Source organism: Pseudomonas sp. 14P_8.1_Bac3 (assembly GCF_025466085.1).
Classification (GTDB): domain Bacteria; phylum Pseudomonadota; class Gammaproteobacteria; order Pseudomonadales; family Pseudomonadaceae; genus Aquipseudomonas.
This window is the reverse complement of sequence record NZ_JANLOD010000010.1, coordinates 113,525-165,820: the sequence shown is the minus strand read 5'-3', so window position 1 is coordinate 165,820 and position 52,296 is coordinate 113,525. Positions and strand designations below refer to the sequence as shown.

54 protein-coding genes and 2 pseudogenes (1 of these 56 running past the window's edge) are annotated in these 52,296 nt (G+C 60.9%); 8 read left to right on the top strand and 48 right to left on the bottom strand.

Annotated elements, in window-relative coordinates:
- Positions 1-369 (bottom strand): annotated as a pseudogene (locus tag NTD84_RS04540) (electron transfer flavoprotein subunit beta/FixA family protein); the annotation flags it as partial.
- Positions 370-915: 546 nt separating this feature from the next.
- Between NTD84_RS04540 and NTD84_RS04535 the strand changes: the two are divergent.
- Positions 916-2,580, top strand: a complete 1,665-nt coding sequence (locus NTD84_RS04535; RefSeq protein ID WP_262163808.1) for an electron transfer flavoprotein-ubiquinone oxidoreductase — start codon at positions 916-918, stop codon at positions 2,578-2,580.
- Between the two features lie 119 nt (positions 2,581-2,699).
- On the opposite strand, the gene NTD84_RS04530 is transcribed toward NTD84_RS04535, so the two are convergent.
- From NTD84_RS04530 to NTD84_RS04505, 6 genes are all read right to left on the bottom strand, one after another.
- Positions 2,700-3,503, bottom strand: coding sequence for an IclR family transcriptional regulator (locus NTD84_RS04530; RefSeq protein WP_262163807.1), 804 nt, complete (start codon positions 3,501-3,503; stop codon positions 2,700-2,702).
- Positions 3,504-3,563: 60 nt separating this feature from the next.
- The gene (locus tag NTD84_RS04525) at positions 3,564-4,874 is read right to left on the bottom strand and encodes an MFS transporter (RefSeq protein WP_262163806.1); all 1,311 of its coding nucleotides are present in this window, start codon (positions 4,872-4,874) and stop codon (positions 3,564-3,566) included.
- Positions 4,875-5,041: 167 nt separating this feature from the next.
- Positions 5,042-6,190 carry a galactonate dehydratase gene (gene dgoD / locus NTD84_RS04520; RefSeq protein WP_007903915.1) on the bottom strand — a complete coding sequence of 383 codons (1,149 nt, stop codon included), beginning with the start codon at positions 6,188-6,190 and terminating at the stop codon, positions 5,042-5,044.
- Between the two features lie 47 nt (positions 6,191-6,237).
- Complete coding sequence (locus NTD84_RS04515; protein WP_262163805.1) at positions 6,238-6,858, bottom strand: 2-dehydro-3-deoxy-6-phosphogalactonate aldolase; 621 nt, start codon at positions 6,856-6,858, stop codon at positions 6,238-6,240.
- Positions 6,859-6,877: 19 nt separating this feature from the next.
- A complete protein-coding gene (locus NTD84_RS04510) occupies positions 6,878-7,870 on the bottom strand; it encodes a 2-dehydro-3-deoxygalactonokinase (protein WP_262163804.1) in 993 nt (330 codons plus the stop codon).
- A 194-nt stretch (positions 7,871-8,064) separates the two neighbouring features.
- Complete coding sequence (locus NTD84_RS04505; RefSeq protein ID WP_262163803.1) at positions 8,065-8,547, bottom strand: GNAT family N-acetyltransferase; 483 nt, start codon at positions 8,545-8,547, stop codon at positions 8,065-8,067.
- A 194-nt stretch (positions 8,548-8,741) separates the two neighbouring features.
- Between NTD84_RS04505 and NTD84_RS04500 the strand changes: the two genes are divergently transcribed.
- The 4 genes from NTD84_RS04500 to NTD84_RS04485 all read left to right on the top strand — a co-directional run bounded on the left by NTD84_RS04500 (position 8,742) and on the right by NTD84_RS04485 (position 11,132).
- On the top strand, positions 8,742-9,944 hold the full coding sequence (locus NTD84_RS04500; RefSeq protein WP_262163802.1) for an MFS transporter: 1,203 nt from the start codon (positions 8,742-8,744) through the stop codon (positions 9,942-9,944).
- 82 nt (positions 9,945-10,026) lie between these two features.
- Positions 10,027-10,353, top strand: coding sequence for a hypothetical protein (locus NTD84_RS04495; RefSeq protein WP_262163801.1), 327 nt, complete (start codon positions 10,027-10,029; stop codon positions 10,351-10,353).
- A 77-nt stretch (positions 10,354-10,430) separates the two neighbouring features.
- Entirely contained in the window at positions 10,431-10,685 is a 255-nt protein-coding gene (locus NTD84_RS04490; RefSeq protein ID WP_262163800.1) for a hypothetical protein, read from the top strand.
- 66 nt (positions 10,686-10,751) lie between these two features.
- Positions 10,752-11,132 carry a Rho termination factor N-terminal domain-containing protein gene (locus NTD84_RS04485; protein ID WP_262163799.1) on the top strand — a complete coding sequence of 127 codons (381 nt, stop codon included), beginning with the start codon at positions 10,752-10,754 and terminating at the stop codon, positions 11,130-11,132.
- A 70-nt stretch (positions 11,133-11,202) separates the two neighbouring features.
- Here NTD84_RS04485 and araH read toward each other — a convergent pair whose 3' ends face one another.
- From araH to NTD84_RS04370, 23 genes and pseudogenes are all read right to left on the bottom strand, one after another.
- Entirely contained in the window at positions 11,203-12,171 is a 969-nt protein-coding gene (araH, locus tag NTD84_RS04480; RefSeq protein ID WP_262163798.1) for an L-arabinose ABC transporter permease AraH, read from the bottom strand.
- A gap of 12 nt (positions 12,172-12,183) precedes the next feature.
- Positions 12,184-13,728, bottom strand: a complete 1,545-nt coding sequence (gene araG / locus NTD84_RS04475; protein WP_262163797.1) for an L-arabinose ABC transporter ATP-binding protein AraG — start codon at positions 13,726-13,728, stop codon at positions 12,184-12,186.
- A gap of 66 nt (positions 13,729-13,794) precedes the next feature.
- Positions 13,795-14,799 (bottom strand): substrate-binding domain-containing protein, encoded by a 1,005-nt coding sequence (locus NTD84_RS04470; RefSeq protein ID WP_262163796.1) that lies wholly within the window; start codon positions 14,797-14,799, stop codon positions 13,795-13,797.
- Between the two features lie 115 nt (positions 14,800-14,914).
- Positions 14,915-15,040 (bottom strand): annotated as a pseudogene (locus tag NTD84_RS04465) (short-chain dehydrogenase); the annotation flags it as partial.
- A 197-nt stretch (positions 15,041-15,237) separates the two neighbouring features.
- Positions 15,238-16,113 carry an SMP-30/gluconolactonase/LRE family protein gene (locus tag NTD84_RS04460; RefSeq protein WP_262163795.1) on the bottom strand — a complete coding sequence of 292 codons (876 nt, stop codon included), beginning with the start codon at positions 16,111-16,113 and terminating at the stop codon, positions 15,238-15,240.
- A gap of 42 nt (positions 16,114-16,155) precedes the next feature.
- Positions 16,156-16,872, bottom strand: a complete 717-nt coding sequence (locus tag NTD84_RS04455; protein WP_262163794.1) for a FadR/GntR family transcriptional regulator — start codon at positions 16,870-16,872, stop codon at positions 16,156-16,158.
- A 93-nt stretch (positions 16,873-16,965) separates the two neighbouring features.
- On the bottom strand, positions 16,966-17,526 hold the full coding sequence (locus tag NTD84_RS04450) for a DUF1285 domain-containing protein (protein ID WP_262163793.1): 561 nt from the start codon (positions 17,524-17,526) through the stop codon (positions 16,966-16,968).
- A gap of 17 nt (positions 17,527-17,543) precedes the next feature.
- Positions 17,544-18,152: a DUF4823 domain-containing protein gene (locus NTD84_RS04445; RefSeq protein ID WP_262163792.1), complete on the bottom strand. Its 609-nt coding sequence runs from the start codon at positions 18,150-18,152 to the stop codon at positions 17,544-17,546.
- A gap of 175 nt (positions 18,153-18,327) precedes the next feature.
- A complete protein-coding gene (locus tag NTD84_RS04440) occupies positions 18,328-19,296 on the bottom strand; it encodes a GTP 3',8-cyclase MoaA (protein WP_262163791.1) in 969 nt (322 codons plus the stop codon).
- Between the two features lie 138 nt (positions 19,297-19,434).
- Complete coding sequence (locus NTD84_RS04435; RefSeq protein WP_262163790.1) at positions 19,435-20,073, bottom strand: TetR/AcrR family transcriptional regulator; 639 nt, start codon at positions 20,071-20,073, stop codon at positions 19,435-19,437.
- Positions 20,074-20,415: 342 nt separating this feature from the next.
- Positions 20,416-21,201 (bottom strand): TatD family hydrolase, encoded by a 786-nt coding sequence (locus NTD84_RS04430; protein ID WP_262163789.1) that lies wholly within the window; start codon positions 21,199-21,201, stop codon positions 20,416-20,418.
- 15 nt (positions 21,202-21,216) lie between these two features.
- The gene (locus NTD84_RS04425; RefSeq protein ID WP_262163788.1) at positions 21,217-21,573 is read right to left on the bottom strand and encodes a PilZ domain-containing protein; all 357 of its coding nucleotides are present in this window, start codon (positions 21,571-21,573) and stop codon (positions 21,217-21,219) included.
- Between the two features lie 32 nt (positions 21,574-21,605).
- On the bottom strand, positions 21,606-22,592 hold the full coding sequence (locus tag NTD84_RS04420) for a DNA polymerase III subunit delta' (RefSeq protein WP_262163787.1): 987 nt from the start codon (positions 22,590-22,592) through the stop codon (positions 21,606-21,608).
- The gene (tmk, locus tag NTD84_RS04415) at positions 22,585-23,217 is read right to left on the bottom strand and encodes a dTMP kinase (RefSeq protein WP_262163786.1); all 633 of its coding nucleotides are present in this window, start codon (positions 23,215-23,217) and stop codon (positions 22,585-22,587) included. The genes NTD84_RS04420 and tmk overlap by 8 nt, the downstream gene beginning before the upstream one ends.
- Positions 23,218-23,236: 19 nt before the next feature.
- Complete coding sequence (gene mltG / locus NTD84_RS04410) at positions 23,237-24,481, bottom strand: endolytic transglycosylase MltG (RefSeq protein WP_262163785.1); 1,245 nt, start codon at positions 24,479-24,481, stop codon at positions 23,237-23,239.
- A gap of 3 nt (positions 24,482-24,484) precedes the next feature.
- Positions 24,485-25,300: an aminodeoxychorismate lyase gene (pabC, locus tag NTD84_RS04405; RefSeq protein ID WP_262163784.1), complete on the bottom strand. Its 816-nt coding sequence runs from the start codon at positions 25,298-25,300 to the stop codon at positions 24,485-24,487.
- Positions 25,300-26,544 carry a beta-ketoacyl-ACP synthase II gene (gene fabF, locus NTD84_RS04400; RefSeq protein WP_262163783.1) on the bottom strand — a complete coding sequence of 415 codons (1,245 nt, stop codon included), beginning with the start codon at positions 26,542-26,544 and terminating at the stop codon, positions 25,300-25,302. The genes pabC and fabF overlap by 1 nt, the downstream gene beginning before the upstream one ends.
- A gap of 108 nt (positions 26,545-26,652) precedes the next feature.
- A complete protein-coding gene (gene acpP / locus NTD84_RS04395) occupies positions 26,653-26,889 on the bottom strand; it encodes an acyl carrier protein (protein WP_010165887.1) in 237 nt (78 codons plus the stop codon).
- Positions 26,890-27,080: 191 nt separating this feature from the next.
- Positions 27,081-27,824: a 3-oxoacyl-ACP reductase FabG gene (gene fabG / locus NTD84_RS04390; RefSeq protein ID WP_007942004.1), complete on the bottom strand. Its 744-nt coding sequence runs from the start codon at positions 27,822-27,824 to the stop codon at positions 27,081-27,083.
- A 16-nt stretch (positions 27,825-27,840) separates the two neighbouring features.
- Positions 27,841-28,779, bottom strand: a complete 939-nt coding sequence (gene fabD / locus NTD84_RS04385) for an ACP S-malonyltransferase (protein ID WP_262163782.1) — start codon at positions 28,777-28,779, stop codon at positions 27,841-27,843.
- A 125-nt stretch (positions 28,780-28,904) separates the two neighbouring features.
- Entirely contained in the window at positions 28,905-29,915 is a 1,011-nt protein-coding gene (plsX, locus tag NTD84_RS04380) for a phosphate acyltransferase PlsX (RefSeq protein ID WP_262163781.1), read from the bottom strand.
- A gap of 3 nt (positions 29,916-29,918) precedes the next feature.
- Entirely contained in the window at positions 29,919-30,101 is a 183-nt protein-coding gene (gene rpmF, locus NTD84_RS04375; protein ID WP_003179396.1) for a 50S ribosomal protein L32, read from the bottom strand.
- 13 nt (positions 30,102-30,114) lie between these two features.
- Entirely contained in the window at positions 30,115-30,642 is a 528-nt protein-coding gene (locus NTD84_RS04370) for a YceD family protein (RefSeq protein ID WP_004371317.1), read from the bottom strand.
- A gap of 105 nt (positions 30,643-30,747) precedes the next feature.
- Here NTD84_RS04370 and NTD84_RS04365 point away from each other — a divergent pair, with 105 nt between their 5' ends.
- Positions 30,748-31,326, top strand: a complete 579-nt coding sequence (locus NTD84_RS04365) for a Maf family protein (RefSeq protein WP_262163780.1) — start codon at positions 30,748-30,750, stop codon at positions 31,324-31,326.
- Positions 31,327-31,374: 48 nt separating this feature from the next.
- Here the strand turns inward: NTD84_RS04365 and sppA are convergent, their stop codons facing one another.
- Genes sppA through rluC form a run of 3 tightly spaced genes read right to left on the bottom strand, consistent with a single transcriptional unit; the run spans position 31,375 to position 34,000 of the window.
- Positions 31,375-32,364 carry a signal peptide peptidase SppA gene (gene sppA, locus NTD84_RS04360; protein ID WP_262163779.1) on the bottom strand — a complete coding sequence of 330 codons (990 nt, stop codon included), beginning with the start codon at positions 32,362-32,364 and terminating at the stop codon, positions 31,375-31,377.
- Positions 32,365-32,388: 24 nt separating this feature from the next.
- Positions 32,389-33,051, bottom strand: a complete 663-nt coding sequence (locus tag NTD84_RS04355; RefSeq protein WP_262163778.1) for an HAD-IA family hydrolase — start codon at positions 33,049-33,051, stop codon at positions 32,389-32,391.
- A complete protein-coding gene (rluC, locus tag NTD84_RS04350) occupies positions 33,038-34,000 on the bottom strand; it encodes a 23S rRNA pseudouridine(955/2504/2580) synthase RluC (protein ID WP_262163777.1) in 963 nt (320 codons plus the stop codon). The genes NTD84_RS04355 and rluC overlap by 14 nt, the downstream gene beginning before the upstream one ends.
- Positions 34,001-34,701: 701 nt before the next feature.
- On the opposite strand from rluC, the gene rne reads away from it, so the two are divergent.
- Entirely contained in the window at positions 34,702-37,956 is a 3,255-nt protein-coding gene (gene rne / locus NTD84_RS04345) for a ribonuclease E (RefSeq protein WP_262163776.1), read from the top strand.
- 101 nt (positions 37,957-38,057) lie between these two features.
- Here rne and NTD84_RS04340 read toward each other — a convergent pair whose 3' ends face one another.
- The 12 genes from NTD84_RS04340 to NTD84_RS04285 form a co-directional block, all read right to left on the bottom strand.
- Positions 38,058-38,648, bottom strand: coding sequence for an NTP transferase domain-containing protein (locus tag NTD84_RS04340; RefSeq protein ID WP_262163775.1), 591 nt, complete (start codon positions 38,646-38,648; stop codon positions 38,058-38,060).
- Entirely contained in the window at positions 38,645-39,628 is a 984-nt protein-coding gene (locus NTD84_RS04335) for an XdhC family protein (protein WP_262163774.1), read from the bottom strand. The genes NTD84_RS04340 and NTD84_RS04335 overlap by 4 nt, the downstream gene beginning before the upstream one ends.
- Positions 39,628-41,949, bottom strand: a complete 2,322-nt coding sequence (locus NTD84_RS04330; protein WP_262163773.1) for a xanthine dehydrogenase family protein molybdopterin-binding subunit — start codon at positions 41,947-41,949, stop codon at positions 39,628-39,630. The genes NTD84_RS04335 and NTD84_RS04330 overlap by 1 nt, the downstream gene beginning before the upstream one ends.
- The gene (locus NTD84_RS04325; protein ID WP_262163772.1) at positions 41,946-42,416 is read right to left on the bottom strand and encodes a (2Fe-2S)-binding protein; all 471 of its coding nucleotides are present in this window, start codon (positions 42,414-42,416) and stop codon (positions 41,946-41,948) included. The genes NTD84_RS04330 and NTD84_RS04325 overlap by 4 nt, the downstream gene beginning before the upstream one ends.
- A gap of 245 nt (positions 42,417-42,661) precedes the next feature.
- Positions 42,662-43,681 (bottom strand): UDP-N-acetylmuramate dehydrogenase, encoded by a 1,020-nt coding sequence (murB, locus tag NTD84_RS04320; RefSeq protein ID WP_262163771.1) that lies wholly within the window; start codon positions 43,679-43,681, stop codon positions 42,662-42,664.
- Positions 43,678-44,142 (bottom strand): low molecular weight protein-tyrosine-phosphatase, encoded by a 465-nt coding sequence (locus tag NTD84_RS04315; protein WP_262163770.1) that lies wholly within the window; start codon positions 44,140-44,142, stop codon positions 43,678-43,680. The genes murB and NTD84_RS04315 overlap by 4 nt, the downstream gene beginning before the upstream one ends.
- Positions 44,142-44,906, bottom strand: a complete 765-nt coding sequence (kdsB, locus tag NTD84_RS04310) for a 3-deoxy-manno-octulosonate cytidylyltransferase (RefSeq protein ID WP_262163769.1) — start codon at positions 44,904-44,906, stop codon at positions 44,142-44,144. Before kdsB ends, NTD84_RS04315 begins: the two co-directional genes overlap by 1 nt.
- Entirely contained in the window at positions 44,903-45,088 is a 186-nt protein-coding gene (locus NTD84_RS04305) for a Trm112 family protein (RefSeq protein ID WP_007945752.1), read from the bottom strand. The genes kdsB and NTD84_RS04305 overlap by 4 nt, the downstream gene beginning before the upstream one ends.
- Positions 45,089-45,112: 24 nt before the next feature.
- Positions 45,113-46,123, bottom strand: coding sequence for a tetraacyldisaccharide 4'-kinase (gene lpxK, locus NTD84_RS04300; protein ID WP_262163768.1), 1,011 nt, complete (start codon positions 46,121-46,123; stop codon positions 45,113-45,115).
- Positions 46,123-46,554 carry an ExbD/TolR family protein gene (locus NTD84_RS04295; protein WP_262163767.1) on the bottom strand — a complete coding sequence of 144 codons (432 nt, stop codon included), beginning with the start codon at positions 46,552-46,554 and terminating at the stop codon, positions 46,123-46,125. The genes lpxK and NTD84_RS04295 overlap by 1 nt, the downstream gene beginning before the upstream one ends.
- The gene (locus tag NTD84_RS04290) at positions 46,551-47,189 is read right to left on the bottom strand and encodes a MotA/TolQ/ExbB proton channel family protein (RefSeq protein WP_262163766.1); all 639 of its coding nucleotides are present in this window, start codon (positions 47,187-47,189) and stop codon (positions 46,551-46,553) included. Before NTD84_RS04290 ends, NTD84_RS04295 begins: the two co-directional genes overlap by 4 nt.
- A 98-nt stretch (positions 47,190-47,287) precedes the next feature.
- On the bottom strand, positions 47,288-49,510 hold the full coding sequence (locus tag NTD84_RS04285) for a DNA internalization-related competence protein ComEC/Rec2 (RefSeq protein WP_262163765.1): 2,223 nt from the start codon (positions 49,508-49,510) through the stop codon (positions 47,288-47,290).
- 136 nt (positions 49,511-49,646) lie between these two features.
- On the opposite strand from NTD84_RS04285, the gene NTD84_RS04280 reads away from it, so the two are divergent.
- On the top strand, positions 49,647-50,165 hold the full coding sequence (locus tag NTD84_RS04280; RefSeq protein WP_262163764.1) for a DUF2062 domain-containing protein: 519 nt from the start codon (positions 49,647-49,649) through the stop codon (positions 50,163-50,165).
- 181 nt (positions 50,166-50,346) lie between these two features.
- On the opposite strand, the gene NTD84_RS04275 is transcribed toward NTD84_RS04280, so the two are convergent.
- From NTD84_RS04275 to NTD84_RS04265, 3 genes are all read right to left on the bottom strand, one after another.
- Entirely contained in the window at positions 50,347-51,126 is a 780-nt protein-coding gene (locus NTD84_RS04275; RefSeq protein WP_262163763.1) for an ABC transporter permease, read from the bottom strand.
- A complete protein-coding gene (locus NTD84_RS04270) occupies positions 51,123-52,055 on the bottom strand; it encodes an ABC transporter ATP-binding protein (RefSeq protein ID WP_262163762.1) in 933 nt (310 codons plus the stop codon). Before NTD84_RS04270 ends, NTD84_RS04275 begins: the two co-directional genes overlap by 4 nt.
- Positions 52,056-52,188: 133 nt before the next feature.
- On the bottom strand, positions 52,189-52,296 hold the 3' end of the coding sequence (locus tag NTD84_RS04265) for a glutathione S-transferase family protein (RefSeq protein ID WP_262163761.1). 516 nt of this gene lie beyond the right edge of the window; only the last 108 of its 624 coding nucleotides appear in the window; the start codon falls outside the window, past its right edge; its stop codon occupies positions 52,189-52,191.

Genomic DNA, 52,296 nt, shown 5'->3' with positions numbered 1-52,296 from the left:
ATCGCTGTCGATGGCTTGCTTGCCCAGGATCACCAGCTGAGGCTGTTCCTTGTCGACAACGGCTTTCAACAGTTTGGCAACGGCCAGGGAAGTCAGATCTTCAGCGGATTCGACGAGGATGGCGCGGTCGGCACCCAGAGCCAGCGCGGTGCGCAGTTGCTCTTGAGCGGTAGACGGACCAACGGATACGACGACGATTTCAGTCGCAACGCCTTTCTCTTTCAGGCGTACGGCTTCTTCCACTGCGATTTCGCAGAACGGGTTCATCGACATCTTCACGTTAGCGAGGTCGACGCCGGAATTGTCCGCCTTGACGCGAACCTTGACGTTGTAATCCACAACGCGTTTGACAGCTACAAGAACCTTCATGGATTCCTCGTTACTCTCCGGTGAAAAGAAAGTCGCCTAGGCGAACCTGGCGGTTGATGCTCATCGGCGCAAGGGCACCTCTAAAAACGCCGGCCTGTGTGTCAAGTGAGCCTCGCTCGTGATGCGGATGACCGTTCGTCAGTAGCGACTCAACAGTCATTCAATATCGCGACGTGTAAACTGCGCGCGCAACCTGCGCGGCATTTCACTTTCTACTGCCATCGCCCTGTCTTTAGAGGTGCTCTTGAAACCATCAGTCAGCCTACGGCGAGCGCAAAACCGCCCGTATCTTGACCGGAACACCTATTCCGGTCAATACAGAAAAATGGCCGCCCATAAGCCGCGTGACTTTGATTTCTCTGGCTTTGAGCCATTTCAAACAAACGTTTGTATTGGACGCTGAGAGTGGTGTAGATATAATGCGCCACCCAGAGAGAAAGGTGGTTCAGCGATTGTGCTCTTCCCTGCTTATACAGGGATTCATGGATGCGACACCAAACCTCCAATTAGAAAAAAAACTGTTGAGCCTTGAGTAGGAGATAACCTGTGGAACGCGAATACATGGAATTCGACGTCGTCATCGTCGGTGCCGGCCCCGCTGGTCTTTCCGCTGCCTGCCGATTGAAGCAGAAGGCCGCCGAAGCCGGTAAGGAAATCAGCGTCTGCGTGGTCGAAAAAGGCTCCGAAGTGGGTGCTCACATCCTGTCCGGTGCGGTGTTCGAACCCCGCGCCCTGAACGAACTGTTCCCGGACTGGAAAGAACTCGGCGCCCCGCTGAACACACCGGTGACCCGCGACGATATCTTCGTTCTCAAGAACGCCGACAGCGCGCAAAAAATTCCTGACCTCTTTGTGCCCAAGACCATGCACAACGAAGGCAACTACATCATCTCCCTGGGCAACCTGTGCCGCTGGCTGGCCCAGCAGGCCGAGAACCTGGGCGTGGAAATCTACCCAGGCTTCGCGGCTCAGGAAGCGCTGTTCGACGAGAACGGCGTGGTTCGCGGGATCATCACCGGCGACCTCGGCGTCGACCGCGAAGGCCATCCGAAAGACGGCTTGTACACCCCAGGCATGGAATTGCGTGGCAAGTACACCCTGTTCGCCGAAGGTTGCCGCGGCCACATCGGCAAGCAGCTGATCAAGCGCTTCAACCTCGACAGCGAAGCCGATGCCCAGCACTACGGCATCGGCCTGAAAGAAATCTGGGAAATCGACCCGGCCAAGCATCAGCCAGGTCTGGTGGTGCACACCGCAGGCTGGCCGCTGGACATCATGGGCACCGAGAATACCGGCGGCTCGTTCCTTTATCACCTGGAAAACAACCAGGTGGTCGTCGGCCTGATCGTCGATCTTTCCTACAGCAACACCTACCTGTCGCCGTTCGACGAGTTCCAGCGCCTCAAGCATCACCCGGTGCTCAAGCAGTACCTGGAAGGCGGCAAGCGCATCAGCTACGGCGCCCGCGCCATCTGCAAGGGCGGCCTGAACTCGCTGCCGAAAATGGTCTTCAAGGGCGGCGCGCTGATCGGTTGCGATCTCGGCACCCTGAACTTCGCCAAGATCAAAGGCAGCCACACCGCGATGAAGTCCGGCATGCTCGCCGCTGAATCCGTGGCCGAGGCGCTGTTCGCCGAAAAAGATGGCACCGAAGAGCTGACCACTTATGTGGACGCATTCAAAAAGAGCTGGCTCTACGACGAGCTGTTCGCCAGCCGCAACTTCGGCCCGGCGATCCACAAGTTCGGCGCGATCGTCGGCGGCGGTTTCAACTGGCTCGACCAGAACATCTTCGGCGGCAAACTGCCGTTCACCTTGCACGACACCAAACCGGATTACGCCTGCCTCAAGCTCGCGGCCGACTGCAAGAAGATCGAATACCCGAAACCGGACGGCAAGCTCAGCTTCGACAAACTCAGTTCGGTGTTCATCTCGGGGACCAACCATGAAGAAGAACAACCGTGCCACCTGAAGCTGACCGACCCGAGCATCCCGATCAGCAAGAACCTGCCGCTGTACGATGAACCGGCCCAGCGCTACTGCCCGGCGGGAGTGTACGAAGTGGTGACCAAGGAAGACGGCGAGAAGCGCTTCCAGATCAACGCCCAGAACTGTGTTCACTGCAAGACCTGCGACATCAAGGACCCTGCACAGAACATCACCTGGGTGGCGCCGGAAGGTGCCGGCGGCCCGACTTACCCGAACATGTAAGTCGAACGCCTGAACATCAAGGCTCCCTGATGGGGGCCTTTTTGTTGCCCGCAAATTTATGCCCCTACACCCCTTCCCTTGTGGGAGCGGGGATCATCGATGCATCACGCACTGAAGGCCTAAACCTTCAAGCCCAGCTCCGCCGACAGTCGGGCTGTCACGCCTTTGATCAGGGGAATCAGCTCGGCCATTTTTTCCAGCGGCATGTACGGCACGGTGCTGGCGATGCTGATGCCGGCGATGATGCGCTTGCTGGCATCCCGAATCGGCGCAGCCACACAGCGGATCGACGGTTCGTTGTCTTCAAGATCGAAGGCATAGCCCCCCGCGACGTACTCAATCATGCGCTGTTGGAACTGCTCCCAGGATTGTTCCGGGTGCTGCGGCCAGAATTGATTTTTCCCACCCGCAGGCAGGCTGACTTCGTACAGCCGCTGCCATTCCTCCCGGGTGTCGTCCAGCATCAGCGCCTTGCCGATCCCGGTGCGCGCCAGCGGCATGCGATGGCCGACCCGCGAACGCATTTCCGGACCGTTGCGCCCCGGATTCTTGTGCAGGTACAGCACTTCGTCGCCCTCGCGGATCGCCAGGTGAATGGTGTCGCCGGTCAACGCCGACAACTCATCCAGATACGGCCCGGCCAGGGTGACCAGCGGCAGTTCTTCACGCGCCTGAAAACCCAGTTCGATCAGCTTCGGCCCTAGCAGGTAACCGATCTGCGGCACCACCCGCAAATAGCGCTCGTCCACCAGGCAACTGGCCAGGCGGTGGGTGGTGCTGCGCGTAGTACCGATCTGTCGGGCGATTTCCTTGAGGTCGCGGGCGCCACTGGCCACGGCCTGAACCACACCCAGACCGCGAAGCAGAGTCTGGGTGCCGGTCGGCGCGGCGTCCTTGGAGATTTTTGCGGGGTCTTCCTGCATATCCAGCCTTTACCGTTGAGCGAGAGAATCGGCGGCATTATGGTCGCGCGATGGTGGCGACTACAACTTGATACGCTCGACCTTGCCCACCAGCAATACGTAGGAAAGTGCGCCAATCAACGCCAGAACCGAGATGTAGGTGATCGCCGGAGCAAACGAATCACCGCTGGCGAGGAAACCGATGACGATTGGCGTGGTAATCGCCGACAGGTTGCCGATGAAATTGAACACGCCGCCCGTCAGCCCCAATAAGCGTGCCGGTGCCAGGGTCGATACCAGCGACCAGGTGATCGACGCCAGTCCGTTGCCGAAGAAGGCCAACGCGAGGAAGGCGATGACCAGCGGCGTCGACTCGACGAAGTTGGCGCCAATGATCGAGGTCGAGATCAGCAGCCCGCCAATGATCGGCAGCTTGCGGGCAAAGCCCACCGTGTAACCGCGACGAATCAGGAAATCGGAAAAGAACCCAGAACAGAGCACGCCGATGAACGCCGCGAGAAACGGCAACGACGCCAGCAGCCCGGACTTAATGAAGTCCATGCCGCGATATTTCACCAGGTAGGTCGGGAACCACGTCAGAAAAAACCACAGCGTAGAGTTAAGGCAGAACTGGCCGAGGTAGATACCCCAGAGTTTACGTTGGGTCAGCACGATGCCGAGATCGCTCCAGCTGAATCTGGCTTTGACGTTGGCCTGTTCCACCTGGATGTCTACAAGCCCGCCGCCTTCGCGGATCAAGTCGATTTCGGCCTCGTTGGCGCCTTTGAAATCCCGCGGCTCGCGATACACCGCGTACCAGATCACCGCCCAGAGAATGCCTGCCGCACCGGTGCTGACGAACACCATGTGCCAGCCAAATTCATGCTGCAGCCAGGCGAGCACCGGCGTCAGGAACGCCAACCCGACAAACTGCCCGGAGGTGTAGAAACCGATGGCCGTGGCGCGTTCGCGTTCGGGAAACCAGGTGGTGACCACGCGGCTGTTGATCGGATACGCCGGGGCTTCCAGCGCGCCCACCGCCATGCGCAGGACGAACAAGGCAATGGAACTGGCGGCGAAACCGAGCATGACCGTCGCCACGGACCACAACAACAGCGCGACGCTGTAGAGAATCCGCGGCGGCACGCGATCCACCAGCCAGCCGCCGGGGATCTGCATGGCGGCGTAGGTCCAGCCGAACGCGGAGAAAATCAACCCGACGTGAATCGGGTCGATGCCCAATTCGCTGGTCAGCGCGGGGGCGGCGATGGACAGGTTGCTGCGGTCGAGGTAGTTGATCACCACGGTGATGAACAGCAGCACCATGATGAAAAAACGCTTGCGGCTGGGCGTCACCAACGACGCCTGCCCGGTGAGGGTTTGCGGTTGCATGGGGTGCCTCTTCTTATGATTATCGAGGTCAGTTTGAAACGTTGCACCGCCCCCTTGTGGGAGCGAGCCTGCTCGCGAAAGCGATTTGTCAGTCACCTTAACGGCTGGAGGTGCAGACCACATCGCCAGCAGGCTGGCTCCCACAGGGGTTTGGGGTCAGGGAGAACTCACCACTCGGCAAAACTGCCATCAGCATGCCGCCAGATCGGGTTGCGCCAGCGGTGGCCGACCGCCGCGCGCTCGATGACGTATTCCTCGTTGATCTCGATGCCCAGGCCCGGGCCATTCGGGATTTTCACGAAGCCCTTGTCGTAGTCGAACACCCGCGGATCCTTGACGTAATCCAGCAGGTCGTTGCTCTCGTTGTAATGGATGCCCAGGCTCTGTTCCTGGATGAACGCGTTGTAGCAAACCGCGTCGAGTTGCAGGCACGCCGCCAGGGCAATCGGGCCCAACGGGCAATGCAGTGCCAACGCCACGTCGTAGGCTTCGGCCATGTTGGCGATCTTGCGGGTTTCGGTGATGCCGCCGGCGTGCGAGGCATCCGGCTGGATGATGTCGACGTAGCCTTCGCTCAATACACGCTTGAAATCCCAGCGCGAGAACAGCCGCTCGCCGAGAGCAATCGGCGTGCTGGTCAGGGGTGCCAGTTCCTTCAACGCTTCGTAGTTTTCGCTGAGCACCGGCTCTTCGATGAACATCAGCTTGTAGGGATCGAGTTCCTTCATCAGCACCTTGGCCATGGGTTTGTGCACCCGGCCATGGAAGTCCACACCGATGCCAACGTTCGGGCCGACCGCATCACGCACGGCGGCGACGTTGGCCAGGGCCAGGTCGACTTTCTCGAAGGAATCGAGGAATTGCAGCTCTTCGGTGCCGTTCATCTTCACTGCGGTGAAACCACGGGAAACCGCTTCCTTGGCCGCACGCGCCGTGTCGGCCGGACGATCACCGCCGATCCACGAATAGACACGGATCTTGTCCCGCACCTGACCGCCGAGCAGATCGCTGACCGACACACCCAGCGCCTTGCCCTTGATGTCCCACAGCGCCTGGTCGATGCCGGCCAGGGCGCTCATGTGGATCGCACCGCCCCGGTAGAAGCCGCCGCGGTACAACACGGTCCAGATGTCTTCGATGTTGCGTGGGTCTTTGCCGATCAGGTAGTCGGACAATTCTTCAACCGCGGCCGCCACGGTGTGAGCCCGGCCTTCGACCACGGGCTCGCCCCAACCGGTCACGCCCTCGTCGGTTTCGACCTTGAGGAAGCACCAGCGCGGCGGAACGATGAAGGTGGTCAGTTTGGTGATTTTCATCTGTGGGTCTCTCTTGTTAGAGGCAGCGCTCGCAGCGCCAAAAAGTCTTAGCGAAGGGCTTTCCAGGCAGCCACGTAAGCCTTGGCATTGATCGCCACTTGCTCCGGCGTCATGCCCGGTTTGAACAGGCCGGAACCGAGACCGAAACCTTTGACACCGGCGTCGATAAACACCTGCATGGTGTCCGGCGTGATCCCGCCCACCGGCGCCAGAATCGTTCCCGCCGGCAACACCGCGAGCCAGGCCTTGACGACGGCCGGCCCCATTTGCTCGGCCGGAAACATTTTCAATACGTCCGCGCCTTCGGCCAGTGCAGCGAAGGCTTCGGTTGGCGTCGCAACACCTGGCGACAGGAACAACCCCGCCGCTTTCGCCGCACGCAGCACCTTGGGATCGCTGTGGGGCATGACAATCACCTGTCCGCCGGCGGCCTTGACTTGCTCGACCTGTTCCGGCGTCAGCACAGTGCCAGCGCCGATCAGGCAATCAGCGGGCAAGGTACTGCGCAGGATGCGGATACTTTCGTACGGCTCGGGAGAATTAAGCGGCACTTCGATGACGCGAAATCCTTGGGCATACAGGACTTCGCCGATGGCGGCTGCTTCTTGCGGACGCAGGCCGCGCAGGATCGCGATCAGACCGTTTTGCGCCAGGGCTTGCTTGAGCATGTCAGACCTCCAGTCAGGTTTAACGGGATGGATGCGGGGTAACCAGTCCGGCGGCCAGCGCCAGTTGCCACAACCCGCGTTCGGTGGCTTGTTCGGCCAGGGTCACGCGAGCGAAACCGCAGGTGTCGAGGGCCCGGCGGTAGCGGGCGCAGAGTTGGGAATTGCCGATAAGAATGATCGACGGCAGATGGACGCTGTTGCGCCGACGCCGCTGAACCGTGGCCAGCGCCGCCAGTTCGTGACCGATCAGCAGGCCGGACAGGTAATCCGCTTGCGCGCTGCCACTGAGCTCACCGGTGAGCCCCAGGCTACGAGCACTGAACAGGGTCGACAGTGGACCGATCTCGCCCTCCGTCGACAGCGCCACGTGCACCCCACGGTCAAACGCGTCGCCCTCGAAAGCGCCGCCGCGTTGCTGGGTGCGCCCGAGAATGCTGTGTTCGCTGAGGACGGCGAAGACCTCGCCGGTCATGAACGTATCGAAATGCACGATGCAGCCGTCGGCCACTTCGACCCATTTCGAATGGCTGCCGGGCAGGCCGATCAACAGGTCACCGCCCGCCCCGTGGGGAAGATTTTGCAGCACGCCGAGGACCTGGGTTTCTTCGCCGCGCATCACGTTCGGCAAGCGCGAACGCTGAATCACGCCCGGCACGATGTGCACATCGACACCGCGAATACTGTGGACAGTCTGTAGGGATGTTCCGAGAGTGGCGACGTTCGCCGGCGTGTCGCGGTAGGCCGCTTCGCGCCAGCCCTGGGCGCTGCCGACCATGCCGCAGGCAATCACCGGCAAACCGGGTTGCGCGTCGAGCCAGTCCCCGCAGGCTTCGTCGAAGGCCAATTCAAACCCGTCGGTGCACACCTGACCGGCAATCACCCGCGGCGATGTCGGCAGCTGCATGATGCCGCACGACAGCGAACGCTGTTCCAGCACCTGGCCGCCTGCAGCGAGTTTGTAAGCACGTAATGAGGTTGTCCCCCAATCGAGCGCGATCAATTGCGCCAGCATCGCTTCACCTGTTTTGTTTATTGGCAGTGAGTGAGCTGGACTATAAACCCGGACAGAGGGAAATCTCAATATATAAATATCACTCCCATATTATGGGATTAAAACAAAAAAAGACCGCAGCTTTCGGCGGCTCCAGCGGGAAGGCGAATCCCGGCACAGGAGCGCTGTCAAAGGCTGCGGTCTTTGAAGCAGGGTCATTTACCTTCGGCAAACTCCCGCAATACCGCGCCGTCCATCCGATACCGCACCCACTCCTCCTGTGGCTGAGCGCCGAGGGACTTGTAGAAGTCGATCGCCGGCGTGTTCCAGTCCAGCACGCTCCACTCAAAGCGCCCGCAATCATTGGCGCAGGCGATCTTCGCCAAATGCCGCAGCAGGGTTTTGCCCGCGCCGCCGCCACGCTGTTCCGGGGTGATGTAAAGGTCTTCGAGGTACAGGCAGTTACTGCCGAGCCAGGTGGAATAGCTGAAGAAAAAAACGGCGAAACCGATCGGCAGACCGTCGCGCAGACAGATCAGGCCATGCGCCGTGGCGCCTTCGCTGAACAGGCTGCGCTCGATGTCGGCGACGCTGGCGATGACTTCGTGGCGGGCACGTTCGTAGTCGGCCAGTTCAGTGATGAACCCGAGGATTTGCGGTGCATCGCTGGGGGTGGCCGGGCGGATTTCGATCGTCATGGACGTGCCTTCGTCAAAAGTGGAAAACGCCATACTAAGTCGCTGCGCGGCGCGCGTCACAAGGATTGTTTTACTTGGCCGGGGACATTACTCCGCCCACCATTAACCTTGGAATCGATAACCTCGGACCTAACATCGGCGCCTTGCGTGATAGATAGATGACACTCACCGATATCGGGTCAAGGAACCGCGTCATGTCTACCGCACCACCGCCAGTCTCCGGCAAGTTGTTCGGCCTGTTTTGCCTCGCCAGTTATTTGCTGTCGCTGTCCTACGGCTCGACGTTTTTACTGTCGCTGCTGATCGGCTCGCGGGGTGGTAACGAACACGATGCGGGCAGTGTGATTTCTGCGGCGATGATCAGTACGTTCGTGGCGGTGATTGTCTCCGGGCACTTGTCCGACAAGCTGGGCGCGGCGCGCTCAATCGCACTGTTTGGCGTGTTGCTGGTCGCGGCCAGCCTTGGCTTTGCACTGACGCCGGGCTTTGGCCATCTACTGCTGTTTTTCGGGCTGCTGCTGGGGTTGGGTTGGGGTGTTTTTTATACGCTCGGGCCGATTATCGTCGCGAGCCTGGTAACGCCCGCGCAACGGGCCAAATACTTTGCGCTGCTGTCGGGCAGCATGATGACCGGGATCGGCAGCGGTCCATTGCTGGGCCGCGCGGCCAGTGCCCTCGGCTATCCGGTGACCGCGGCCTTTTACCTCGCGGCGCTGGCCAGCCTGGTCGGCGTGTTGCTGTTCTGGCGCCTGGACGCGCAGTTGAAAAAAGCACCCTCGCCCACCGCTGCCGTCGCGCGCATTTCCTGGGGTGCCACGGTCAAGGTGCTGTCGTCCAGGGCGGTGTTTCCGATTCTCATGGTCGGCCTCGGCGGAGGCGTGTTCGGTGGCTTGTCGAGCTTCCAGACCAGTTACGCAGCGTCTCGCTCGCTGGATTATTCGCTGTTCTTTTTCGGCTTCATGGGCGCAGCGATCAGCAGCCGGATGTTCATTGCCGGGTTCGTGGTCAAGCGCGATCCGTTCCGCGCGTCATGCCTGTTGTCGGGGCTGATGATGGGCTCGATCGTGATGTTCGGGTTCGTCGTCGATAGCGGCTTCACCTATGTGCTGGCGGCGATGATGCTCGGCGTCGGCTACGGGCTGACCTATTCAGTGATCAACGGCCTGGCGGCGAATGAAGCGCCGGGTGACACCACCGCGCAATCGCTGCTGTTGTTCAGCCTGTCGTATTTCATCGGGGTGTTCGGCTTCCCGTTGCTGGCCGGAAAGATCATCGTTGAGCAGGGCATGACGACACTTTTGCTCACAGTTTTCGCCGTGGCGCTGCTGAACTGGCTGATCACCGTGGGCCGCTTGGTCTGGCGTCGTTTCAAGGTCAAGACGCCGCAGCAGGCCTGAACCGTTCGTCGTTCATCAGGCACCATCCAAATCGAGGACGGACCAACATCAGGTAAGGACTCTAATTAAATGGAGACACACCATGAACATGTCCCGACTGTCCGCCCTTGCCCTCACTACGCTGCTGTCCTGCGCTGCCTTCGCCGCGGGTACCGGCCCGACCGACCCGGTCGAGAAACCTAAATCCCCCGCCATCCAAAGCGCACCCGGCCTCAATACCAACGGCACCGGCGTCGAGAACAGCCTGCCTCCTTCCACGGGCACCGACCCACGGATCCAGGGTAACGACGCGGGCCGTCAAGGTGGCATGAACATGCCCGACGCGCAGACACCCGATAACGCCGGCACCGGCATCGGCTCGAAGACCACCACCGGTGGCTCGGGCTCCGAAGGCGGCGCCAGCCAATAAATCGCCGACGCGAGCTGCAACTGCCCACATCCGTGACTAGCCACACCCATGACTATCCACACCATGAAGAGGTAACCATGAACGTCGATAAAAACCTTGAGAAAGAAGTCCTGACCCGTTTGCTGCACGCCCATCCGAGCGGGCTGGGCAAAGAGGTCCTGGACAATTACCGGGGGGAGAAAGTCGTGGCCAGCACCCTCGCCACGCTGCAGGAACGCGGGTTGATCCAGCACGGTCATGTGACCTGCAACGAGGCCGGCGAGCACTCGTTGAATTTACCGATCAAACTCAGTGCCGCCGGGGTTGAAGCGGCACGCAAGCTGGAAGTCTAAGCAGGTTGAATCAGGTCGCGGCCGTGCGCGGCTGTGACCGACTCTACAAGCAGCAGGAGAACATCCATGCCTCGTGGAAGCAAAGACAAATACACCACCGAGCAAAAGCGCAAGGCCGAGCACATCGAAGAGAGCTACGAGCATAAAGGTGTCTCTAAAGATGAAGCGCAGGCCCGCGCCTGGGCGACGGTGAACAAGCAATCGGGCGGCGGTGAACGCAAAGGCGGTTCCGGGCGCAAGAAGCCGGCGAGCGCCAAGTCCGAGGATCGCAAGGAATCGTCACGGCGCGCGGTGGCCAGTCGTGAGGGTCACCCGCGCGCCAGCAAGGCGTCGCGGGATACGCAGACCGTGGACAGTTTGAGAAAAGAAGCCGCGGCGAAGAAGATTCCGGGGCGGTCGAGCATGCGCAAGCAGGAGTTGATCGAAGCGTTGCGCAAAGCTGGGTAGGCGCTCGGCATTTTTTTATGGAAGCGGACGGCCCCTTCGCGAGCACGCCCGCTTCCACTGGCATGGGGTGTTACCGTTGTTTGAGGCGGTCGATCACCACTGCCAGCAGCAAAATCGAACCCCGAATCACGTACTGATAAAACGTATCGATGTTCTTCAGGTTCATCGCATTCTCGATAATTGCCAGAATCAGCACCCCGGCGATCACGTGGCGAATCATGCCGATCCCGCCACTCAGCGACACCCCGCCCAACACGCAAGCCGAGATCACCGTCAGCTCGAAACCCTGGCCGATCATCGGCTGGCCCGAGGTCATGCGCGACGCCAGGATCACCCCGGCCAACGCGCCGATCACGCCATGCACGGCGAAGATGATGATCTTGGTCCGGTCGACGTTCACCCCGGCCAGCAACGCCGCTTCCTGGTTGCCGCCGATGGCCATGGTGTTGCGCCCGTAGGTGGTGTAATTCAGCAGCCAGCCGAAAAACAGGAAACACACAATGGTGATCAGGATCGGCACCGGCACACCGAACAACTGGCCGTTGCCGAAGACGAAGAACGATTCCTGCGACACGCCCACCGCTTTGCCGTTGGCAAAAATATAGGCCAGGCCGCGCACGATCTGCATGGTCGCCAGCGTGGTGATCAACGCGTTGACCCGCAGCTTGGCAATCACGATTCCGTTGATCAGCCCGACGATCAGCCCCATGAACAGCGCCGCCACGACGCCGAGAAACACGCTGTCGGTGTCGCGCATCACCACCGCCGCGACCACACCGGCACAGGCAATCACCGAGCCCACCGACAAATCGAAATGCCCGGATGCCAGGCTATACAACATGGTGCATGCGGCAATCCCGGTGGTGGATATCGCCAGGCCCAGGCCACGCATGTTCAATGGCGAGAGGAAGTTGTCGATCAGCAACGTGCAGAGCACGAAGATCCCGACGGCGGCCAGCAGCATCACCCAGTCATCGAGGAAGCGCCGCAGGTCCAGCGGTTTGCGCTCGGTAGGCAGCGCGTTGTTTTGGGTTGTCATCATAGTTACCTCTCAGTTCGCCACGCCGTCAGCGCGGTGGCGCGGCAAAGCCAGTTGCAGCAGGTTGGATTCGTTCGCGTCGTCGCGGGACAGTTCGCCGCGCATCGCCCCTTCGCAGAGCACCAGGATGCGGTCGGAGATGCCCATGACTTCCATCAGGTCGCTGGACACCACGATCACCGCGATGCCGCTTTCAGCCAGGTTGTGAATGATCTGGTAGATCTCGGCCTTGGCGCCGATGTCGATGCCGCGGGTGGGTTCGTCGAGCAGCAGGACTTTCATGGGCATCGACAGCCAGCGACCGAGAATGGCTTTCTGCTGATTGCCGCCGGACAGGTACATGATTTTCTGCGCGGCGCTGGGAGTCTTCACTTTCAGCGCCTTGATCTGCTTGTCGGCGTTGCCCTTTTCCCACAGGCCACGCAACAGGCAACCGAAGGTGGAATGGGCGCCGCGGGCGCTGATGTTGATGTTCTCGGCGACACTGGAGAGCGGCATGATGCCCTCCTTCTTGCGGTCTTCGGGACACAGCAGGATGCCGGCGGCAATCGCGTCGCGGGGTGAACGCAGTTGCAGTTTGCGACCGCGCAATTCCAGGCGTCCGGCGGTGTTGCGTTCAAGACCGCTGAGCAGGCGGAACAGCTCCGTACGGCCAGCGCCGACCAGGCCGAACAAGCCGAGAATCTCACCTTTGTGCGCGTCGAAACTCACCGGTTCACGCAGGCCCGGCCCGAGCAGGCCATCGACCCGCAACGCCACGGCACCGCGCTTGCGCGGACGGTAATCGTAGATGTCCTGAATGTCGCGCCCGACCATGCAGGTCACCAACTGGTCGTGGGTCAACTCACTCATGTCGTCGAAGGTGCGCACGTAACGGCCGTCCTTGAACACCGTCACCGCGTTGCAGATGCGGAACACTTCTTCCATGCGATGGGAGACGTAGAGCACCACTTTGCCTTCGTCGCGCAGGCGGCTGATGATCGCCATCAAGCGGTCGATCTCCCGCGCCGAGAGGCTGCTGGTCGGTTCGTCGAACGCGATGACGTGTGCGCCACGGGACAGCGCCTTGGCGATTTCCACCAGTTGCCGCTGACCGAGAGACAGGCGCCCGACTTTCTCTTGCGGATCGATTTCATCGGCCAGGCCCTTGAGGCAGGCCAACGCTTGCTGACGCAGTGCGCGGCGATTGATCAGGCCGAAGCTGGCGGGCAAATGACCGAGGAACAGGTTTTCCGCGACGGTCATTTCCGGCACCAGGTGCAGCTCCTGGTGGATCACCGCCACGCCACTGCCGATGCTGTCGGCGGTGGACTTGAAGGCCATGGTCCGCTCACCGATCTGCAGGTCGCCACTGCTGGGCGTGTAAGCGCCGCCGAGGATTTTCAGCAGGGTCGATTTGCCGGCGCCATTCTCGCCCATCAAGGCATGAACCTGCCCCGGATGCGCGACGAAGCTGATGCCGTCCAGTGCCTTTACCCCGGGAAAGGTTTTGCCGATCCCGTTGAAACGCAGGCTGCCGCTGACGCTGTCGTGTTGTGTCTGTACTTGCGCGTGCATAGAACCACCTCATCCCACAGACCAAGCGGCCCCGTCGCCAGGACCGCCGATGAAATCAACCGCGCCTCAGTTCCACAGGCCGATTTTTTCCAGTTCCTGCTTGAAGTTGTCGCGGGTGATCAGGGTCACGTCGTCCATCGCGGTGTACTTCGGTGGTTCTTTGCCGGTGGTGACCCACTCGAACATCATCGCGGCGGTGTTGTAGCCCTCGATGTGCGGGCTAGGCAGCATCGAGCCGAAGAAGCCGCTATCAGGCTTTTTCAGTTCGCCGATGGCGTCGGTGCCGTTGATGCCGATGCCGATCACGTTGGCCGCAGCGAAACCGGCGCTCTCGGTGGCGCGCACGCCGCCCAGCACGGTGTTGTCGTTCATGCCGCCGATGATCAGGTTTTTCGCCGCGCCAGGCAGCTTCACCAGCGCCGAGTTGGTGGCGTCCATGCTGCCCGGCACGTCGAGGGTTTTCAGGGCCGAGGTCAGAATGTGGTCGGCTGGCATCCCGGCTTTTTTCAGGGCATCGATGGAGCCGTCAGTGCGTTTCTTGCCGGTGTCGAGTTCATTGAAGGTGTTGATCACCGCGTAGGTGTCCTTCCAGTCCCACTGGCGTTTTTTGGCTTCGGCAGCCATGGCGTTGCCTTGTTTCTGGCCCACTTCGAAGGCGGCCATGCCGAGGTACGGCACGTCTTCCATGAACTTGCCGCTGGCGTCGACGAAGCGGTCGTCGACGGCAATGACTTTCATGCCGTTGGCTTTGGCCTTGGCCATGATGGCAGGGCCGAGGGATACGTCGGGCGGGCAAATCACGAATCCCTTGGCGCCGTTGGCGGCCAGGCTGTCGATGGCGGAGAGGGTTTTCTCACCGTCCGGCACGGCGATCTTGATGACCGTGAAGCCTTTGTCTTTTCCGGCCTTTTCGGCGAAGGCCCATTCGGTCTGGAACCAGGGCTCTTCGGCCTGCTTGACCAGAAAGCCGATCTTCACTTCCTCGGCCGCCAGCAACGTACTGCTGAGGCTTACCGCGGTGACCGCCAAAGCGGCGCAGCACAGGGAACGGATTCCACGACGACGATTCATAAGCTGACTCCTTGTTATTTTTTTTGAGCGTTATTTTGCAAGCCGGTACCGCAAATAGTCATATCGTATGATGATTGGCTTTCAGACGGAGTTCCGCGTCTGAAGGACGTTTTATTCAGTCGTGGTACATGACCGAAAGGCCACCGTCGATGGTGATGAACGGCTCTTCGTCACTGGCCAGGAACACCGAGGTCATCGCCACTTCAACGGGCTGACCGATGCGCCGGGGTGGGTACGTGTCGTGCCGGAACCCCTTTCGCAGGCACGGCAAAAACCGGGCATCTGTCGATGTCCGGCCAAGAAACGAGTTGGAAAATTCCTGCATCACTTCACCTGTTTTGTTTTTTTAAGTGTGAGTGCGTGTAACTAGTGCAGCCGACTATAAACCCGACCGCCAAATAATCTCAATATATAATTTTACGTCCCGCATATTGGGATTTAACCCAGAAATCTCGTACACGATTTTCCTGGCACATCGACCTCAAGGGACAGCACCGCTCCGTCCAGCGGATGCTGGAGCGGGCTGGCGGCGCTGGTGATGTAGAGGGTTTTCAAGTCAGCGCCGCCAAATACGCAGCTGGTTGGACGGCTGACCGGCAGTTCGATCACGCGATCTACTTTGCCGTCCGGCGTCAGCCTGAGCAGGCAACTGCCGTCCCAGCGTGCATTCCACAAGTAGCCTTCGGCGTCCATCGCCGAGCCATCAGGCCCGCCGCGCTCATGCGGGCCGAACCAGACTGTCGCCGGATCGAGGTTGCCGTCGGTGCGGATGAAATGCTGGTAGAGCTTGCCATCCAGGCTGTCGCCGAAATGCAGCGTGGTGGCGTCGTCACTCCACAACAAGGTATTGGGAATGCCCAGACCGCGAAGAAGCGGCGTGACCCGGGCATCGCGGTCGATCCGGAACAAGCCGCCGGAACGCCGCACAATCGGCAGGTCTTCACCGTTTTCGCCGAGGTTGTTCTGCATGGTGCCGAGCCAGAGTCGGCCCTGGGCATCGCAGCGGGCTTCGTTGCCGCGATTGCCGGGTTGCGGGTCGGCCACGCAGAACAGCGTCAGCCGTGGCTCAAGCCCAGGTGAGTCGAGGTCCAGTCGATAGACGCCGCTGCTCAAGGTCACCAGCGCATCGCCGCTTTCGCAGGGGATGAAGGCGGAAACGTGTTCCGGCATCTGCCAGATCTGTACGTTGGCGCCAATCAGCCGCAAGGCTTGCTTGCCGGCGATGTCGACCCAGTACAGGGCTTGGGTCGGTGCGTCCCAGAACGGGCCTTCGCCTAACTGCGCGCGGTGCTGGGTGACTGCGGTCCACTCCATGAGATCCTCCTGACGTGTTCTTGTTTTTATGTGAACGCGCCGTTAGCTGGCTTTTTTGTCGGCCATGACTTGCGGGTAAAAACGCTTGATGGCCAGGTCCGCATTGTCGATCAGGGTCATGCAGGCCCACACACCCCGCGCGGCATCCCGGGCGGCGATAGCGTCGGCCATGTCTTTGTGAATGGGCAGTGTGCGGCGCAGTTCGTCCGGGTCGGCCGCCGACACTTCGAACGACACCGCCAGCAGCGCGCCGAGGGCCGGGACCATTTGCTCGATAAACTGGTTGTGGCTGGCGGCGAGAATGCACTCGTGAAAGAACTGGTCGGCGCGGTTGTAATCGACCCCGCTGTCCACGGCACGCTCCAGCGCGTTATAGGCTTGAAGCACTGCTTGCACCTGCTCGACTGTCGCTCGCTCGCAGGCCCAGCGCACGGCCATGGGTTCGATGGTGCGGCGCAGGTCGAGCAGGTCGTCGACAAAGTTTTCCGGCAAGCCGCTGCGTGACAACCAGCCCACGACCTGCGGATCGAAGAGGTTCCAGCGCCGCACCGGCAGCACCCGGGTGCCAACCTTCGGTCCCACTTCGAGCAGGCCTTTGGCAACCAGGGTTTTGATGGCTTCGCGGATGACTGTGCGACTGACGCCGAGTTGTTCGCCGAGGTCGGCCTCGACCTTGAGGGTTTCGCCCGGTTTCACTTGGCCCGCAGCAATCCAGCAGCCCAGCCAATCGACCGTCGACGCGTGAAAGCTGCTGGACATGGACACCTCAAAGACGTTCGCGATGGATGCCCACGCTAATCATCATACGATTAAGTGTCAATTTGAATTTCAGCAGGAACCCGATTGGGCTGCTTAAGGCTCAAGGCCAATGGGGAAAAATTCACCGCCACTCCAGACGCCGAGCCAACGCTGCCCGTCGATCTCACGCGTCACCGCCAGCTCCACCAACTGGTAGAACACATTCCGATGAATCAATGCTTCGAGATTCGTGCGCACATGCACGTACGGCGCCGGCTCCTGGGTGACCGGATCGATCACCACCCGAATCCCATGCTCTGCACCGGCCTCGGCGGTTTCATCGACGTTAGTGGTAAAGCGCAACAGCTGGCTATCACCCTCGCCTTCTACATCCACGGCAATCGCCACGAACGGCGCGTCGTCGACCTTGATGCCGACCTTTTCGACCGGAGTGATCAGGAAGTAATCATCGCCGTCGCGGCGGATGATGGTGGAGAACAACTTGACCATCGGCTTGCGCCCGATCGGCGTGCCCAGGTAATACCAGGTGCCGTCGCGGGCGATGCGCATGTCAATGTCGCCGCAGAAATCGGGGTTCCACAAGTGGACCGGTGGCAAGCCTTGGGTCTTGGGGATTTGCCCCAGCAGGTCGTTGGCTTTTTGCGGGCCACTCATGGCGTTCTCCTTGGGATTTACTGGTCGCTGAGCCCCAGCAGGCTACGCGCGTATTGTTCCAGCGGCGGGCCCATCAGGTCTTCTGGCTTTTTGTCGTGGAACGTCAGTAAACCGCCACGACTCTTGATGCGCGCAGTATCAATCAAATACTGGGTGCTGGTCTCGATCAACATGATTTGAATCACGCCAGTGTCGATACCGAGACGGTCCACCGCTTCCTGGTCCAGCCACTCGTCGGAGTTGCCGATGCGGTCGTCTGACTTGGCGAAACGGGTATAGAGCAGGTAATGCGCACCAGCCGCGCGTGCTTCGCCCATGGCCTGGTCGAGACCTTCTGGCGCACGTGCGCGACGAACCATCGGGAAATATTCGATAAAACCGTCGAAGGCGACTTCGGCGATCACGTTAGGTCGCGGGTAGACCGCGCTGCCCGGTGGGGCAAAGGCGCCTTGCGCGATGTAGACGAACGAATCCGGCTGAATGCGCAGGTTGTTCACCCGGCGGCTGTCACTGTGGTCAAGCAGACCCGCGTCGCTCAAGTGGTAGCGAGTCCCTTCAGCCAGATCGCTGACATTCATGCAGCCACCAAGCCCCAAAACGGCCAGCAGCAAAACCAGGCTACGCATCCTACCCTCCAGAGGCCGGTGACGGAAAACCGGCGAATGGCCATGGGATGCAGCTTCCGCGCCAGCTCAAGAACATCGTCGTTTGGCAGAACGCATTCGCGGGCAAGCCCGCTCCCACAGGTCATGTGTCGACATCACACACTGTGGGAGCGGGCTTGCCCGCGAATAGGCCGGATCAGCCGCCAATAATCTTCATGACGGTGGCGCCACCGGAAAATGCCACTTCCTGTTTGTCACCCAACGCCTTCACCAGAAGGCGCTGCAAGCCCGGCAAGGCTTGGTGACGCGGCTTGTCCAGCAGATCTCCGACATAGTGACGATTGCTCGACGACAGGCAGCCATGCAGCCAGCCCGTCGACGACAAGCGCAACCGCGAGCAGGTGCGGCAGAACGGCACGCTTTCGTTGGCGATCACGCCGAAGTAGCCCCGACCAGGGATCTCGTAGCGCACAGCCGTTGCGTCGACCGGTGCATTCGCCTGGAGATACTCGTAGCGATCGCCGATGAGGCTCAACAGCTGTTGCAGACTGACAAACTGCTGCAGGAAGGCGTTGGAGTCGCTGGCCAGGTGCCCCATGCGCATCAGCTCGATAAAACGCAGTTCATAGTCGCGTTCCAGGCAGTAATCGAGCAGCGGCATCACCTGATCGAGATTCTGCCCGCGCAACGGCACCATATTGACTTTGATCTTCATGCCGGCGGCGCTGGCCTGGTCCATCCCGTCGAGCACTGTCGCCAGATCACCGCCACGCGCGATCGTGCGGAATGCACCGGCGTCCAGGGTATCGAGGGAAACGTTGATGCGCCGGATGCCGGCGTCTACCAGTAGCGGTAGTTTTTTCGCCAGCAGTTGACCATTGGTGGTCAGGCTGATGTCTTCCAGGCCCATCTGCCCGACGGCCCTCATGAACGCTTCGAGTTTGGGACTGACCAGCGGCTCGCCGCCGGTGATGCGCAAACGCTCGATGCCGGCGGCTTCGATCAAATATGCCACGCCGCGCGCCATGGCTTCGGCCGACAGTTCATCCTGCGCAGCGACCAGCCGCTTGCCGTTGGGCACGCAGTAGGTACACGCGTAATTGCAGGCTGAGGTCAGGCTGATTCGCAGGTTGCGGAAACGCCTGCCTTGACGGTCAACGATCATGGTCACTCCGGCACAAGGATTTCGGATGACACAAAACTTGACTCACAAATCAAGTTTTAGCAAGTCCTATGCCTGAGTATATTCCTGAGGTACTGCGCCATGTAGCGAAATAATGGCGCAATAAGGCAACTGAATGGCTCAGTTGCTCGGGGAGTCGGTATCGCGCTTGCGCTTGTTGCCCATGCGCACGCCGATGTCCATCAGGAACTGGAAGAAACCTTCCTGATCTTCCAGCACATTGCTCCAGAACGGCGAGTGATACAGCGCCACGGCACCGTGCACCAGCGCCCAGGACGCGCAATAGTGAAAGTAAGGCGGGACGTCTTCGAGCTTGCCTTCGCTGATACGGCCCTTGATCAGCAGGGTCAGGCGTTCGAAGTTCGAGGCGCGAATCTTGTGTAGCTCCTCGATCATCTCTGGAACCTGGTTGCCCTTGACCACCTTTTCTTCGAGGCGATCGAACAAGCGGTAGCGTTGCGGATCGCGCATGCGGAATTCGAAGTAGGCCCGGGACAGGGCTTCCTTGTCCTTGTCGACGTCGGCGGAATGCAGCAACTCGTTCAAATCGCGCTCGTAATCGAGCATCAGGCGCAGATAGATTTCTGCCTTCGATTTGAAGTGCTTGTAGATTGTGCCTTTGCCGATACCCACGGCATCAGCAATCATCTCGACGGTGACACTGTCTTCACCTTGTTCGAGGAACAGCTTGAGCGCGGTATCGAGAATTTCTTGCTCACGGCGACGAAATTCACGGACCTTACGAGGTTCTTTATGCATAAGAAAAGGTCTGTCGGGGTCAAAATTCGAAGCCGCGTATTATGCCTAACTTGCGCCAAAATGCACGGATCATCCGACCATATCTGTGTTTCTTGATGAATTCTGACAAGGTCCTCATGTAATGAGAACGCTTCTGAAGCGGCCGTATTCCAAAATTGTTTAAAAACCGGGGTCGGTAGACTGGACTCGGCGCAATACTGATCAATACTTCAACTGTCGGCGGGGCATCTCCCCCAAGTGCCGCGACGATATTGGTACCAACGGACCGCGTACCATTGTTTTACTCCTAATGGTCTTAACCCGGATTCACCCCCCAGAACCCGGGTTTTTTTTGCCTGCGATTCAGCCTTTCACATGCGCGAGCGGGAACAGCCGCTTGAAGTTTTCCGTGGTCTGCTCGGCGAACCGCTCATAGGATTCACCACGCAACATCGCCAGGAACTCTGCCACTTCCCGCACATACTGCGGCAGGTTCGGCTTGCCGCGATAAGGGATCGGCGCCAGGTACGGCGAGTCGGTTTCCACCAGCAAGCGGTCGGCAGGAACCTTACTGGCTACATCACGCAGCGCATCGGCATTGCGAAACGTGACGATCCCGGACAGGGAAATGTAATAACCCATGTCCAGCGCCGCCTTGGCCATCTCCCAGTCTTCGGTGAAGCAGTGCAACACGCCGGCCTGGGGCAGCGCGGCCTCGCGTAACAGGCTCAAGGTGTCGGCCCGCGCACCGCGAGTGTGAATGATCACCGGCTTGCCGGTCTGCTGCGCGGCTTGCAGGTGCAGGCGAAACGATTCCTGCTGCAGCTCGGCGGCTTCAGGCTCGTAGTGATAATCCAGGCCCGTTTCGCCGATCGCGATCACACGTGGGTGGTTGAGCTCCTGCAGCAGCCAGTCCAGCGCTGGCGCGGCTCCCGGTTGCACATCCAGCGGATGCACGCCGACGGAACAATCGACATCCTCATAACGCTCGGCCAGGGCTTTGACGTCGGCCGCGTTGTCGACGCTGACGCCGATACATAAAAAGTGCCCTACCCCGCACTGCCGGGCCGCATCAAGTGCGGCATCCAGGGAGCCGTCGTGTGCGGCAAGGTCGAGGCGATCAAGGTGACAATGAGAATCTACGAGCATAAAAAGGGCTGCAACTTACATCGTATGGGTGGGACGGTCGGACTTCAGGGCTCCGGCCAGATGGGTTTCGATTCGACTGCGCGCGGCATTGTCGCCGTCGTTGAACTGCACCCCTACGCCAGCGGCTCGGTTGCCTTGAGCACCTTTGGGGGTGATCCAGGCGACTTTGCCGGCCACCGGGATTTTTTCCGGCTCGTCCATCAGGTTCAGCAGCATGAATACCTCATCGCCCAACTTGTAGCTCTTGTTGGTCGGGATAAACAGGCCACCATTTTTGATGAACGGCATGTAGGCGGCGTAAAGCACGGATTTGTCCTTGATGGTCAAGGACAAGATGCCGTTACGTGGCCCCTGGTTGACGACTTCATTCATGCGGACCTCCACTGCTGTTGTTCAGAGTCTAGTCACTTCTGGGCTGGCAAAGACGCCCACTGTACAAGCAATGCTTCCAGCAACAGCACCCGATTGAGGTTGGCCTTGCTCATGACTTTCTGACGCTGCGCGAGAATCCAGTCCTGGATGTTCAGGACTTTGTCCTGGCCAGTCTTCTGCGCCAGGTACTGAATGACTTTGCGCATATCGGCCAGCCCCAGCCCGGCTTCGTCCTGGGTCAACTGATAACGCAGGATCAGGCTCGACCAGTCGCAGAACCAGTCGAACAGCAACAACAGCGGAATCGCGTTCCAGCCTTCGGCCAGTTGGGTGGGCGATTGTTGCTGTTTGAGCAATTTCTTCACGCCGTCGACCACCAGCGCCCGCTGTTCGCGAACGCCCTGGGCGTGCAGGTTGACCGCGGCCAGCGGCGAACCGGCGGCGAGGGTCAGCAGTTCGATGCGTTCTTCTTCGGCACAGTCCGGCAGCGCCGTCGCCAGCCACGCCAGGCTCATGGCCTCGCTCGGCAGCGGGCAAGCCTGTTGCACGCACCGGCTCTTGATGGTTGGCAATAAACGGCTTGTCTGATGGCTGACCAACAAGAGGACCGTGTCGCCGGATGGCTCTTCAAGACTTTTGAGCAAAGCGTTGGCAGCGTTGATGTTCATCGACTCGACCGGCTCGATCAGCACCACTTTGCGCCCGCCCATCTGCGAGGTCTGTACCACGAAGCTGACCAGATCGCGTACTTGATCGACCTTGATCGCCTTGTCGGCTTCTTCCGGCTCGAGGATGTAGTTGTCGGGGTGGCTGCCGGCCTTGAGCAGCAGGCAGGATTTGCATTCACCGCAGGCACCCTGCGCGGTCGGACGCTGGCACAGCAGGCTGGCCATCAAGCGTTCGGCGAGCGCGCGTTTGCCAATCCCGGCCGGGCCGTGCAACAGATAGGCGTGCGCATGCTGCTTGCGACCGGCCAGCTGCTGCCAGAGGCTGTCCTGCCACGGATAGGCTTCAGCCACGGGTCAGCTCCAACAGGCGCGGCAAGAGAGCGTCCAGCGACTGCTGAACCTGCGCCAGCGGCTGGGCAGCGTCGACGAGCACATAACGCGCCGGGTCGGCTTCAGCACGCTTGAGGAAAGCGCTGCGCACTGCATCGAAAAAGGTACGACCTTCGAGTTCGAAGCGGTCGAGGCGACCGCGAGCGCTGGCCCGGGCTAGCCCCACTTCTACCGGCAGATCGAAAATCAGCGTCAGGTTCGGGCGCAGGTCGCCCTGGACGAACGTTTCCAGGGTCGCGATGCGCTCCAGCGATAAACCACGCCCTCCCCCTTGATAGGCATAGGTCGAATCGGTGAAGCGGTCACATAAAACCACGGCCCCACGGGCCAGCGCAGGTCGGATCACGCCAGCCAGATGCTGGGCGCGCGCGGCGAATACCAGCAACAGCTCGGTGTCCGGATCCATGACTTCATCGACCGGCGCCAACAGCACTTCGCGGATGCGCTCGGCCAGCGGCGTGCCGCCCGGCTCACGGGTCAGCACCACCTCGATACCGGCGGCGCGCAGGCGCTCGGCGAGGTATTCACGGTTGGTGCTTTTGCCGGCGCCTTCCGGGCCTTCCAGGGTAATAAACAAGCCAGTCACGGGCAGTCCTTAGTCAGAATCATTGCGGGCTTTGCGGCGCGGGGGCGGCCGGTTCGGGCGCAGGCGCGGCAGCGGGCTCTTTGGCAGATTCCTCAGCCGGCGCTTGGGTCGGCGCTTGAGCGGGCGGCTGCACCGGCGCTTGCGGCGTTACCGGTGGCAACGCTTCGGGGGCCGTGTCGGGCGAAGCCGCCGGGAGCGGCGCCGGCTCATTCGTCGCTTCAGGTGCGCTGGCCGGTGCCGGGCTGGATCGATAATCGGCGCGGCGCTTGAGCTGGAATTCGCGCACCGCGTTGTTATGGGCGTCCAGATCATCGGAGAACACGTGGCTGCCATCGCCGCGGGCGACAAAATACAGGCTGTTGCCGGCCACCGGATTCAATGCCGCATGGATCGCTTCGCGGCCGACCATGGCAATCGGCGTCGGCGGCAGGCCAGCGATCACGTAAGTATTGTAAGGGGTCGCTTCCTTGAGATGGGCGCGGGTCAGTTTGCCGTTGTAACGATCACCCAGGCCGTAAATCACTGTCGGATCGGTCTGCAACAGCATGCCCATTTCCATGCGCCGCACGAACACCCCGGCGATCTGCCCGCGCTCCTGCGGAACGCCGGTTTCCTTCTCGACCAGCGAGGCCATGATCAGCGCCTGATAGGGTTCGGTATAGGGCACGTCCGCCGCCCGCAGCTCCCACTCCTTGGCGAGGACTTCATCAAGGCGATCGTAAGATTTTTTCAGCAGCTCGACATCGGTCATACCACGCACGAAACGGTAGGTGTCCGGGAAGAAACGTCCCTCCGGGAAGACTCCGGCGTGGCCAAGCTTGTCCATGACGTCGCTGTCGCTCAAGCCATTCAAAGTCTGCTCAAGCTTTTCGTCCTTGGCCAGGGCCGCTCGTACCTGATGGAAATTCCAGCCTTCGACCAGGGTCAGGCTGTACTGAACCATTTCCCCGCGCTTCCACAGGTCGATCAGGCCTTCGACGGTCATGCCGGGCTGCATGCGGTACTCGCCACTGTGCAGCGGCTGTCGGGCCAGGTTGAAGCGCCAATACACGCGCAGCCAGAAAGCATCCTTGATGACGCCGTCGGCTTCGAGTCGATAGAAAGTGCGGGTGGGTGTCGTGCCTTTGGGCACGTCGAGGAGTTTTTCCTGGGTAATGTTCAGCGGCTGTTCCAGCGCCGAATGGATTTTCCAGGCCGAGGCGCCCAGACACAGCCCCGCCAGAACCAGGCCGGTTTCCAGCAACAGCAAGAGTTTACGTCTCACGTATCAAGCATCCAGTAGCGCGCGGGCAATGGTTTGGAGTTTACGGGTGAGCGGCCCAACCGGCCAGCTCAGTGCTGCATAGGCGCGCACCGGCCAAACGCCATACACGCTGTTGCAGATGAAGACTTCATCAGCCCATTGCAGCTGTTCGAGGGTAATGTCGGTGATGTGCGTGGTGATCCCCAACGACTCGGCTTGAAACAATAATTCGGCACGCATCACGCCGGCCACACCGCAGCGTTTGAGATCGGCGGTGATCAACGTGCCGTTGCGCACCAGGAACAGATTGCTGAACACGCCTTCGATCACCCGCCCGACCCGATCGAGCATCAAGCCTTCGGCGTGCTCGGTGTCTTGCCACTCGGAACGGGCGATGACTTGCTCAAGACGGTTCAAATGCTTGAGCCCGGCGAGCAGCGGTTGCATGGACAGTCGCGTGGCGCAAGGAAAAAGGCGAACGCCCTGCTCCCCATGAATGGCTGGATAAGTCGCGGGCGGACTGCTTTGCAGAATGCGTCGAGCCTGGGCCGAAGGATCGGGCGCGTAACCGCGCAAACTGTCGCCCCGGGTGAGGATAAGCTTGAGCACACCTTCACCCAGTGCCACGGCGTAGGCCAGCAGCTCGCTGCGGATCAACGCGTGATCGGCGGTGATCGCCAGGCGCGAACAGCCGTGCGCCAGACGCGCCAGATGGCGGTCCAGCAACAGTGGCTGCCCGCCACGCACGGCAATGGTCTCGAACAGACCGTCGCCATAAGCCAGGCCGCGATCCTTCAGCGACAGAGCGTCAGCCGGCTGACCGTCGACCCAGCTGTCCATCAGCCAGCGAACCGGCGGAACACCAGCGAGCCGTTGGTGCCGCCAAACCCGAAGGAGTTGGACAGCACCACATCGATGTCCATGTTACGCGCGGTGTGCGGCACAAAATCGAGGTCGCAACCTTCGTCCGGCTCGTCGAGGTTGATGGTCGGAGGTGCTACCTGACTGTTGATCGCCAGCACACTGAAAATCGCCTCGACGGCGCCCGCCGCACCCAACAGGTGGCCGGTCATGGACTTGGTCGAACTGACCGCCAGCTTGTAGGCGTGATCACCGAACACCGACTTGATCGCACAGGCTTCGGCGAGGTCGCCAGCCGACGTCGAGGTGCCGTGGGCGTTGACGTACTGGACTTGATCGACATTGACTTTCGCGTCGCGCAAGGCATTGGTGATGCAACGGGCAGCACCCGCGCCGTCAGCCGGAGGCGAAGTCATGTGGAAGGCGTCGCCACTGGTGCCGAAGCCGATCAGCTCGGCGTAGATGGTCGCGCCGCGCGCCTTGGCGTGTTCCAGCTCTTCGAGTACCAGTGCACCGGCACCGTCGGACAGGACGAAGCCGTCACGGCCCTTGTCCCATGGACGGCTGGCACGGGTCGGTTCGTCGTTGCGAGTCGAGAGCGCTCGGGAGGCGCCGAAGCCGCCCATGCCCAGACCGCAGGCGGCCATTTCGGCGCCGCCAGCAATCATCACGTCAGCTTCGTCGTACATGATGTTGCGTGCCGCCATGCCGATGCAGTGCGTACCGGTGGTGCACGCAGTGGCGATGGCGTAGTTGGGTCCCTGTGCCCCCAGGTGGATCGACAGGAAACCGGAAATCATATTGATGATCGAGCCAGGCACGAAAAACGGAGAGATCCGTCGTGGGCCGGAGTCATGCAGCGTACGGCTGGTTTCTTCGATATTGGTCAGACCGCCAATACCCGAGCCCATGGCCACGCCGATGCGTTCGCGGTTGGCATCGGTCACTTCAAGGCCTGCGTTGCGCACCGCCTGGAAACCGGCAGCCAGACCGTACTGAATGAACAGGTCGAGCTTGCGCGCTTCCTTGACCGACAGGTACTCCTCGACATTGAAGCCCTTTACCGAGCCGCCAAAACGGGTGGAATAGGCAGAAAGGTCGGTGTGTTCGATCAGACCAATGCCACTGCGGCCAGCCAGAATGCCCTGCCAACTGCTCGGCACATCCGTGCCCAGTGGCGACAACATACCCATACCGGTGACTACGACGCGTCTACGCGACACAGCACTCTCCTTTTTCAAATGACGACTTTGCATCAGGCCTAAAGAAAAAACCGCACGCCAGGATGGCAGTGCGGTTTTTCCATGACAGCAAGCAACGATTACAAACTATTACGCCTGGTGGCTAGTAACGTAGTCGATTGCAGCTTGTACAGTAGTGATCTTTTCAGCTTCTTCGTCAGGGATTTCGGTCTCGAATTCCTCTTCCAGAGCCATCACCAGCTCAACGGTGTCAAGGGAGTCGGCACCCAGGTCTTCAACGAAGGAAGCAGTGTTGGTCACTTCTTCTTCTTTAACGCCCAGTTGCTCGGCAACGATTTTCTTGACGCGCTCTTCGATGGTGCTCATACCTTGTTTTCACTCCTAATGGACAAATTCAGGCAGCTGGCCAGTGGGTAAGTGTATAGAAAGCCTTTTCAGTTTTTCAACTGAAAGCTTCACTCCTCAAACCCTGCGACCCTCTGCCTATAAATAGATTGCAGCTTTATAACGGATTTTAGACAGCTCGTATGACATTTTTTTGAAGCAATCCGTCACATTTAACTCATGTACATCCCGCCGTTCACCGGGATTGTAGCCCCAGTAACGTAAGCCGCACCGTCAGAGGCAAGAAAAGCGACCACAGACGCGATCTCTTGAGCTTGCCCCAGACGACCCAGCGGAATTTGCGTCTGCAAGGCTTCACGCTGTGCCTCGGGCAGTTCGCGAGTCATATCGGTGTCGATGAACCCAGGGGCCACCGAGTTTACCGTAATCGAACGCGAACCGACTTCACGCGCCAGGGCACGACTGAAACCTTCGAGGCCCGCCTTGGCGGCAGCGTAGTTTACTTGGCCTGCGTTGCCCATGGCACCCACAACCGAGCCAATACTGATAATTCGTCCCCAACGGGCTTTGGTCATGCCGCGCAAAACACCCTTGGACAGGCGAAACAGACTGTTCAGGTTGGTGTCGACGACGTCATGCCATTCGTCATCTTTCATGCGCATCATCAGGTTATCGCGGGTGATACCGGCATTATTGACCAGGATCGCCGGCGCACCGAACTGCTCCTGAATGCTCGCCAGCACCGCCGCAACGGATTCATCGCTGGTAACATTGAGTTCCAGGCCGGTACCTTGAATACCGTTTTCCTTCAGGGTCGCAGCGATGCGTTCGGCACCCGAGGCGGAGGTCGCGGTGCCCACGACGATGGCACCCTGACGACCCAGTTCCAGGGCGATGGCCTGGCCGATACCGCGGCTCGCACCGGTGACCAGTGCAACTTTACCTTGCAGACTCATGCAAGCTTCTCCTGATTCAGGCCAACGCTGCGCGAGCGGCAGCGAAAGCATCTGGGGTATTGAGGTTGGATGTCGATACGCCTTCGGCGCAGCGTTTGTTCAGGCCGGCCAGAACCTTGCCAGGGCCGCATTCGACCAGCTGGGTCGCACCCTTGGCGGCCAGCGCCTGGACCGATTCGACCCAGCGTACTGGCTTGTAGAGCTGTTCAAGCAGATCGCGCTTGAGGGTTTCGAGATCGGCCGGCACTTCGGCGCTGACGTTCTGCACCACCGGGATCTGCGGAGCCTGCCAGTCAATTGCAGCGATCGATTCGGCAAACCGTTCCGCCGCAGGACGCATCAGCTCACAGTGCGACGGCACGCTGACCGGCAATGGCATGGCGCGCTTGGCACCACGGGCCTTGCAGCCTTCGATGGCACGCTCGACCGCAGCCTTGGCGCCGGCGATCACGACCTGCCCCGGGGAATTGAAGTTGACCGCGCTGACCACTTCGCCTTGCGCCGCTTCGTCACAGGCGGCCAATACGTCAGCATCGTCCAGACCGAGGATAGCGGCCATGCCACCCTGCCCGGCTGGAACGGCTTCCTGCATCAGCTGGCCACGACGTTCGACCAGTTTCACCGCGTCGCCCAGCGTCAGGCTACCCGCAGCGACAAGGGCGCTGTATTCGCCCAGGCTGTGACCGGCGACATACGCCGGACGCGCGCCGCCTTCCGCCAGCCACAGACGCCACAAAGCGATCGAGGCGGTCAGGATGGCCGGCTGGGTTTTATCGGTTTGATTGAGGTTCTCTTCCGGCCCCTGCTGGGTCAGTGCCCACAGGTCGTAGCCGAGAGCATCGGATGCTTCTTTGAAAGTTTCGAGGATCACCGGATGTTGCGCGCCCAACTCGGCCAGCATGCCGAGGGACTGCGAACCCTGTCCTGGAAAGACGAATGCGAGGGAAGCAGACATGTAACAAGCCCCTAATGATCTTGTCGTCGGAGAGTTGACGTCCCGCTTGGGGGACGCAAGAAACTGACAGTTGGATGGCCAATTGAACTGAGCGGTCACATTTAAGCATTGTCCGACGAAAACGCCTAAAGCAACAAATCCTCCAGACGACCGTGAATGCGCTCCGGGAGGTTTTCCTGGATCTCGATCAAGGCCCGGGAGATAGCACTCTGAAAACCCTGAACCCCTGCAGAACCGTGACTTTTCACCACAATGCCCTGCAATCCCAGGAAACTGGCGCCGTTATGCCGTGCAGGCGCGAGATCCGCTTGCAGGCGCCTCATCAGCGGCAGCGCCATGGCGCCGACTACTTTTGATGCAAAGTTTTTTCTGAACAAGGCTTCGATGCGCCCCGAGATCATGGTCGCCAAGCCTTCGCTGGACTTGAGCAGGATATTGCCGACAAAGCCGTCACACACCACCACATCCGCTTCGCCCCGGTACAAACCATCCCCTTCGACAAAACCGATGTAATTAATGCCGCGAGCGTTCTGCAGCAAGGTCGCTGCCAGCTTGACCTGCTGATTACCCTTGATGTCCTCGGTGCCGATATTCAGCAATGCGACGCGCGGGCGAACGATACCCAGGGTTTCTGCCGCCACCGAGCCCATCACCGCAAATTGCAACAGGTGCTCGGCGCTGCAATCGACGTTGGCGCCCAGATCGAGCAACTGGCAATAACCCTTCTGTGTCGGGATCGCCGCGACCATGGCTGGCCGATCAATGCCAGGCAAGGTCTTGAGCACGAACCGCGACAACGCCATCAGCGCGCCGGTATTGCCGGCGCTGACGCAGGCCTGAACCTTGCCGTCGCGCAGTAACTCAAGCGCCACACGCATCGATGAGTCCGGCTTGCCGCGCAAGGCCTGGGCCGGCTTTTCGTCCATGGTGATGAATTCGGATGCCGGCACAATCGACAGGCGCGAGCGATCCACAGCCGAGTGGCCGGCAATCAATTCTTCAAGAAGGGAGGGTTGACCGACGAGGGTCAGGTGCAGCGAGGGCGTAGCAATCAGACAAGCAAGGCTGGCCTGAACAATGCTGCGGGGACCGAAGTCCCCGCCCATTGCGTCAATCGCGATGACTTGAGCGGACAAGGATTACTCGTCAGCGCCCTTGTCGATCACTTTACGGCCACGGTATACGCCTTCTGGCGATACGTGGTGACGCAGGTGAACTTCACCGGTGGTTTTTTCTACAGACAGGGTGCTAGCCTCGAGGGCGTCGTGGGAGCGACGCATGTCACGGGCAGAGCGGGATTTTTTGTTCTGCTGAACAGCCATAATTGATTAACTCCTAAACGTTTGGGTCACGCTTTAACTGCGCCAATACACTGAACGGGTTGGACCGCGTTACCTCGTCCTCGCTCGGTTCGGGCTCATCGAGACCCGCCGGCTGCTGGCATTCTTCCGGATGATGAGCAGGCACAATGGGCAAGGCGAGCAGAAGCTCCTCCTCGATCAGTGACTGCAGATCCAAAGGATCTTCGCCCAGTTCCAGCACGTCATAACCTTTCGGCAACGACTGGGTATTCGCACCCTCCTTCACCACAGCATAACTGCATTCGCTGTGGATCGGCAGGGTGACCAGCTCAAGACAACGCTGGCAAACCATTTTGACTTCGGTGTCGATAAAGCTGTGGATTACCACAGACTTACGTTCATCTCGTTCAAAAACGAATTTAGCCTGCACCGTACCGACAGTATCGGAAAGCGGGTCGCAGAGTCTCTCCAAATCGGCCAGCAGCAGTTCACCTTGAAGGGTGGTGCCACGATCAGCCAATTTGCGCGGGTCAACGTGAGGTGGAATCGGGTCATTCAACATAGGCGCAGCATTATAGGGATGCACCCGGCCATGTCAAAGGAAATTCAGCCCTGTCCGTCACCTGAAAGCCTCGCTAGAATTCGCGCCTGTCTTCAGGAGATGCGCATGCTGCCTTTATTACTCGCTTCCAGCTCGGTGTATCGCCGGGAATTGCTGGCCCGCTTGCAGCTGCCATTCATCTGCAGCTCGCCGGATATCGATGAAAGCCATCGTCCGCATGAGTCCGCGGTCGAACTGGTAAAGCGCCTCGCCAGCGAGAAAGCCCAGGCCCTCGCCGGCACCCACCCCGCCCATCTGATCATCGGGTCTGACCAGGTCGCGGTGCTCGACGAGCGCATTATCGGCAAACCTCACACCTTCGAAAAAGCCCGCGAGCAGTTGCTTGCCTCAAGTGGCGCCAGCGTTACATTCCTGACCGGCCTGGCCCTGCTCAACAGCCAGACCGGACAGTGTCAGGTCGACTGCGTGCCGTTTACGGTGCACATGCGCACACTCGACAGCGCCCGCATCGAACGCTATTTACGCGCCGAGCAGCCCTACGATTGCGCTGGCAGCTTCAAGGCCGAAGGTTTGGGAGTGAGCCTGTTTCAAAGCACCGAAGGCCCTGACGCCACCAGCCTGATCGGCCTGCCGCTGATTCGCCTTATCGATATGTTGCTGGCTGAAGGCGTGCAGATACCGTAAAGATCAAAAAATCCGGCCAAAAGGCCGGATTTTTATGCAGCAGGATAATCAGCGCAGCGAAGGACCGTGGAAGCCCATCCACATCGCCAGCTGCTCAGCCACGCTGGCACCGAGCTTTTTCGAGAAGCGATCGAACGGCGATTCCTGAACGGTGAAGTCCACCAACTCTTTTTCGCCAATCACGTCACGAGCCACCGAACTGGCATTGCCCAGGCCGTCGATCAGACCCAGAGGCAGCGCCTGCTCGCCGGACCAGACCAAACCGGAGAACAGCTCCGGATGTTCCTTGTCCTTCAGGCGATCGCCACGGCCTTTCTTGACGCTGTTGATGAACTGCTGGTGCGTCGTATCGAGAACGCCCTGCCAGAACTGAGTTTCTTCAGGCTTTTGCGGCTGGAACGGATCGAGGAACGACTTATGCTCTCCCGAAGTGTAGGTACGACGCTCGACGCCCAGTTTCTCCATGGTGCCGACAAACCCATAACCCGCCGCCGTCACTCCAATGGACCCCACCAGACTGGCCTTATCGGCATAGATCTGATCCGCCGCACTGGCAATGTAGTACGCGCCGGAAGCCCCCAGGTCAGAGATCACCGCGTAAACCTTGGTATCCGGGTGCAGACCGCGCAACCGCTGGATCTCGTCATAGACGTAACCCGACTGCACCGGACTGCCGCCCGGGCTGTTGATGCGCAGGATGACACCCTTGACCTTTTTATCCTCGAAGGCGGCCCGCAGGCTGCCGACGAGATTGTCCGCACTGGCGGCCTCCTTGTCGGCTATCACACCGGTCACGTCGATCAACGCGGTGTAATTGGCGCTGCGGGTGGCGGCTTTTTCCATGTCCATCAGCGGCGTGAACAGAATCAAAGCGCCAAACAGGTACACAAAGGTCAGCAGCTTGAAGAAAATCCCCCAACGCCGCGACCGGCGCTGTTCCTGAACACTGGCAAGCAACGTCTTTTCCAGCAGCTTCCAGCTTTTCTCGTCACCGCTCTCCGCGCTCGCCTTGGCGGGTGCTTTCCATTCGTCGGTCATGCCATCTACCCCAGCAAAAATCTATTAGGCCCGCTGACTCAGCCAGGCATGCAATTCTGAAAAACGATCGACGGCCAGCACCGGTTCGAACACCTTCAACGCCTCGATCGATTGTGCGCCGTAGCTGACAGCCACCGACGCCATGCCGGCGTTGCGCGCCATCTGCAAGTCAAAGGACGAATCGCCGACCATCAATGCCTGCTCCGGGCGAACGTCGCAATGCGCGAGAATCTGCTCAAGCATCAACGGATGGGGCTTACTGGCCGTTTCGTCAGCCGCCCGGGTGATATCGAAATAATCGTCCCAACCGTGCGCTTTCAGCACTCGGTCCAGTCCGCGACGGGCCTTGCCGGTCGCCACGGCCAGGTGATAACCCGCGGCCCGAAACGCTTCCATCGACTCGACCACGCCTTCGAACAGCGGCGAGGGCACGGCCTCCGAGGCGATATAATGATCGGCATAGTGCTGCCGGAAAGCGAGCAGTTCGTCGTCGCCGATGTCCGGATATAACGTACGAATGGCTTCTGGCAGACCCAGGCCAATGATGCCTTTCACCGCAAAATCATCGCGCAACTGAAAGCCGGAGCGCTCGGACGCAACGTGCATCGACTCGACAATCCGACCAATGGAGTCGGCGAGAGTGCCGTCCCAGTCAAAAATCAGCAGCTTGTACTCAGAGGGGTGCACTCAGGCGCTCCACGGTCTTGGCCCACATCTCGTCGACCGGCGCCTGCAACTTCAGTTCGCCACCGTCCGGCAATGGCACGGTCAGCATGTAGGCGTGAAGAAACAGGCGCTTGCCGCCCAGATCGCGGATTTCCTTACTGAAATCGTCATCGCCATACTTGGTGTCGCCAGCGATGCAGTGCCCGGCGTGCAGGGTGTGCACACGGATCTGGTGAGTCCGCCCAGTGATTGGCCTGGCTTCAACCAGGGTGGCAAAGTCGCCGAAACGACGCAGGACTTTGAACACGGTCACAGACTCCTTGCCCTCCTCCTCGTCGACCTCGACCATGCGCTCGCCGGAACGCAAATTGCTTTTGCCCAGCGACGCCCGGACTTGCTTGATCGACGTCGCCCAGTTACCGCGAACCAGCGCCATGTAGCGCTTATCGACGCCATCCCCGCGCAAGGCCGTGTGCAAGTGACGCAACATGCTGCGCTTCTTGGCGATCATCAGCAGGCCGGAGGTGTCACGATCGAGGCGGTGAACCAGCTCGAGCTCCTTGCAATCCGGACGCAACTGACGGAAGGCTTCGATCACGCCATACGTCAGGCCGCTGCCCCCATGAACCGCGATGCCGCAAGGCTTGTTGATCACGATCAGCGCCTTGTCTTCATAAACAATCGAGGCTTCGAGGCGCTGTAGCAGGCCCTGTGCCAGCGGCACTGGCTCGTCGCGTTCCGGCACGCGAACCGGCGGCACCCGCACGATATCGCCCGCCTGCAGCTTGTATTCAGGCTTGATCCGGCCTTTGTTCACCCGCACTTCGCCCTTGCGCAAAATGCGGTAAATCAAAGTCTTGGGCACGCCTTTGAGCCGAGCGAGAAGGAAGTTATCAATACGTTGGCCGGCATATTCCGGCGAGACCTCAAGCAGTTGTACGCCTGGGGTCGAAGGGGCAGTAGTCGTCATGGCGCGGATGATAACAATTTTTTATGGAATTGAAGCACTTAATCATTGCTGCTATAGTCGCGAACGCCGCCAAAAGTGGCCTGGACAGCGGACAAACGGTCAAAAACCGGCCCTGACCAACGCAATTCACGAGGACGAGAGGCCGTCCTACGGGGCTTTCGCTACGAAACGGCAGAGTTTGCAGTTGTAACGAGCGCAGGTGACATGAGGCCTGAAGCATGCCGCAAAGCAGAGTTTTCACTCGCCTTGCGAGCAAATATTCATGGCCAGTTCACAAAGTGCAGTCAGCGACGAACGACCCCGAGCGAACGCTTCGGAAACACCGCCTAAATTAGCCATGATGCGTGGCCTCCCCTTTCGGAGCTCACGGTAAATGCCAACCCGCTGCGGATTCTGCGCGCGGCAGCACCCGAATTATCAGGGATACGTGTAGGGTGGAGATGCACAACCGCTGGACTGTGTAGCACTAGGCTTTATCAAGACGCTTCATCTCGTCCACAGCCGCCGGTTGATTCCTCCTCCTGACTGAGTGCTTAAGTAGCCACAGCAAGCAGGACGCGTACGTCGCGACGAAGGCCCACATTGGCCGGACATCGCTGGACACGGGAATGGCCAACCACTCCCGACGCACCTGACACCGACCGTGAGAAGTCGTGTGTGCCGAACGCCGTTTCCGGCAGCCCGGAAACCGACGGTACTACATGAAAAGAATGCTGATTAACGCAACCCAACCCGAAGAGTTGCGTGTTGCACTGGTAGATGGCCAACGCCTCTACGACCTGGACATCGAATCCGGTGCACGCGAGCAGAAGAAGGCCAACATCTATAAAGGCCGAATCACTCGCATCGAACCTAGCCTTGAGGCTGCCTTTGTCGATTTCGGCTCCGAGCGCCACGGCTTCCTGCCCCTCAAAGAAATCTCCCGCGAATACTTCAAGAAAGCCCCTGAAGGCCGCGTCAATATCAAGGACGTCCTGAGCGAAGGCCAGGAAGTCATCGTTCAGGTCGAAAAAGAAGAGCGTGGCAACAAGGGCGCCGCCCTGACCACCTTCATCAGCCTGGCCGGTCGTTACCTGGTCCTGATGCCGAACAACCCGCGTGCCGGCGGTATCTCCCGTCGCATCGAAGGCGAAGAGCGCAACGAACTGCGTGAAGCCCTGAACGGCCTGGTTGCCCCGGCCGACATGGGTCTGATCGTTCGCACTGCCGGCCTGGGCCGCAGCAGCGAAGAAATGCAGTGGGACCTCGACTACCTGCTGCAACTCTGGACCGCCATCAAAGAAGCCTCGCTGGATCGCTCCGCGCCATTCCTGATCTACCAGGAAAGCAACGTGATCATCCGCGCCATCCGCGATTACCTGCGCCAGGACATCGGCGAAGTGCTGATCGACAGCGTTGAAGCCCAGGACGAAGCCCTGACGTTCATTCGCCAGGTGATGCCGCAGTACGCCAGCAAGATCAAGCTGTACGAAGACAGCGTGCCGCTGTTCAACCGTTTCCAGATCGAAAGCCAGATCGAGACCGCCTTCCAGCGCGTCGTTGAACTGCCTTCCGGCGGCTCCATCGTCATCGATCCGACTGAGGCCCTGGTGTCCATCGACATCAACTCGGCGCGCGCCACCAAAGGCAGCGACATCGAAGAAACCGCGCTGCAGACCAACCTTGAAGCCGCCGAAGAAATCGCCCGTCAGTTGCGCTTGCGCGACATCGGCGGCCTGATCGTCATCGACTTCATCGACATGACCCCCGCCAAGAACCAGCGCGCCGTGGAAGAAAAAGTCCGCGAATGCCTGGAAGCCGACCGCGCTCGCGTGCAAGTCGGTCGCATCTCGCGCTTCGGCCTGCTGGAAATGTCCCGTCAGCGCCTGCGTCCATCGCTGGGTGAAAGCAGCGGCATCGTTTGCCCGCGTTGCAACGGCACCGGCATCATCCGTGACGTTGAATCGCTGTCCCTGGCGATTCTGCGCCTGATCGAAGAAGAAGCCCTGAAAGACCGCACCGCCGAAGTTCGTGCCCAAGTGCCGATTCCGGTTGCAGCCTTCCTGCTCAACGAAAAACGCAACTCGATCACCAAGATCGAACTGCGCACCCGTGCCCGCATCGTCATTCTGCCGAACGATCACCTCGAAACGCCGCACTTCGAAGTCCAGCGTCTGCGCGATGACAGCCCGGAAGCCAGCATCAACCAGTCCAGCTACGAAATCGCTGCTGCCGCTGCCGAAGTCGAAGAAGTCCAGCCAGCCGCTGCGACCCGCACCCTGGTTCGCCAGGAAGCCGCGGTCAAGACGGCGCCGGCCCGCGCCAACGCGCCGGTTCCGACCGAAGTCGTCGCCGCCCCTGTTGCTGCACCGGTCGCCGCGCCAGAGCCAAGCCTGTTCAAAGGCCTGGTGAAATCCCTGGTCAGCCTGTTCGCCACCAAGGAAGAGCCTGCGGCACCGGTCGTGATTGAAAAGCCAGCCACCACCGAGCGTCCGGCCCGCAACGAAGAGCGTCGCAACGGTCGTCAGCAGAGCCGCAACCGTAACGGTCGCCGCGATGAAGAGCGCAAGCCTCGTGAGGAACGTGCACCGCGTGAAGAGCGCGCACCGCGCGAGCCACGCGAAGCCCGTGAAGCCCGTGAAGAAACCCCGGCCGTCGCTCGCGAAGAACGTGCTCCTCGTGAAGAGCGCGCACCACGCGCCCCTCGTGAAGAACGTGCACCGCGCGCACCTCGCGAAGACCGTAAGCCACGTGGCGAGCGTGAAGAGCGAGTCCGTGAGCTGCGTGAACCGCTGGACGCTACCGCTCCGGCTGTGGCCGCTGCTGCGACCGCTACCACCGAAGAGCGTCCGGCCCGTCAGCCACGTGAAGAGCGTGCTCCGCGCCCACCGCGTGAAGAACGTCAACCGCGTGCCGAGCAGGCCGCTGCTGCCGTGGCTGAAGAAGAACTGACCGGCAACGAAGAGCAGCTGCAGGAAGACGGTCAGGATGGCGCCGAAGGCGATCGTCCACGCCGCCGCTCCCGTGGCCAGCGTCGTCGCAGCAACCGTCGCGAGCGTCAACGCGATGCCAACGGCAACGTGATCGAAGGTTCGGAAGAATCGGAATCCGCCGAAGGCAACGAAGGTGCAGAAGGCCGCGAAGCCCCAAGCGCCAACGATCTGGCCGCCGGCCTGGCTGTTACCGCAGCCGTTGCCAGCACCGTGATCAGCGCTCCGGCCGAAGCACAAGCCAACGAGCAAGCCGAGCGCGCCACTGCCGCCACCCTGGAAACAGCTCCAGTCGAAGCGCCAGTTGTCGAAGCGACTACCCCTGTGGAAACAACTTCCGCTCCGGAAATCGAAGTGGCACCGGTCCAGGAAGCACCGCCTCAGGTTGAAGCTGCCGCTGAACCGGCGATCGTGGCCGAGGCACCTGTCGTGGTTGCAGAGCCGGCCGCTGAAACCGCTGCTGAGACAGTCACCGAAACGGTTCGTGAAGTTCGCGAAGAGCAAACCGCGTTCAACTGGGTTGCGGAATCAGCCGTTGCCGAAACGCCAGCTCCAGCGCCAGTCGCTGAGCCTGAGACGACTGAAGCCATGGTTTCTGAACCCGTCGTCGCGGCTGCAGAACCGACTCCAGTGGTTGAAGCGCCGGTTGTCGCTGAAGTAAAAGCGCCGGTCGCTGAAGCTGCTCCGGTCAGCGCCCTGACGCCAAGCGGCCGCGCGCCAAACGACCCACGTGAAGTGCGTCGTCGCAAGCGTGAAGAAGAGCGCCTGCAGAAGGAAGCCGAACAGGCTGCCGCTGCTGCTCCGGCGCCTGTCGAAGCGGCCCCGGTTGTGGCTGAAGTTGTCGAGGCCGCTCCGGCCCCGGTTGCTGAAGTGGCTGCCGAACCGGTTGATTCGGTGATCCATGAAGCGCCGCGCTCCGTTCAGGACGCAGTAGAGCAACACGAGCAAGCCCTGGAAAAAGAGCACGAGCCTAAACCTCTCGTCTGATTCCATCGGCCACTAAAAAGCCCCGCCTGGTGATCCAGGCGGGGCTTTTTTATGTCTGTCGTTCAAGCCGATAGACCGCGTTATCGTTCGAAAGCGATCTATCAGGCAAAGACCAAAGCTTCAGGTGTATCGACATCCCACAACACCCCAGGATCTTCCACCACCGCCTCGACTACCCTGGCCGACGCAAACAATGGCTTGGCCCCGCGATCCCCCGCCAACGTCATCAACCCCGGCCCAAACGTGCGCCCGAAACCCACCGGGTGTCCGTACTCGCCGTTCATCACCGGAACGCTGATTCCATCGTCCGCAATCCCTGCCACCACCCGCTCGATCGTGGACGGCAAAATAAACGGCATGTCGCCCAACACAATCAACCAGCCGCCGAGCTGCGGACACGCCGCGACTCCGGCCGCAATGCTGTCGCCCATGCCGGTCGATTCGACCAGCACAATCTCGAACCCGTAAGCCTGTGCCATACGAAGCACCTGCGGGCGCTCCTCGGTGGTCACCAGGACGCGCTTCGTCAGATCAGCCGGCAAACTTGCCAACACCTGCTCGATCACCGAACGAACGGCGCCATCGCGGCCCGTACAGTCCGCCAACAACTTGTCCTTGTCGGCACCCGCCACCTGCCTGAAGCGGCTGCCCTGCCCTGCCGCCAACACGATGATGCCGATCGACTCACTCATACCACCTCCTGCAACGGCCTCTTCTGTTTCAGCTCGACGCCGTTCTTGGTCGCGACGATTTCAGCCAGCAGCGACAAGGCGATTTCCGCCGGGGAATGGCTGCCGATGTGCAAACCAATCGGGCCATGCAAGCGCTCGATGGCTTCCGCTGACAAGCCTAGCTGAGCCAGGTTTTCCCGGCGCTTCAGGCTGTTGACCCGCGAGCCCAGCGCGCCCACATAAAACGCTTTGGAGTCGAGGGCCGTGAGCAGCGCCATGTCATCCAGGCGCGGATCGTGGGTCAGCGCGACGATGGCTGTGCGTTCGTCGGTCTGAATGTTCAGCACCGCTTCGTCCGGCATGCCTGCGACAAAGCGTCCGTGCTGTTCTTCCCAACCGTAGACGAACTCGGTGCGTGGATCGCAGATCAGCACTTCGAAATCCAGCATTCGTGCCATCTCCGCGACGTAACGGGACAATTGTCCCGCACCGATCAGCAATAACCGCCACCGCGGTCCGTAAATCGCGCGCAGGGTGTCGCCATCAAATGTCAGCACATCGCTCTTGTCCGCTGGCTGCAACACCACCTCACCGGTCGCGATGTCCAGCGAACGCGCGACGATTTCATGGCCTTCGCAGCGCGCCAGCAATTCGGCAACCCAGGCAGGGTCACCGACACGCTCTTCGGTCAGACGCAAAGTGCCGCCGCACGGCAGACCAAAACGTGCGGCCTCCTCGCGGGTGACGCCGTAGGTGATCAACTGCACCGGCGGACCGTCGGCGGGAATTCGGCCGTCGTGCAGCCGGGCGATCAGGTCATCCTCGACGCAACCACCCGACACCGAACCCATCACCACTCCGTCTTCGCGCAAGGCCAGCATGGCGCCAGGTGCCCGGGGCGCGGTGCCCCAGGTCTGGACCACGCTGTACAACACCACCCGCTGACCGGCGCGGCGCCATTCCAGCACGCTGCGCAGAACGTTCAGGTCGACGCTGTCCATCAGGCTTCAGCCTTCTGCCAGCCCTGCAGCTGATAGCGAACCGGCAGGTTACGGATGCGCTTGCCCGTGGCGGCGAAGATCGCATTGCACAGCGCCGGCGCAATCGGCGGCACGCCCGGCTCGCCGACACCACCCAACGGCACGACGCCCGGCGGCGTCACCAGGTGCACGGCGACTTCCTTCGGCGCCAGGGACATGCGCGCCACTTCGTACATGTGGAAGTTGTCTTGCTGGACCCTGCCGTCCTTGAAGCTGATTTCCCCCAGCACCGCGTTGCCCAGGCCCATCACGCAGGCGCCTTCGAACTGCGAGCGGATCCGCTCAGGGTTGATCTGCGGACCGCAATCCACGGCGATATCCGCCTTGTGCACGATCAAGGTGCCGTCGTCCTTGACCTCGACTTCGATCACCGCCGCCACATAGGTGACGAAGCTGTAATGCACCGCCAGCCCCAAGCCGCGGCCTTTGGGTAACTGGCGCCCCCAACCGGCGGCTTTCGCAGCAGTTTCCAGCACGGTGCGCACCCGCGCGGTGTCGATCGGATAACGCTCCGGCGACTCGCCGTAGTTCCACTCTTCGCTCAAGGTGCGCGGATCGATCTGACGGTCCGGCCCCAGCAATTTGATCTGATACTTGAGCGGATCCTCACCGGCCTTGTGCGCCAGTTCATCAATGAAACTCTGGATCGCAAAACCGTGAGGAATGTTCGACACCGAGCGGTACCAGCCGACACGCGTATGAATCGCCGCCTCCGGATTTTCCAGGCGTACGTTAGGAAAGTTGTAAGGCAGGTTAGTGAACCCCATGCCCAGTTCGAACGGCGCCTCGTGGTTCATCCCGGGCGCGAACAACGCCGTGATGCTTGGCGCCACGGTGCGGTGCAGCCAACTGGACGGCAAACCGTCCTTGTTCAGGCTGGCCTTGAGGTATTCGGCCGAGACGGTGTGGAAATACGAGCAATGGATGTCGTCTTCACGGGTCCATTGCACCCGCACGGCTTTGCCGGGGAATTCCTTGGCGAGCACGGCCGCTTCGATGATGAAGTCCGGTTTGGATTTACGCCCGAAACCGCCGCCGAGCAAGGTGACGTTGAACGTCACGTTATCGAACGGCAAGCCGAGGCGTTCAGCGATTCGCTCACGGGTAACCTGCGGCGCCTGGCTGGGCGCCCAGGCTTCGCACACGCCGTTGTTGTAACGTGCGATGGCGACCATCGGCTCCATCGGTGCCTGCGCCAGGTGCGGCAAGTAGTAAGACGCTTCCAACGTGCTGCTGGCGCTGCCCATGGCTTCATCGATGTTGCCGGTATTGCGCACCACTTTCCCCGGTTTCAGGGACGCGGCTTCCAGTTCCTTGCGATAGGCAATCGAGTCGTAACTGGCGTTAGGGCCGTCGTCCCATTCGATTTTCAGTGCATCGCGGCCCTTGATGGCGGCCCAGGTGTTGCTGGCCACTACGGCCACTCCACCCAGCGGCTGGAATTCCGAGGGCAACGGGCGACCTTCGATCTGGATGACCTTCAGTACCCCGGGGACTTTCAGCGCGGCGCTGTCATCCACGGATTTGACCTTGCCGCCGTAGACCGCCGGACGGGCGATGGTGGCGTAGAGCATGCCGTCAAAATGCACGTCGGCGCCGTAGATCGCGCGGCCGTTGACGATGTCTGCACCATCGATGGCCCGGGTGCCTTCCTTGCCGATGTAACGGAACTCCGAAGGCTCCTTGAGGCGCAGCGTGTCGCGGGCCGGCACCGCCAGCGCACCGGCCGCAGCGGCTACTGCGCCGTAGCCCAGCTCGCGGCCGGTCGGTGTGTGGATGATCTTGTGCAGTTGTGCGTGACACTCGCCGACCGGGACTTTCCACTGGTCGGCGGCGGCCTGTTCCAGCATGGTCCGCGCGGCGGCACCACAGCGGCGCATCGGTTCGTACCAGTGGCGCATGCTGCGGGAGCCGTCGGTGTCCTGGTTGCCGAAGCGCACTTCGTCGCCCGGCGCCTGCTGCACTTTCACCTGCGCCCAGTCGGCGTCCAGCTCGTCGGCCACGACCATGCTCAGGCTGGTGCGCACGCCCTGGCCCATTTCCGAGCGGTTGCAGACCACCGTCACCGTGCCATCAGCGGCGATGCTGACGTACACCTTCGGGTCATCGATCCAGCCATGGGGCATGCCGTCGGCGCCGAATTTCTTCTCTTTCTCGGCGGCAAAAGCGTCCTGCCAGCCCCAACTCGCGGCGAGTACCAATGCCCCGGTAGCGCCGACGCCTTTGAGAAAACCACGGCGGCTGAGGTTGCTCAGGGCAAAATCGTTCGGTAACCGGCTCATGCCTTGGCCTCCTTCAGGTGAGTGGAGGCCTGGCGGATGGCGGTCTTGATGCGGTTGTAGGTGCCGCAGCGGCAGATATTGCCGACCATCGCCTCTTCGATCTGTTCGTCGCTCGGGTTCGGGTTGGTCTTGAGCAGCGCCGTCGCCGACATGATCTGCCCGCCCTGACAGAAACCGCACTGCGCCACAGCGGTGTCGAGCCAGGCCTGCTGGACGATTTGCCCGACCGGGTCGGCATGCAGGTTATCGATGGTGCTGACATTCTGGCCGATCACCGAGCCGATCGGTGTGATGCAGCTGCGCGCCGGGGCGCCTTCGATATGGATGGTGCAGGCACCGCACAGGCCCATGCCGCAGCCGAATTTGGTGCCGTTGTAACCCGCCACGTCGCGGATCGCCCACAGTAGCGGCATGTCCTCGGTAACATCCAGTTGATGGTCTTGACCATTGAGCTTCAGGGTAATCATGGGCACGCCCGCATAGTTGTAAAGGTTATGGGGTCGAGCAATCTGCCGCCGAGGATTGGCGGTTGGCATTACGCAGATCGGCTCAGGCTAATGGGGCTCTCTTATCCAGACGGAAGCGTCTGCATCGGGCCTTTGATGAAACAAACGCTTGATCGTCAGGTGGCCGGGTTAACCCAGCATTAACAAAAAAGCCCTGCACAATGGATGTTGTACAGGGCTGGGTCATCCGTCTTGAGAGCTTAGCTTCAATACCGGTTGGGCTCCATTTCCAGATCGACATGAAACCGTTCGGCAATATCTTTCTGGATACGCTGCGCCAGATCCAGCAATTGCAGGCCGGTGGCTGCGCCATAGTTGACCAGCACCAGCGCCTGCAACCTGTGCACACCGGCGTCGGCCTCGCGGAAGCCTTTCCAGCCTGCCCGCTCGATCAGCCAGCCTGCCGCCAGTTTCATCTGTCCGTCGGGTTGCGCGTAGGCCACCAGGTCCGGGTATTCGCCCTTGAGTTGCGCCACCAACGCAGCGGGCACCAACGGATTCTTGAAGAAGCTGCCGGCATTGCCGAGCACCGCCGGGTCCGGGAGCTTTTCGTTGCGGATGCTGCAAATCGCCTGGCTGACATCGGTGGCGGTTGGCTGCTCGATGCCCTGCTCGGTCAGGCGCTGACGCACCGGCCCGTACTCCAGATGCAAATGCGCGGCGCGATTGAGGGCGAACCGCACCCGAAGGATCAGCCAACGCCCCGGCTGCTGTTTGAACAGGCTGTCGCGGTAGGCGAAGTTGCACTCATCCAGGGTGAAGTCCCGCAGTTCGCCGGTCTGGCGATCGAGGGCGGTCAGGCCGGCGAACACGTCCTTGATCTCCACACCATAGGCGCCGATGTTCTGCATCGGTGCCGCGCCGACAGTCCCGGGGATCAGGCTGAGGTTTTCCAGCCCCGACAAGCCCTGCGCCAGGGTGTGCTGCACGAACGGGTGCCACGGCTCGCCAGCCTCGGCTTCGATGACGACTTTGCTGCCGTCATCACTCAGAATCCGTATCCCGCGCGTGGCCATGCGCAGCACCAGCGACTGGATATCGGCGGTCAACAGCAGGTTGCTGCCGCCGCCGATCACCAGCAGTGGCACGTTATGGTCCGCGGCGTAGGCCAGCGCCTCGCGGACGTCGGCATCGCTGTGGGCTTCGGCGAACAGCCGGGCCTGAACATCCACGCCAAACGTATTGAACGGTTTGAGCGAAACCTGTGGCTGTACCTGCAAACTCATAACCGGCCCTTCAATTCGATCACCAGCCGGTCGCTGGCGCGCTCGATCAAGTCGAGCACCCACTCAAAGCCCTGATCGCCGTCGTAGTACGGATCAGGGACTTCGTCGATGTCCGATTCGTAACGACGCAGGAACAGGTCCAGCTCGGCCTTGCCCTTGGCCGGTTGCAAGGCCTGGAGGTTGCGTAGATTGCTGTGGTCCATCGCCAGGATCAGGTCGTAGCGGGCGAAATCGGCACGGGTCACTTGCTGGGCGCGTTGTGCGGACAGGTCGTAACCGCGCAGTTTGGCCGCGGCCTGGCTGCGTTTGTCCGGCGCCCTGCCGACGTGCCAGTCACCGGTGCCCGCGGAGGCCACTTCGACTTGATCGGCCAGCCCCGCTTCGCGCAATTTATACCGCAGCACGCCTTCGGCCGTCGGGGAACGGCAGATATTGCCCAGGCAGACGAACAGAACCCGCATCAGGCCTCCAGCAGGCGACGAACGCGCTCGAGGTCTTCGACGGTGTCGACGCCGGTGGGCGGTGCGATCAGCGCGTCGGCGACGTGAATCCGCACGCCGTGCCACAGGGCACGCAGCTGTTCCAGGGATTCGGTGTTTTCCAGCCAGCACGGGCCCCAGCTGACGAAGTCATGCAGGAAACCGGCGCGGTAGGCATAAATGCCGATGTGACGGCGATACGGCACGCCTTCCGGCAGTTGCTCGCGGCTCTTGGCGAAGGCATCGCGGGCCCACGGCAGGGTTGCTCGACTGAACGTCAGCGCCAGGCCGTTGAGATCCCTGACGACTTTGACCACATTGGGATTGAACAGGGTGTCCACGTCTTCGATCGGCTCGGCCAGGGTCGCCATGCGCGCTTCGGTGTGGGCGGCCAGATTGGCGGCAACCTGATCGATGACGCTCGGCGGGATCAACGGTTCATCACCCTGGACGTTGACCACGATCGCGTCGGAGGCCAGACCGAGCTTTTCGGCGACTTCGGCCAAGCGGTCGGTGCCGGAATTGTGATCTTCGCGGGTCAGCACCACTTCAGCGCCAAACCCGTTGCACGCCTCGACAATGCGCGCATCGTCGGTGGCCACGACCACGCGCTCGGCGCTGCTCTTGCTCGCCTGCTCCCAGACGTGCTGGATCATCGGCTTGCCGGCGATCAACAGCAGTGGTTTGCCCGGCAGACGCGTGGAGGCATAACGGGATGGAATGACAACGGTAAAGGCTGTGGTCATTTATCCAGGCGCTCGTCGGTGGTCAGGGTGCGGGCTTCTGTTTCAAGCATCACCGGGATGCCGTCGCGAATCGGGTACGCCAGGCCGGCGCCCTTGCTGATCAGCTCGGTTTTGTCAGCGCTGAGCTTGAGCGGGCCTTTGCAGACCGGGCAAGCGAGGATGTCGAGCAATTTGGTGTCCATGAGCATTCCCTGGATAAAAACGGTTTAAGGCAAAAGACGAGCCGGCAACAAGCGCATCAACTGCGTATCGAACCAGGCCACGAAGGCCGGCGATGGCGCAGCATCGACCGCCAGGTACCACCAATCGGCGGCGGCGAAGGCACGGCATTTCACCGCGTCCTTCTCGGTCATCACCAATGGCAATGACGGGGTGAAATTCAACGCCTGCACGCTGTATTCGGCGTGGTCGGCAAAGGCGTGGGGGACTGGTTGCCAGTGTAGCGTCTCGAGGGTTGTGAAGAAACGCTGCGGATTGCCGATCCCGGCCACGGCGTGCAGCGCCTGGCCTGCGGGAAAGTGGTCGAGGGGACGCCGTTCGCCGCTGAGCAGGTTGACCAGTTCGGTGGGTTGCAGCTGAAAGGCAAACCCGTCCGCGCGGTCTTCGGCGGCGCCGTTGTACAACACGGCGTCAACGCTTCGCAGGCGTTCGATCGGTTCACGCAGCGGTCCGGCGGGCAGGCAACGTCTATTGCCCAGGCCACGGGCGGCATCGATCAACACCAGTTCGAGGTCTCGGGCCAGGCGGTAATGCTGCATGCCGTCATCCGAAAGGATCAGGTCCAGTGGCTCGCTCGCCAGCAGCGCTTTGACGGCGCTGCTACGGTCCGGGTCGATCATCAACGGTACGCCGGTGCGCTGGACGATCAACAGCGGCTCATCCCCCGCGACATCGGCACTTTGCTCGGCCTCGACGCGCCACGGCAATTGTGGCGGTTTGGCGCCATAGCCGCGACTGACCACGCCGACCCGCAGGCCGCTGCGCTGGCAATGCTGGATCATCCACAGAATCAGCGGTGTCTTGCCGGTGCCGCCGACGGTGATGTTGCCGACCACGATCAGCGGCACCGGCGGCTGATAGATCTCGCCCTCCCCCGCCAGAAAGCGCTGGCGCTTGCCGGTGACGACGCGGCGGTACAGCCACTCCAGTGGCTGCAACAACTTCAGGGCCGGATGACCTTCGTACCACGCGGCGAGCAAGCGATCGGACATGGCCATCAGGGTGCGGGCGGCGCCGCCTCGACGGTGGTCATGCGCAGGTGGCTGAAGCCCAGTTTGCCGGCGGCATCCATGGCGGTGATGACCGACTGATGCTGGGTCTTGCCGTCAGCGCTGATCGACAACGGCAGGTTGGTATCGCCGCTGGATTCTTTCTGCAGCGCATCCATCAGCGTTGCGAGGTCGTTTTTCGGCAGGATCTGGTTGTTCACCGAGAACACGCCTTCGGCACTGATGGCGACGTCGAGGTGCTTGGCCTGCTGGTCTTCGGCCGGCGAGCCGCTGACCGCCTGTGGCAGATCGACGCGCAGCTGGGTTTCACGGGTGAAGGTGGTGGTCACGACGAAAAACAGCAGCAGGATAAACACCACGTCGATCAGCGACGCGAGGTTGATGTCCACATTCTCCCGTTGCTTGCGGCGGAATTTCACGCTTTTTTGCCCTCGGACAGGTCCACGTCACGGTCACCCTGCACCACCTCGACCAGTTTGATCGCTTCCTGCTCCATACCGACCACCAGTTCATCGATCCGGCGTTGCAGGAAACGGTGGAAGAACACCGACGGGATACCGACCATCAGGCCCGCAGCGGTAGTGATCAGCGCTTTGGAGATACCACCGGCCAGTACCGCGGCGTTGGTGGTCATGCCCGACCCCATGAACGCGCTGAAAATGTCGATCATGCCCAGCACGGTGCCCAGCAATCCCAGGAGCGGAGCCATGGCGGCGATGGTGCCGAGGGCATTGATGTAGCGCTCGAGTTCGTGAATCACCCGTGCCGCGGCTTCTTCGATGCACTCTTTCATGATCTCGCGACCATGCTTGGAGTTGGCCAGGCCCGCCGCCAGGATCTCGCCCAACGGCGAGTTGGCGCGCAATTCCTTGAGTTTTTCTTTATTGAGTTGCTTGTCTTTGATCCACACCCAGACCTGGCCGAGCAGATGCTCCGGGGTCACACGGCTGGCTCGCAGGGTCCACAGACGCTCGGCGACGATCGCCATGGCCGCGATGGAACTCAGAATGATCGGCAGCATCATCCAGCCGCCGGATTTGACCAATTCCCACACAGTGTCAGTCCCCTCGAAAAAGTGCGCCACTCTACCATAGGGGGGTGACGCACCGAAGACCGTGATGTCGCATCCGGTCGGGCTTCAATCACCCGCGATTATGGCGCAGCCCGCCAGAAACGCCGTTCCTGACGCATCGACCACGGCGGTTTGAAGCGCCCGAGGTGCAGACGAATGGCGCCCTGCTCGGCGCTGTCATGGATCGCCATGCCGCGTTTCCGGTAGCGGGCCATGACCGTGGGATGCGGGTGACCGAACGAATTTCCCTGGCCGCGCGAGATCAACACCGCTTTGGGTTGCAACCCGGCGAGCAACGCCATCGAGGATGAACTGCGGCTGCCGTGGTGCGGCGCCGTCAGCCAATCGGTAGGCACGGCCAGCGGGCTGTCGAGCAGCGCGCGCTCGGCGCCGGTGTCGATATCGCCGGTCAATAACAGGCGCTCGCCATTGGCTTCGATTTGCAGGACACAGGACTTCTGGTTGCTGTCCGCCGCGGAAGGCCATTGCCAGAGCTGGAAACGCACGTTGTCCCAGGCCCATTGCTGGCCGCTCTGGCAAGCCTCGGCGTGTAATTCGTCGGGAAGCGCCAACGGATCGCCGCTGAGCACTTGCCTCACCGGCAGCCCGCTGGCCACCGCCCGCGCACCACCGGCATGATCGGCGTCGGCGTGGCTGAGCAACATCAGGTCGAGCCCGTCCACGCCCAGCTTGCGCAGAGTGGGCAGCACCACGCGCTCGCCGAGATCGAAATCGCCGAAGCGCGGCCCGGTGTCATACAACAGCGTGTGATGGCGGGTTCGCACCAAGACGGCCAATCCCTGGCCGACATCCAGCTGCCAGACTTCAGCAATGCCTTCGGGCAGCAAGGGGCGGGGCGGAAAAACCAGTAATAGCAGCAGCGGCCAACCCAACGGACGCAGCGGTACGCCACGGGGCATCAACAACAGCAAGGCGCCGAGGACGCCCAGTGCCGATGCCCACCCTGGAATCGCCGCGGGCACCCACGCAGGCATGTACCCCGCCAATAATCCAAGGCCCTTGAACAGCCAGTCGATCAGCCCGCCTGCCAGCCACAGCAAGCCTTCGCCCACATACGGCAGCGGCAACAAAAGCGTCCCGAGCAAGGCCGGTGGCAAGACCAGCAGACTGATCCAGGGCACCGCCAGCAGATTGGCGAGCGGTCCACTGAGGCTGATCGGTAATCCCAACATCAACAGCAACGGACCCAGGCCGATCGCGATCAACCATTGCGCACGCGTCCAGGTTTGCCACCACCGCCAGGCGCCCAAGCGACCGCCGAAGGTGAAGATCAACACCGCCACCGCGGCGAAGGACAGCCAGAAACCCGGCTGCAGGCTCGCCAGCGGATCCAGCAGCAGAACTGCATTGAGCGCCAGCAACAACGGCCACCAGGCGCCGAGGTGGCGAAAGCGCAGGCGCCACAACAGCACCAGGCCGATCATGACGCAAGCGCGCCGCACCGGCACGTCGAACCCCGCCAGCAGTCCGTAGCCGAGGGCCGCCGCGAACGCCAGTCCGCACGCCCAAGGCAACCACGGCAAGCGCTTCGGCCACACACCGTAGCGTGCCAGCCCGGCGATCAGCAGATACACCACGCCGGCCAGCAGACCGACGTGCTGTCCGGAAATTACCAGCAGGTGCACGGTGCCGGTGTCTTGCAACACCTGCCAGTCCTCACGACTGAGCCCGGCGCCATCTCCCAGCACCAGTGCCGCCAGGGCGCCGGCGCGTCCCTGGGCGTCCACGGCTTGCAGGCGCTGGCGGATGCCATCGCGCCACGCCCAGCGGGCTTCGCTGAGTCGCTGGCCGTCCTTGATGGTTCCGGTTGCGCCGATGCCTTGCGCCAGCAGCCAGGCGTCGTAATCGAACGAATGGGGGTTGAGCAGCCCGGCGGGACGCTTCAACTTCACCGCCAGCCGCCAGCGTTCGCCACTGTTGACCGGCGGTCCGCCGTACCAGGCCAGACGCATCAGTCGCGGCAACGGTGCCTGTCGCGAGCGCGCATCCGCCAGCTCGAAACGCACCACCCCTTCACTGTTGTGCGGCAAACCCGTCACCCGACCTTCCACCCAGCGGGTTTCGCCATCGAGACTGGCGGGCAGTCGATCATCCAGTGCCCACTGCCCATGAGCGCACGCCCAGCTGAAACCGAACAGGAAAAACGCCAATGGATACGTCCTGAACGGCAGCAACATCAAACCCGTTACGGGCAACACCAGCCATAACCAGACCGGCGGTAACACCGGCAAAAACCGCAGGGCCAGCAGACCCAACGCCAGCGCCATCATCCCTGTGCGCATACGCCCGTCCTTGAGAGTCCCTCTCCTAGGCATAGCCGGCACACAGCACCCGCGTCGTTATTAATTGTCACAAAGTCTGAATGGGCGGCTCATAGAATCCAGACATACTTGCCGCCTTAACCGACCGAGATGCCTTATGCCCCGGCGCTTATTCAAACGATACATGCCAGACCCGACCAGCATCAGGGAACACAAGTCCTTACGCTTTCTCGGCACCCTGTTGCATGACCCCAACCTCTGGCACCTCAACCGCCACTCCGTCGCGCGCGCCATGGCGGTTGGCCTGTTCGCAGCGTTCCTGCCCATTCCATTGCAGATGCTGGTGGCCGCCGTTCTGGCGATCATGGTCCGCGGCAACATGCCAATTGCGGTCAGCCTGGTCTGGCTGACCAACCCGATTACCATGCCGGCCGTGTTTTTCTGCACCTATCAGACCGGTGCCTGGCTGATGGACGTGCCCGCGCGGCACCTGCCGGATGAATTGACCTGGGAATGGATCAGCGGCGAACTGTCAACGCTGTGGCGACCGTTTTTGCTGGGTTCGGTGGTGACGGGGCTGGTTCTGGGGGCGCTCGCCTATTGTCTAGTGATGCTGTATTGGCGGTGGTGGGTGACTCGGCAGTGGGCGCGGCGGAAGAAAAAGCGGATGCAATGAAATGCAAAAAGGCCTCCTGGAATGGGAGGCCTTTTTACCCTGTAGGAGCCAGCATGCTGGCGATGGACCCAGGTCCACTGCGTTCATTCATGCTGCACGCGTTATCGTTGACGACGATCGTCGGAACGCCGCCCGGAGCATGCTCGCTCCTACAGGGATCGCGTACAGTTCGAAAAACCGGTTAGGTGCGCATCCCGCGCCCACTCACCAACAACCGCGCACAACCGATATACAACACGACCGTCGCCACCAGCATGAACGTAATCGCCACGCTGATCTTGATATCCGACACCCCGAGAATCCCGTAACGGAACGCATTGACCATATGCAATACCGGGTTGGCCAGCGACACCGTCTGCCAGAACGGCGGCAACAACGAGATCGAATAAAACACGCCCCCCAGGTAAGTCAGCGGTGTCAGCACGAACGTCGGAATGATCGAAATATCATCAAAATTTCGCGCAAACACGGCGTTGATGAACCCCAGCAGCGAGAAGATCGTCGCCGTCAGTACCACCACCAGAACGGTCACGCCCAGATGATGCACCTGCAGTTTGGTGAAGAACATCGACAGCAGCGTCACAATCACCCCGACCATCAACCCGCGTAGCACGCCGCCCAGGGTGTAGCCGATCAGAATGGTGTGCGGCGACACCGGCGAGACCATCAACTCTTCGATGGACCGCTGGAACTTGCTGCCGAAGAAACTCGACACCACGTTGCCGTAGGAGTTGGTGATCACTGACATCATGATCAGCCCCGGCACGATGTATTCCATGTAGGTGAAACCACCCATGTCACCGATCTGCCGACCGATGAGGTTACCGAAAATCACGAAGTACAGAACCATCGTGATCGCCGGTGGCAGCAGCGTCTGCGGCCAGATCCGGGTGAAGCGCCGGACCTCGCGGTAAACGATGGTATTGAGGGCAACGAGGTTGGGTTGCAGCTCGGAACTCATACCGCCACCTTCGACAGATTTTTCTCCACCAGGGACACGAACAACTCCTCGAGGCGATTGGTTTTGTTACGCAGGCTCAACACTTCGATGTTCTGCTGCGCCAGTTGGGTGAACAGCGCGGTGATGCCCATGGCTTTATCGACCTGGACTTCAAGGGTGTGTGCGTCGAGCAATTTGGTCGGGTAGCCGAGCAACTGCGGCGCGACGCTCAGGGTGTTTTTCGTGTCGAGCAGGAAGGTTTCCACATGCAACTGGCTAAGCAGCTGCTTCATGCTGGTGTTCTCGACGATGGTGCCGTGGTCGATGATGCCGATGTTGCGGCACAGCTGCTCAGCCTCTTCCAGATAATGCGTGGTGAGGATGATGGTGATGCCTTTCTGGTTCAGTTCGGTCAGGAACGTCCACATCGAACGACGCAGCTCGATGTCCACCCCCGCGGTCGGCTCGTCGAGGATCAGCAAGCGCGGTTCGTGAACCAGGGCGCGAGCGATCATCAAGCGGCGCTTCATGCCACCGGACAGGGAACGCGACGGTACATCTCGCTTGTCCCACAGGCCGAGCTGGGTCAGGTACTGCTCGGCGCGTTCCTTGGCGACTTTCGGCGGGATGCCGTAGTAACCGGCCTGGGTCACGACGATGTCGAAGGTTTTTTCGAACTGGTTGAAGTTGAATTCCTGCGGCACGACACCGATGGAGCGCTTGAGCTGCGCAGGATTCTTGTCCAGGTCGTGGCCAAAGATATTCACCGTGCCGCTGGTCTTGTTCACCAGGGTCGAGAGAATGCCGATGGTCGTGGATTTGCCGGCGCCATTCGGGCCGAGCAAGGCGAAAAAGTCACCTTCGGCGACGTCCAGATCGATACCACTCAGGGCCTGGAAACCGTTGCCGTAGGTTTTGGTTAGCTGCCGGATGGACAGAGCGGAACTCATATCGGATTTATGCACCAAGAAGGGATGAAAGAGATCAATAAGGGCGGGCGGCGAACAATACAACCGCAGCACATGAACGCAATGGTGCTTGTCGCCGCCACACAAGTACAGTCAAGTGTGTCGATAGTGAGTATTAAGTCAACGCGGTCATGACGGCTTTCTTGTAGGCCGGACGCTGTTTCAAACGTGCATACCAGGCTTCCAGATGGGGCTGCGGCGCACGCTCGATCGGCATCTCGAA

What these genes read in the sequence shown, in the direction of transcription:
- NTD84_RS04530 (WP_262163807.1), bottom strand. Translation starts at nt 3,503, where the DNA reads ATGCAGGAAGACCCCGCAAAAATCTCCAAGGACGCCGCGCCGACCGGC.
- NTD84_RS04525 (WP_262163806.1), bottom strand. Translation starts at nt 4,874, where the DNA reads ATGCAACCGCAAACCCTCACCGGGCAGGCGTCGTTGGTGACGCCCAGC.
- dgoD (WP_007903915.1), bottom strand. Translation starts at nt 6,190, where the DNA reads ATGAAAATCACCAAACTGACCACCTTCATCGTTCCGCCGCGCTGGTGC.
- NTD84_RS04515 (WP_262163805.1), bottom strand. Translation starts at nt 6,858, where the DNA reads ATGCTCAAGCAAGCCCTGGCGCAAAACGGTCTGATCGCGATCCTGCGC.
- NTD84_RS04510 (WP_262163804.1), bottom strand. Translation starts at nt 7,870, where the DNA reads ATGCTGGCGCAATTGATCGCGCTCGATTGGGGGACAACCTCATTACGT.
- NTD84_RS04505 (WP_262163803.1), bottom strand. Translation starts at nt 8,547, where the DNA reads ATGACGATCGAAATCCGCCCGGCCACCCCCAGCGATGCACCGCAAATC.
- NTD84_RS04500 (WP_262163802.1), top strand. Translation starts at nt 8,742, where the DNA reads ATGTCTACCGCACCACCGCCAGTCTCCGGCAAGTTGTTCGGCCTGTTT.
- NTD84_RS04495 (WP_262163801.1), top strand. Translation starts at nt 10,027, where the DNA reads ATGAACATGTCCCGACTGTCCGCCCTTGCCCTCACTACGCTGCTGTCC.
- NTD84_RS04490 (WP_262163800.1), top strand. Translation starts at nt 10,431, where the DNA reads ATGAACGTCGATAAAAACCTTGAGAAAGAAGTCCTGACCCGTTTGCTG.
- NTD84_RS04485 (WP_262163799.1), top strand. Translation starts at nt 10,752, where the DNA reads ATGCCTCGTGGAAGCAAAGACAAATACACCACCGAGCAAAAGCGCAAG.
- araH (WP_262163798.1), bottom strand. Translation starts at nt 12,171, where the DNA reads ATGACAACCCAAAACAACGCGCTGCCTACCGAGCGCAAACCGCTGGAC.
- araG (WP_262163797.1), bottom strand. Translation starts at nt 13,728, where the DNA reads ATGCACGCGCAAGTACAGACACAACACGACAGCGTCAGCGGCAGCCTG.
- NTD84_RS04470 (WP_262163796.1), bottom strand. Translation starts at nt 14,799, where the DNA reads ATGAATCGTCGTCGTGGAATCCGTTCCCTGTGCTGCGCCGCTTTGGCG.
- NTD84_RS04460 (WP_262163795.1), bottom strand. Translation starts at nt 16,113, where the DNA reads ATGGAGTGGACCGCAGTCACCCAGCACCGCGCGCAGTTAGGCGAAGGC.
- NTD84_RS04455 (WP_262163794.1), bottom strand. Translation starts at nt 16,872, where the DNA reads ATGTCCAGCAGCTTTCACGCGTCGACGGTCGATTGGCTGGGCTGCTGG.
- NTD84_RS04450 (WP_262163793.1), bottom strand. Translation starts at nt 17,526, where the DNA reads ATGAGTGGCCCGCAAAAAGCCAACGACCTGCTGGGGCAAATCCCCAAG.
- NTD84_RS04445 (WP_262163792.1), bottom strand. Translation starts at nt 18,152, where the DNA reads ATGCGTAGCCTGGTTTTGCTGCTGGCCGTTTTGGGGCTTGGTGGCTGC.
- NTD84_RS04440 (WP_262163791.1), bottom strand. Translation starts at nt 19,296, where the DNA reads ATGATCGTTGACCGTCAAGGCAGGCGTTTCCGCAACCTGCGAATCAGC.
- NTD84_RS04435 (WP_262163790.1), bottom strand. Translation starts at nt 20,073, where the DNA reads ATGCATAAAGAACCTCGTAAGGTCCGTGAATTTCGTCGCCGTGAGCAA.
- NTD84_RS04430 (WP_262163789.1), bottom strand. Translation starts at nt 21,201, where the DNA reads ATGCTCGTAGATTCTCATTGTCACCTTGATCGCCTCGACCTTGCCGCA.
- NTD84_RS04425 (WP_262163788.1), bottom strand. Translation starts at nt 21,573, where the DNA reads ATGAATGAAGTCGTCAACCAGGGGCCACGTAACGGCATCTTGTCCTTG.
- pabC (WP_262163784.1), bottom strand. Translation starts at nt 25,300, where the DNA reads ATGGACAGCTGGGTCGACGGTCAGCCGGCTGACGCTCTGTCGCTGAAG.
- acpP (WP_010165887.1), bottom strand. Translation starts at nt 26,889, where the DNA reads ATGAGCACCATCGAAGAGCGCGTCAAGAAAATCGTTGCCGAGCAACTG.
- fabG (WP_007942004.1), bottom strand. Translation starts at nt 27,824, where the DNA reads ATGAGTCTGCAAGGTAAAGTTGCACTGGTCACCGGTGCGAGCCGCGGT.
- fabD (WP_262163782.1), bottom strand. Translation starts at nt 28,779, where the DNA reads ATGTCTGCTTCCCTCGCATTCGTCTTTCCAGGACAGGGTTCGCAGTCC.
- rpmF (WP_003179396.1), bottom strand. Translation starts at nt 30,101, where the DNA reads ATGGCTGTTCAGCAGAACAAAAAATCCCGCTCTGCCCGTGACATGCGT.
- NTD84_RS04370 (WP_004371317.1), bottom strand. Translation starts at nt 30,642, where the DNA reads ATGTTGAATGACCCGATTCCACCTCACGTTGACCCGCGCAAATTGGCT.
- NTD84_RS04365 (WP_262163780.1), top strand. Translation starts at nt 30,748, where the DNA reads ATGCTGCCTTTATTACTCGCTTCCAGCTCGGTGTATCGCCGGGAATTG.
- sppA (WP_262163779.1), bottom strand. Translation starts at nt 32,364, where the DNA reads ATGACCGACGAATGGAAAGCACCCGCCAAGGCGAGCGCGGAGAGCGGT.
- rluC (WP_262163777.1), bottom strand. Translation starts at nt 34,000, where the DNA reads ATGACGACTACTGCCCCTTCGACCCCAGGCGTACAACTGCTTGAGGTC.
- rne (WP_262163776.1), top strand. Translation starts at nt 34,702, where the DNA reads ATGAAAAGAATGCTGATTAACGCAACCCAACCCGAAGAGTTGCGTGTT.
- NTD84_RS04340 (WP_262163775.1), bottom strand. Translation starts at nt 38,648, where the DNA reads ATGAGTGAGTCGATCGGCATCATCGTGTTGGCGGCAGGGCAGGGCAGC.
- NTD84_RS04335 (WP_262163774.1), bottom strand. Translation starts at nt 39,628, where the DNA reads ATGGACAGCGTCGACCTGAACGTTCTGCGCAGCGTGCTGGAATGGCGC.
- NTD84_RS04330 (WP_262163773.1), bottom strand. Translation starts at nt 41,949, where the DNA reads ATGAGCCGGTTACCGAACGATTTTGCCCTGAGCAACCTCAGCCGCCGT.
- NTD84_RS04325 (WP_262163772.1), bottom strand. Translation starts at nt 42,416, where the DNA reads ATGATTACCCTGAAGCTCAATGGTCAAGACCATCAACTGGATGTTACC.
- murB (WP_262163771.1), bottom strand. Translation starts at nt 43,681, where the DNA reads ATGAGTTTGCAGGTACAGCCACAGGTTTCGCTCAAACCGTTCAATACG.
- NTD84_RS04315 (WP_262163770.1), bottom strand. Translation starts at nt 44,142, where the DNA reads ATGCGGGTTCTGTTCGTCTGCCTGGGCAATATCTGCCGTTCCCCGACG.
- kdsB (WP_262163769.1), bottom strand. Translation starts at nt 44,906, where the DNA reads ATGACCACAGCCTTTACCGTTGTCATTCCATCCCGTTATGCCTCCACG.
- NTD84_RS04305 (WP_007945752.1), bottom strand. Translation starts at nt 45,088, where the DNA reads ATGGACACCAAATTGCTCGACATCCTCGCTTGCCCGGTCTGCAAAGGC.
- lpxK (WP_262163768.1), bottom strand. Translation starts at nt 46,123, where the DNA reads ATGGCCATGTCCGATCGCTTGCTCGCCGCGTGGTACGAAGGTCATCCG.
- NTD84_RS04285 (WP_262163765.1), bottom strand. Translation starts at nt 49,510, where the DNA reads ATGCGCACAGGGATGATGGCGCTGGCGTTGGGTCTGCTGGCCCTGCGG.
- NTD84_RS04280 (WP_262163764.1), top strand. Translation starts at nt 49,647, where the DNA reads ATGCCCCGGCGCTTATTCAAACGATACATGCCAGACCCGACCAGCATC.
- NTD84_RS04275 (WP_262163763.1), bottom strand. Translation starts at nt 51,126, where the DNA reads ATGAGTTCCGAGCTGCAACCCAACCTCGTTGCCCTCAATACCATCGTT.
- NTD84_RS04270 (WP_262163762.1), bottom strand. Translation starts at nt 52,055, where the DNA reads ATGAGTTCCGCTCTGTCCATCCGGCAGCTAACCAAAACCTACGGCAAC.